Origin of the sequence: Agrobacterium sp. NPDC058088, assembly GCF_042885035.1 — a bacterium.
GTDB lineage: Bacteria > Pseudomonadota > Alphaproteobacteria > Rhizobiales > Rhizobiaceae > Agrobacterium.
The window spans coordinates 1-56575 of record NZ_JBHVSU010000013.1 but is presented as its reverse complement, the minus strand read 5'-3'; the positions used below and the strand labels follow the sequence as shown (position 1 = coordinate 56575).

Here is a 56575-nt window from a genome sequence, read left to right as displayed (position 1 = left end):
CGCCAAAACGTGAGACGACCAAAGACGGTTTCGAACTGCAGTTCGGCACCAACTATCTCGGCCACTTTGCCTTGACTGGCCAACTCCTGCCTTTGCTCACGCGGGCAAAAACCCCACGGGTCGTAACGCTTTCCAGCATTGCGGTTCGCAGCGCAAGCGCCGCAATCAATTTCGACGATCTGCAAGCGGAGCGACATTATAAGCCGATGCCTGTCTACACTCAGTCGAAGCTGGCATGTCTAATGTTTGCTTTCGAACTGCAACGAAGAAGTGAAGAGGCGGGCTGGGGTCTCACCAGCATCGGCGCTCACCCAGGCGTATCGCGCACCGATCTGCTTCATAATGCTCCTGGGCGCCACAGCGCTCAAGGCCTCCTCAGGACGGTGTTATGGTTTCTGTTTCAGCCCGTTGCACAAGGCGCGTTGCCGACTTTGTTTGCGGCGACGTCTCCAAGCGCCCGAGGCGGCCGATATTACGGCCCCGACAGACTCGGCGAAACCCGTGGACACCCGACCGAAGCCCAGATTCCGCTGCAGGCGATGGAAAAGCATGTGGCGCATAGGCTGTGGGAGATTTCAGAGAAGCTGACGGGCACCTCGTTCAGTGCGCAGGCTCCTCTTCCCGATAAATCCAGTCTGGACGAGACAACGATCAGACAGGAGGGGTGAGAGATGGACCCGCTCGGAAATCTTGTCGACTGGATTGCGATATACGGCACACTCGGTCTGGTTGCGATCGGGCTGGCAGAGCGCTTCCTACCTGCCCTGCCCTCTTATGGTGTTCTGGTCGCCATAGGTATCGCGACTGATGGCGCCGTCTGGTCTCTCCATACCGCTGTCATCGCAACGACGGTCGGAAGTTTTATGGGGGCCCTCGGCCTCTATTTCCTTGTACGCGCTTTGGGAAGAACAAAGTCGGTTAGGTTTCTTTACTGGGTCGGAAGAGGGGTTGGTCTATCGCAGTCACGTATCGAATGGATATTGTCATCCCTTCGTAGCCGGGAACGTGCGCTCACGATCCTGTCGCAACTTATTTCTACCGTGCGGTTGATCTTACCCATAGCGGCTGGGCTTTTAGGCACGAATACGCTGCGGTTTGTATCTGGCGTAGCCGTCGGTATCGCTCTCTGGAACGGCTTGTTCATCGCCGGCGGCTACCTGGCTGTGCTGGCCGTTCCCGGCATCAATTCCTCCGCGCTCGCCTTGAAAATATTGGTCCTGCTTGTTGTCGCGGAAGTACTCACAGCCATGGTGTGGCGGCTTCAGCGACGATATTCGATGTGCCTGAACCCGGGAGCCAGCAAACGATGACAAACCGGACTGCTGATGCGTTTTTGTTTTTTCGGGCGTGGCTTTCCGCGCCCCTTAGCGTCGCCTCCGTCACACCATCTGGGCGCGCGTTGTCTTCTCTTATGACCGCCGAAATATGCGCGGGAACGGGCACGGTTATCGAGTTGGGTCCTGGAACCGGGGTCTTTACAGAAGCCTTGCTGCGACGGGGTGTTCCTGAAGAAAATCTCGTGTTGGTCGAATACGGCTCGGAATTCGCGAACCAACTCAGCGAGCGCTTTCCAACCGCAAAGACAGTCCGGATGGATGCTGCTCAGTTGCGCAAGATGCCGCTGCACACCTCAACGCCGCCCGTGGGCGCTGTCGTCAGTGGCCTTCCTCTTCTATCGATGCCGTTGCGCAAGGTGCATGCTATCTTGGAGGGGGCGTTCTCGCATCTTCGCCACGGTGGAGCCTTCTACCAATTCACCTATGGTCCGCGATGCCCGATCGCCAGACCCTTGCTCGACCGCCTGGGCCTGAAAGCAACGTATGTCGGCTGCACCCTGGCCAATATTCCACCCGCAGCCGTTTATCGCATCACGCGACGAAGACCGAGACAGGAGGGTGTGATCGGCAAGGCCGATCCGGTCTCCCAGTGTGATGGCGGTTGATCGACGGGCCGTTACTGCAGGCGCTGTGTGGCGTTCGCCTGTGCCTCTCGGATCAGGCCGGAATACATATTTTCCTTCCCGGGATACCACGGCATCGTGCCGATGGACCCGAAGCCGGGAATCGTTTCCATGTGTGCGACCATTCGGGCGCGCATGCGCTCGTCAGGTAGCGGTCCCGTCATCGCCTGGACATTGTCGCTCATGTGGTCGGGGTTGGAAGTACCGCAGAGCACGCTCGTGACGGCCGGATGCGCCATGACCCATTTCAGGAAGAACTGCGCCCAGCTGTTGGCCCCGAACTCCTGCGCGAAGTCGGGAACCGGTTGCCCGTCGACCACCCTCATCAACCGGGCTTTTTCCAGCGGCAGATTAATGAGGACACCCACGCCCTTGTCTGCCGCGGCCGGCAGCAGACGTCTCTCTGCGTCGCGGTTGAAGATCGAGTAGTTCGTCTGGATGAAGTCGACATCGTCGCGTTGAACAATCGCCAATAGCTGGTCGTGCGCCGCCGACTCGTGATGGGTCACGCCCACATGACGTATGAGGCCCTCCTTCTTCCAGGCCTTCATTAGCGGAATGACCACTGGCGCATTGGTGATGCTGTGGCACTGCATGAGATTGATCGTGTCACGCCATGTCCGCATCCGTGACTGCCGAAGACTTTCTACCGCATGGCTTTCGTCTCCAAGATATTCTCCTGTCGACCAGACCTTGTTGGCGAGGAACATGTCGTCGGACCCTTCGAACTCGCCCATGAACTGGCCGACGCTAACTTCCGCCGAGCCGTAGAGCGGCGAGGTATCGACCACGCGACCACCTGCGGCGACGTACCGTTCAAAGACCTGACGGAGAGCGTCCCGGCGATCACCGGGCTTCAGGTCGAAGGTCAGGAAGGTGCCGAGGCCCAGGGCTGTGACCCTTTCGCCAGTGCGCGGCAATGTACGGGTCAGCACATCCGGATTTGATCCAGGGGCTGACGATGCGGTGTTTGTTTCCTGGGTTTGCGCCGTAGCCTGAGTGACGAGCGTCATTCCTGTAGCGGCAGCACCCATCGTGCCGAGAAAACCGCGCCTGTTGATCTTTGACTGGTTCATGGGATGTCTCCTATTTTCAGACGTCAGAACTGCCAGTTGGCGGGTACCCAGGCGTAGCCGCCATCGGTTTTCAGCATTCGACCAAGGCCGGGGAATGGATAATGAAAGCCAAGGACTGGTATCTGCTCGGTGGCAGCCCTGTCGAAGATGCGCCTGCGGGAGGAGAGCGCAGTCTCCTTGTCGCGGTCGGGACCCGGAAGCCAAGGCCTGTCGACATTGACAATAGGGTGATAGGCAAGGTCAGCCGTGAGCAGTAATTGGTCGCTGCCAGAATGAACGAGGAAGTTCGCCATACCCGGCGTATGGCCGGATGCGAGAATCGTCGTCAGACCCGGCACAATCTCGTCGCCGGCTTCGTAAAGCTCGACATCGTTCATGAACGGCGCGAGGCTGTTCTTGATGTTCGCCGCAAAGCGCAGGCGGAATTCCTCCGGGACCGGCATGTAGGAAAGATCCGGATCTGTGCGAACGAAGAAGTCCCAGTCTGCCTTCGGGACGAAGACAGTGGCGCGGGCAAAAGCCTTGCCGCCATCCGTGGTTCTCAAGTTGCCGACATGGTCGGGATGGGTGTGGGAGATTACGATGGCGTCGATGTCCGCAGGACTGAGACCGATAGCCGCCAGATTATCAAAGATCCGACCACCATTCGGACCCATGGTCTTGCCGGCCCCAGCTTCGATCAGAATTCGCCGACCGCCGGTTTCGATCAGCAGTGTGTTAAGATTGAGCGTTAGGTGATCGGTCGGAAGAAACGCCTGCCGCAGGACCTCCTGAAGCTCGGCTTCCGGCGCGTCGCTGGCGTAAACGCGTGGCGGGCCACCAATCACGCCGTCGCTCAGGATAGTTGCGCTGATTTCGCCGACACGGAAGCGGTAGTGACCGGCATTGCCCGTCGTCGGGAACGCGGCCTGGGCGTTGGCGCTGCTGGAGCCACCCAGATTTGGGATCAGCATGCTCGATGCGCCTGCGACGGCGGACAGCATGATGGCACGTCTGTTGAGAGTGAAGGCATTCATCTGTCTTTCCTTCTTCTAGGCACGCTGCTTCGTCTCTTCTTCAAGGACACATGATCGACCACGAGAGATTTCCACAGCGCCGCGCTTTAGTTTCGGCAATCATGACACAGCGCCATTGATCTGATAACCTGCGCTAACTTTATCAGCTTGATTAGAGGAACTTCGCAATGAACCCTATTCGACTGGACAGTTTCGACGTTTTCGCTGCCATCGTGCGCTGTGGGGGCTTCCGTGCGGCCGCACTTGAGCGAGGGATATCTTCATCGGCGTTGAGCCAAACAATGACTACTCTGGAGGAGGCTTTGGGCATCCGGCTCCTCAACCGAACGACGAGAAGCGTGTTTCCAACGGAGGCTGGACAGCGCCTCCTTGAACGTCTGGCACCTGCGTTAAGCGACATCAGGCTCGCCATCACAGAAGTTGATGAATTGCGCGACAGCCCATCGGGAACCCTCAGGATCAACGCACCAGCTCCGGCCGTCGATCATTTTCTTTGCCCGCTGGTGTTCGACTTCATGGATGTTTACCCGGAGGTGAAGATCGAAATCATCAGCGATGCGTCCGTCATCGATATCGTGGAAGAGGGTTTTGATGCCGGCGTCAGGTTCGGCAAGCAACTGGCGCAGGACATGATCGCGCTGCCGCTTGGACCAGCGCTTCGTTATTCCATCGTCGCTTCGCCCGACTACATAAAGAGGTGCGGAAACCCCCAGACGCCGCACGAACTCGTTGATCACGACTGTATCAAACGCCGTTTCCCTGGTGGCACCCTCGTAAACTGGCGATTTACTGAGGGAAGCGAGGAAATCGAAGTCACTCCCACGGGCCGTTTGACGGTCAGTTCTGCACACAACGAACTGCAAGCTGCGTTAGCCGGCAGAGGAATCGCCCACGTCTTCGATGACTACGCCAGATCGCATATCCAAAGCGGTCGACTGGTAGAGCTTCTCTCCGACGTGAGCCCTACCTTGCCACACTGGTTTTTATACTACCCCAACCGCCGCCTGCCGAGTGCAGCCATGCGTGCATTTCTCGATTACATGAAAAGCTACGACTGGAGGGCGAATCAATGACGGCACGTGGCCAAGCTCGAGACCTTAGAGCAGACAGCCTCCGCCCCTCATTCCACGCGCTGCCACTCGATCCTGATTTCAGTACCTTCCGGCCTCCGGAATTGTTCGGTCATGCGATCGCCGTCAACGACCAGCCTCAGATCATCGCGTGTTCGCACGCTGCCAACCCAGTTCGGAAATGTCGCCCCTTCGACCCGGTTCCCACTGAATTCGCCCTTCTCATCAACGGTATAGGTTCCGAAAAACCCGATACTACGTGACATGGCCAAGCGATTTTCATCGTCGGTTCCCTCACCGCGAGCATTTGAAGCAAACCTTGGCACATCGGCGTCGGTGAGGACTTCCACAAAGTGCATGTCAGGCGTGAAGACGAGAAGACCGGTGGGTTTGTCCCCATAGGCAGCGATATTTTTTCCTTCGGGGTCGATCGTTGCCGACATCATGCGCCAGGTGCCGACGACACGATTTTCCTTGGTGGTTTGTGCCAAGGCACACGACGAAATGCTGAAGGCGATAGCCAATATAGCTGGTCGAACGTACATGTTGTTTCCTTTCCCGTTCATGAGGCCAGTGTCTCCAGGCCGCTGTCGCCGTTCACAGATCCTGCCGGTCCGCGGAATTCGCTACCTCCCTCTGCGTCTCAAGAGCGGATAGGCGTGCGGAAAGCGCCTGCGAGATGGAGGAATACGCCGTGCTGCCCAGCGCCAGTCGCAATGGCGGCGTCTCGCTATCGGCAGCTGATATGATTGTGGCTACGGTGCGCGCCGGGTCACCCTTGATCTTGAAGCTGCCCTCGGTAATCGCCCTGCGGACGGCGCCAGCAGGGGTTTCATTATAGGCATCCATGGGTTCCGCGCGGACGAGATTGGATCCGAAGTTGGTGCCGGTCGGCCCCGGTTCTGCAATGATGAAGTCGATGCCGAAGGGAGACACTTCCTGTGCGACGGCTTCGATGAAGCCTTCGATACCCCACTTGGTCGCGTGATAGAGGCTGAAGCCCGGATAGGCGATCTGCCCTCCTTCAGACGAGACTTGGATGATCCGTCCGCCGCCTTGCCTTCGGAGCAGAGGCAGTGCCGCGCGGATCAAATGGATGGATCCGGCAAGATTGGTGGCAATCTGCCGGTCGATGTCGTCATTCGTGAGTTCTTCCGCAGCCCCGAACAGGCCGTAACCCGCGTTGCTGACGATCACGTCTATGCGGCCATGCCGCTTGAACGCTTCTTCGACGGCCGAGACAATGCTCCCAGGGTCGATCAGATCAAGCTGAACGACGTCGAGGCGCTCGCGATATTCCTGCTCAAGTTGTAGCAGCGTTCCTGAGCGGCGGAGCGTCGCAATCACGGTGTGCCCTTGCGCAAGCAACTGCTGCGTCATCTCGAGGCCGAGCCCGGAGGATGCGCCGGTGATGAGCCATATCTTTGTCATATAATTTTCCCCATTGTTCATCCCCGAATTTAAATCTTGAAGATTGGTGTTATAAGATCTTCAATGTGAGATGGTATGGTGAGGATATTTCACGAATGGTCCGTCCGAGCTTAAACGAGCTTGCCGCCTTCGCAGCCGTCGCCAATCATCAGAGCTTCCGCAGAGCGGCCGATGTCATGGGTGTTTCGCGCTCCGCTCTCAGCCACACGATTATCGGATTGGAAGCGAAACTGGACGTCCGCCTCTTCAATCGGACGACACGCAGCGTATCGCTGACACAGGCCGGCGCTCGCCTCCTCGCACGACTCGACCCGGTTCTGCAGGATCTGGATCAAGCGCTCGATACACTCTCGCAGGAGCGCGGCACTCCCAGCGGCGCATTGCGTATCAATTCCAACAAAAGCGGCGCCCGCATTCTCCTTGCAGACGTCGTGCCGCGCTTTATGGATCTTTATCCCGAGGTGGAGCTTGATCTTGTGTCGGAAGGCCGGCTTGTCGATATCGTGGAACAGGGTTTCGACGCGGGCGTCCGTCTGCTGGAAGCAGTCCCGAAAGACATGGTCGCAGTGAAGTTCGGAGGCGACGTCCGTTTTATCGCCGTGGCGGCGCCATCCTATCTCGACGGCAAAGCCGCACTGCAGACACCTGATGACCTCCATGCGCATTGCTGCATCCGCCAGCGTCTGCCGAGCGGAAAACGCTATCGCTGGGAGTTCTCAAAACGAGACGCCGAAATCGCGGTCGACGTGCCGGGAAATCTCACCCTTGATGACAGTGATCTTCTCGTCCAGGCGGCGGTGGACGGGCGCGGTATCGCCTATGTGCCCGACCATTTTGCACGACCATTTCTGGCTTCCCGCCAACTCGTGACTGTCCTCGACGATTGGTGCCCGCCGATGCCTGGCTTAGCACTCTATTACCCTCGCAGCCGTCACACACCATCACCGCTGAGAGCCTTTATCGACCTTATCCGAGAAATAGGCCGGTCACGCTGAAGTGGCACACCGGGGTGGCTCGCCGCGGCCAATGAGTTCAGAACAGTTTGTCGTGCTTATGATCGGAAGCGATCTACGTGGCGAAGAATCATCCGAGACGTCACATTTGTCGCCAATCTTATCTCCGGCCAATTAATGTGAGCGGTAAAGCCCAATCGCGGCAAGGATTGACATTCGTTCGCTACCTTAATGGCGATGGCGACGGACATCTAGGATCTCTGCCCGAGCACATCAGCGCCCGGCATCCGGCGCAACGCATGAGCAAGATCCACCATCGTGATATAGCAAAAGCAATCACGCTGGCGCTTGAAGGGGATTTCGATCGGCGCATCGAAGCTCCTGTCTCGGCAGCAGCATCGTGATACCATCCAGGCGTCCTGGGGCGCGTTCAGCCAAGCTGAGCCGCTCTAGCAATGAAAGCACGTCAATCGCCGGCTCGGGCGGCAATGGTTGGGGCACGAACGCGCGCACTGTTTCACTTGCAGCAACCGTCTCGACGAAACGACCCAAGCGGTTTCTAGATTGGGAATCAGACAACCCAATATCAGCCACGCCCCTTAATTAGGCAAGGCGGATTTTATTCAATTAAGCGACAGTTTTAGATAAGCCCGCTTAATTAAGACGCCAATATTGAATTCCTGACCTTCGATCCAGGCGGCGTAGGCGCCGAGTACGATAAATATGCGCCATTAGAATTGACCCGCCCGACACATCCTTTTTTAAAGCTCGCTCCCTATTCCCGCTCGCCCTCAAGACTGGTGCTGAGAGAAACGAAATGAGCATGACTAAACATGCCCTTCCATCGCGACATTTTCAACGAGCGATTTCTAAATTCTGTGAGCTTCGTATCGGTCCAATCGCGCCCAGGCGAGTGTTGGAGAATATATGGCCTTATCTGGCCAGTTAATCCTCTTGCGGAAATCGCCCCGCTTCTGAATGGTCATATTGACTGGACGATGATCGGTCAGGCGTCTTGGATCGAAGCCGAGTTGACAGCAGAACTGAAAAAGGCAGCTCCGGCGAAGGTTTGTTGCAATCATCCGCTGGCTCGGCGCACCACCCGCGGTCGGAGAGCGACCGCCAAAGTCAAAGGCTCGCCCGACCAAAGTCGTTCCCGCCAGAACCCAGCTTTCGCATCCTCGACCAGAAAATCGCAAACCGCAGCGATCAAGGTGCTTTTTGTGCTTCCCGGCCAGCTTGTGCATCCCCTCCCCTCCATCGGTTCGAAGCTCGCCTTTTTTCAGCGCCTGCCTTGGCGAGTAACCGATGCTGCTGCTGGTGCCGGCATGGTGATCTGATCAGGGGGGATCGTGCCCCTATCTTATCACGGAAAGAGCCTCGCAATATTTGTGTGCGCGAAAGAAACCTTGTCAGCTGACAAGGTTTTGTTCCCCTCCCCTCCCCTCCCCTCCCTTCGGACTCGATCCTAAGCTTGCGCACAGAGCCGCATCCGCCTCGATATAAAATAGCGGCAGCTTCCAGGCTGAAGGGCGCGCGCAAAAACCTTGTCAGCTGACAAGGTTTTGAGCGCGTTCAATTTCAAAAGCGAGCCCAATCCTGCTGAGATTTTAGGCTTGTTCATTAAGTCTCTTCGGCAGCTGGCGATTGGAAGAGCCGCAAACCGAGCCGGGCGCTGAGCCCGGTTCCCGACAGGGGGGCGCTGAGACTGATTGAGCCGCCATGAAGATCGGCGATACTGCGGGCGATGGCAAGACCAAGCCCGGAGCCGGGCTTCGCGTCGCTGCGCGGTATCTGATAGAAGCGCTGAAAGACCCTACCCCGTTCCTCCTCTGGAATGCCTGGCCCTTCATCCTCTACCGCGATTGTTCCTGCTGTTGCGTCCAGCATCACACGCACCGTAACGGCGCTACCTTCTGCGCTGTGTGCAAGCGCGTTATCGACAAGATTGGAGACGATCTCCTGGAGAAGAAGTCGATTGCCTGCGACGTAGATGGGGTTGTCCGGCGCATCGAGCACAATATCAATCTTGCGGTTTAAAGCCTTTGGCACGTATTCGGCCAAGACATCGGCGGCGAGACGGCCAAGATCAATGCGCTGATTGAGGTCGATCGCTTCGCTCTTTGCGTCGAGGCGCGCCAGTACGATCAGTTGCTCGAGCATGCGTTGCAAGCGCGTCACGCCGTCTTGCGCTTCGCGAAGTGTTGCCAGAAGAGGGGGCTGACCTGTCGCCTGGCGCTCCAAGAGCTCGAGATGCAGCTTTATACCGCCAAGCGGCGAGCGCAACTGATGTGAAGCATCCGCGGTAAAATCGCGCACTCCAGCGATGGTTTCATCCAGGCGCTCCATCAAAGTGTTGATCGCCGAGACAAGATCGACGGCCTCTTCCGGCACTCTTGCGGTATCTATGTGCGCAAAGGGGATTGCGCCGGGGGGTGCTCGTCCCAAAAGCTCCTGACTGATCTCGGTAAGTGGGAGAAGCCCCCGCAAAATGGCCAAATAGGAGAGAATGGCGGCAGCACTCAGGAGAACGGCTTCGAAAAGCACGAGCACCACGAGCATCCGCGCTTCCATATTGAGCCGACTGTTAAGCGTCTCTGCTATCCTGAAAGTGAGCGGCTCAGCAAAGCCTTCTATGGTGCGTCTGGTCATGGCGATCCGCACCTGGTTGCCATTCAGTTCAGCCGCCACATGCGTGATGCTGTCTGATGACGCTGCGGGCGTATCCAGCGCACAGAGTTTGTCGTCGCCTCGCTGGAAGCCAACCCCACCAGATATACAAAAGGCGAAAGTATCGTTTGCGTCGTCACGTAAAATCTCGATCGCGCCCTGTGCCAGCGTGTCGTCGAGGTGCGCCGGACCATGCGCCGACGCGCGATCGATGATTGAGATCAGCGCCGCATCAAGAAGTCTGTCCTGCGTAACGCTCACGACGCTATGAATGAGGAATGCGCCGCCAATGCCGAAGACGACTGCCAGTACAGCGACAGGCAAGACCATATTTCGCAGAAGGCGCCTGCGGATGGATGGCGTGCCGCTGCCGCTCATTCATCCGACCTCAAGGATATAGCCAACACCACGAATGGTGCGAATATTGGGGCCGTCTGGCTCGAGTTTCTTTCGCAGGCGTCCCAGATGCAGTTCCACGGCGTTGGGCGTAAGCGCGTCGTCGAAATTCGAAATCGCCGAGGCGAGCCGCTCTTTCTGAACAACCTGGCCTGCGCGACCCAGAAGAAGAACGAGGACTGAATACTCCCTTGGCCGCAAAAAGAGAGTGCGCCCGGAGAGCGTGGCTATACCGGCGTTGAGATCGATAGAAAGTGCGCCGCTAGACAGTATCGGGCTTGCCTGTTTCTGCCCGCGCCGGACGAGGGAGCGCACGCGGGCTTCAAATTCCTCCAGCGCGAAGGGTTTGGTCAGATAATCGTCGGCCCCCACATCGAGCCCGGCTACCCGGTCGGGAATGGCATCACGCGCAGTCAGGATCATGACGGGGGTTGTCGAACCTGCCTGCCGCAGCGCTTTTAGGACGGCGAGCCCATTCATTTCTGGCAATCCGAGGTCGAGCACAACAAGCGCGTAGTCTTCCTCTAGAGCTGCAGAGAGGCCGTCGCGCCCATTGTCGATATGATCAACCGCGTAGCCGGCGCTCACGAGCGCCGTCACTATCCCGCGAGCCAACGACGGGTCATCCTCCACAATGAGGACCCGCATGCTTTCCTCCCTGGTCTTAAGTTTCATCTGCCTAGTTCAAGCACGGTGGATGAGTTTGTGACAAGCAATTTCGAGCTGCTTAAGGGCGTGACAGGATGGTGACAGGAAATCCGATGTAAGCGGTTGGAAATGAGTTTGGCAAAGGCGCCTGTCGGGCCTGCCGTCGACACGCGGCGGCATACTCGACTGCCGCACGACCCGTTCGCATCGAGACTGGAGGACCCGAAGCTGGGTACGTCTCGTGCTTTTGGAGGAAAAACAATGATAGAAGCTAGACGCTCATCCCGCGTTGGCACCGTATTGCGCGTAACAAGCGGCAATTTCCTTGAGATGTTCGACTTTTTCCTCGTCGGCATCTACGCCAGCAATATTTCAAAAACTTTTTTCCCGTCAAACAATGAAGTCGCATCGCTGATGCTGACCTTCATGACCTTCGGGGCAGGGTTTCTGATGCGACCGCTCGGCGCAATCTTCCTCGGCGCCTACGTCGATAAGATCGGCCGCCGGCAGGGCCTCATCGTCACTCTCAGCATCATGGCGCTCGGTACAGTTCTCATTGCATTTGTACCCGGCGTCCAGACGATTGGCATCTTCGCACCGCTTCTTGTCCTGATCGGTCGTCTACTGCAGGGCTTTTCGGCAGGTGTGGAACTTGGCGGTGTCTCGGTCTATCTGGCCGAGATGTCGACGCCCGGCAAAAAAGGCTTTTATGTATCGTGGCAGTCGGCAAGCCAGCAGGTTGCGATCATGGTTGCCGCTGTCCTTGGCTATGCGTTGAACTCGCTGATGCCACCGAGCATGATGACTGAATGGGGCTGGCGTATACCCTTCTTCATTGGCTGCGGCATCGTGCCGTTCCTCTTTTATGTCCGGCGTTCGTTGGAAGAAACCCAGGAGTTCGCCGCCCGTCAACATCGCCCGACAATGACGCAGATCTATCAGACGCTCGCCAGTAACTGGGGCATCGTACTGCTCGGCATGTTGATGGTCGTTATGACGACAGTCTCGTTTTACGCCATCACCGTCTACACGCCGACATTCGGCAAGAGCGTTCTGAAGCTTTCGGAGACCGACAGCCTTCTCGTGACATTCTGCGTTGCCTTGTCGAATTTTTTCTGGCTACCGATCATGGGCGCTGTTTCCGACCGTATTGGCCGCAAGCCTGTCCTCGTTGTCTTTTCGGCGCTCGCTCTCGTGACAGCTTATCCAGTGATCGCCTGGCTCGTCTCCGCACCGAGCTTCGAGCGCATGCTTATGGCCGAACTCTGGCTGAGTTTCCTTTATGCCAGCTATAACGGAGCCATGGTTGTCGCCCTGACGGAAATTGTGCCGCCGATCGTGCGGACAGCAGGTTTCTCGCTTGCCTATTCGTTGGCGACTGCGATCTTCGGAGGCTTTACGCCAGCGATCGCCACCTGGCTTATCGAGGAGACCGGCGATAAGGCTGCACCCGGCTATTGGCTTGCTTTTGCTGGCGGTTGCGGCCTCGTAGCGACGCTCCTGGTATATCGCAAGGTGACGGACGGCGCACGATCAGGCGCCATCCCCGCCAAAGTATGACAAAGGAGCGGGACGACGCTAGGCCTCGTCCCGCTTTCTTCTCCCGCTTTGATTTTCAGGGTGAAACGCATCGCACGGCAATTCCGTCGTCTTCTCAATTGCCGGCCCTGCTTATAGGCGCATTTGCCGCCAGGGGAGACGGGGTTTGCCCCAGTGTGGGCTCCAGGGTGTCCAAGGGCGCCCTGGTCCCCGTCATTGCCGCTTAGTCACTTCATCGCAAATTGTGAGGCGCATACATGCTTGTCCTGTGAATATTGGGATAATCTCCTCACACAAATAGCCGTGCCGCACGCCCGCTTCGCCGTGTCGCGTTGTTGTAGTAGTTGGACGCCTGTTGCACTGATCGGTGGCGGGATTGTTCCATTGCCTCCGGGAGCGGGATGCCGCGGTTTGCCGCCTCGGTCAAATACCCTGACCGCAACCCGTGCGCCGAGAATTCCCCCGGCTCCAACCCGGCCATTTTGGCTCGCTGCTTGAGAATGGCATTGATCGACTGCGGGTCGAGCGCCCGCTTCGAAACAGTATTCCACCTGCCAATCGCTCGAAACACGCTGCCCTTTTCAATGCCTGCGACTGCAATCCAGGCATTGAGCGCCTCCACCGGCTGGCCCGTCAGGTAGACGATCTCATCTTGTTCGCCGGTGGCTGTTTTCGTCCGGCCGAGATGGATAGCGAGAGAGGGGAGGGGAGGGCTGTCGGGCACTTCGATGGGAGCCTCGACGGTCAGTTGCTCGACGCGCAATGAGGCAATCTCACTGCGTCGACGACCACCCGAGGCAAAGGCGACCATCAGTATCGCCCTATCACGAACGTCGCGCAGATTGTTATCTGCGCACGTCGCCAGCAATTTTTGAAGGATATCGCCGGTCACCGCCCTGGCGCTTTTACGACGGCGCGTTCGTGGAACGGCACGAACCGCCAACCGGATCGCCTGTTTGAGGGCAGGGGAGGCGAAAGCGCCGTTAAGACCGCGCCATTTGGTGAGCGTGGACCAACTGGCCAGCCTGCGACGCACCGTATCAGGCGCGTGCGGACCGATGGATTTTAAAAAACCCTGGTGCCTGAGATTCTCGTCAACATCGACGGGCATGCCGTGGTTGGGGTCGCCTGCACGCTTTTCCGGATCCCACAAATGATGGGCGACGAATTTGAGCAATAGTGCCTCGGGTGCTGGCCATGGTAACGACTGTCCGGTCGCGGCCAGGCCCCAGGCTTCAAGATAGGCGAGGTCGGAGGTCAGCGCTCTTAGCGTATTGTCGCCCATTCCCTGGTTGACGAGATGGCGCAGCGTTTCGACGTCCTCATCCGTCAACAGCTCAGCGAGCTCGTCGCGACGCTCAAGTGGCAGGACGGCGGCGATAGTGTCGAGCTCTTCGGCGCGGCGTTCGACGGAATTTAGCGATGTTTTTGCCACGGGTGCTCCAAAAAACCGGATTCATGTGGCCTTGATGACCGATGTTAACAGCGATTTTCAAGGATTTGCGCCGCGAAATCAACTACCATTGATAAGAGGTACTTATCGATGGTTAGAAGCCTTACCTTAAATCATACAATGTGAGGAACTATAATATCGGACTAGAGTTCCTTTAAGAAATCATTTATCATGATTTCAATGGCTTACGATGTTTCGAAAATCAGCACGACACCCCTGATGCGGCCGGCTTTCGATGCCGGTGTGGCTTTTACCTCCCGATTTCAATTGAAACACTAAGCTGAAAGCCCAGCCCGCATTTTTGACCTAATGATTTCATTCCCGTAGCAGGAAAGGGGCTTTCAAAGCCCAGACGCCTTGGTAAGATTGGTGCGGAAGCGGTCGCGCCGGCGTTGGTATTTGCGGGTCATTTCGGCCGAGGCGTGCCCTAACTGTTTTTGCACGTAGCGCTCTTCAATCTCGGCTGAAGAAGCAAGGCCGGCCCGCAGCGAGTGGCCTGCGAACAGCCCGGCCCGTTCGCCTTCGGGCAGATCGGAACGGACGCCGGCGGCAAGCGCCGTCTGCTTGACCAAGCGGGCAACATGCTTGTCGGAGAGCCGCTCGACGTCGACGGTTTTGTTGTCCTTGAAGATGCGGCGGAAGAGGGGACCCCTGGCGATCCGGCCAAAGCGAATCCAGCGCTCGAGCGCAACCACTGGGCAAGTTTGCTCGGAAGCGCCGCGGCCGACCTCGACCTCGCGCCAGCCTGTCTTACCGCGCAGCGTCACCAGCACGCCCTGGCCGGGAAAGATCTCGATCCAGCCATGGCCGTCGCTGTGATCATCGCGGACGATGTCGAGCCCGACGATCTCGGAGCGCCGCAGGCCGCCGGCGAAACCCAGGAGCAGGATGGCGCGGTCGCGCAGACCGCGCAGATCATGACCTAGCGTGTCGACCATCGCCTTGATGTCCTCACCCAGTACAGCCTCCTTCTGCCGCGGCGGCTTGGCGTGCTTGCGGCGGATGCCGGCAAGCACCGTCGCAATATGCCGGTCGGAGCGGTCCATCGGCGCTCCGCGCTGAGTAAAGTTCCAAGCGAGGCCGGAGAGGCGCCGCTCGATCGTCGCGACGGAGAGAGCAGGGACCTTGCGCTTCGGATCACCGGCGGCAGTCCCTGAGGCACAGGCACCGATGTAGAGGCCGATCACCTGGCTGGACGGCGGCATCGGCTCGAAACCTTCGCGGCGGCACCAGGCGGTAAAATGCCGCCAGTCCTTGGCGTAGGCGTCGCGGGTGTTTTCGGAACTGGCGGCGTTGGCGTAGGCTGTCGCGGTCTCGACCAGCGCTTCGAGCCGCGCCGGCCGCGATGCGGCGTCCGTTTCCACCACAAGCTCGACGCCCGCGGGAAGCTCACCGTCGGCAGAATCGTCGATTTTGGGCGTGTTTGCCGGGGGATTTTGCATCGTTCGGGAGCCTATCACCATATGTCCGGTAATGAAAGCTTACCGGACATAAAATCACATCGACAGGCGCGGCGGTTTTTGGACTTTTTACTATTCGAAAGCGCCGTTGCGTGTTAGAGAAAATCATGGCCAAAACGATCAGAAACCAGCTTCCCGCACCACCGTCATTCACGGCTTTGCCTGCAGCGCTTCGACCGAAGTTGCAGCTAGAAGGGGCTGTAGAGGCAGGTTTTGCCGCCGGTTCGGCGCTTTCCTGGCTGCACGCACTGGCTTGCGACGAACATCCGATCGGCAGCCTGTGGCGACAGCGCCTGGCGCTGAGCAATGCCGCAGCACTTATGCCGTTGTTGGGCCGCTCCGAGGACGAGGCGGGGTTGCGTGACGCCGTGTTTTTCAGCGGATCAGAAAGCGATCCAGGACCTGCAGGCCAGGTGTTGCTGGCATGGCGGCGGCTGGTCGAGCGTGAGACGCACCGCGTCGATGGTTGGTGGCTGTCGGCGTCGGCGGTGCTGCGGCTCAGTGTCGACCAGGCGATGCACGACATTTATGCGGTCGCGGAGCGGATTGCCAAAGGCGAGGCCAACGCCATTTCAGCCGCGGCGGAAATCGTTGCGGTCTCGATGAAGTTCCGGCCTGACGCCGAACTGCTGGCAATCTGGCTAGCGGATGCAATGCTGGCCTACCGGCTGAAGTGGCCACGGCCGGTCCCGTTGCTGGCGCGCGAGATCAGGCGGAAAGATCTGAGAGCCGCGCCCGACCATCTAGATGGTAGTGGCCGCTGGCTGCTGACCTGTTCGCTTGCCTACGCCCGGGCCGCCGCGCGAGCCTCGGACTTGCACGTCGATCTTAGCCGGCGGGCGCAGCGGCTGGTAGATATCGGGCCAAAAATGCGGGCGAAGCACGCCGATGAGGTGATGTTCATTCTCATGATGGAGGACGCTCAGACGGCGCGCTCGGCGACGGATGCGATGAGCGAACGGGCTGCCCGGCGCCTGTTTGAGCGTCTCGAAGCGCTCGGCGCGGTGCGCGAACTGACCGGCCGTGCGACGTTCCGGCTTTACGGACTCTGAAAACCGGAGGTGACTATGGGTGACAATGTTTCAGGTGACGACCGCAGAGAAATCGTGGGGCGCACTCCAATCGATCTGCCGTTCGTTACCTATTATGCTGCGAAGCAGAGAGGTATGGGCGAGTGGGTAAGTCTGGCCTTCTCCGGGTGCTGGCTGATTGCACCTGCGATCATTATGCTTGCCGGTAATTCTAACTTTTTTTCGCAGGGCTCGTCCGCACCGGTCCATTTGGTTGTCAACTGTGGCGTCGGCCCAACGGATGTGGTTTATACGGCTGCGTCTGTCCCGGTCCAGCATCGGCCCGTATCCAAGGTTTCCTCGGAACTCGCTGCTTTACTGCGCACTTCACCGGTCGCGCCGCTTTCGGCTGAGGTAAAAGAAGCCATTGCCCGACATGGTGACCGACTGAACGCCTGTGCCGTAGACGGATTGCTTTGACCCGCGCGCCACGTCAACCTCCGCTGCTCGATATTGAGCTCGAAGACCTTCCGCCCGAAATGCGTTGGCGTGAGTGGATGGGACGTGTCGAGGCAGTGATTTTCGCGGCGTCCGAACCAGTGTCGCGCGAAACGCTGGCGCGGGTGGTGGGGCGAAGCTGCAGCATTGATTTGCTCATCGACGACATACGCGAGGAGCTGCGCGGCCGGCCTTACGATCTTGTTGCTGTCGCTGGGGGCTGGAAGCATCTCACGCGCGCTGGCTTCGCCGGAGCTATCGATGCGGCGATCGGCACAGCCCGAGAGAATGCGGAGCTTACGCAGTCGGAGATGCTCGTGCTTATGTACATCGCCTATTTCCAGCCGATCACCAGGGGGGAACTGTCGCGTTTTTTTGGCAAAGAAATCAGCCGCGACCTGATCGGCCATTTGCGGTCTGCTAGTTTCATCTCGTCCGGTCCGCGCAGCCCGACGCCGGGAGCACCTTACACCTACGTCACCACGCAGAACTTTCTGCTTCGGTTCGGACTGCAAACTCTTCGTGATCTTCCCGACTTTGAGGCTCTTGAGGATGAGGGGCTTCTGTCAAAGGAAAAGCTACTGGCGGGTGACATTGCGCCAGATTTCGAAAGTGACCGGAGTGCGATCGACAGCGAGATCGAAGAATGAAGCTCCTCTACCTGAAGCGGTGGTTGACGAATGGGCAATGCTTCCGACACTGTGGCACTTTATCATTGTATTCGGGGAAAAATATGAAGCGGAAGGCACTTTTTCCGGCAGGGGTACGGACGACGGCCGATCAGATCAAGCTTTCGCCGGGCATCGTTTCCGGCAATCATATCTTTCTGACAGGTATGACTGGAAGCGGCCCCGACGGGACCATGCCGGAGAACCTGGACGATCAGTTCCGGCAAGCATTCGAAAAGATTGCAGCAGTTCTTCGGGAGGCAGGCCAGGATTTCGGTTCGATTGTCGAGATGACAACCTACCATGTCGGCCTGCGCGATCATTTCGACAGGTTCTGCGCTGTTCGATCCGAATATGTATTGGATCCGTTTCCTGCATGGACAGCCGTTGAGGTGGCGGGATTGCGCAGGGAGGGTGCCGTAGTAGAGATCAAAGTGGTCGCTGCCATCGAGGCAAGCTGACGCAATTGTGGCTGCATTGGCTGTGTATCTCCAACCTGACACTGGTCTCCGTCGTTGATTTTAGCGACGTCACCGCAGAAACTCGCTCAAGGACAAGCGCAAATCCGAGCCGCTTTGAAACGCCATGCCCATTGCATCTAGCGGTTTTTTGACCGCTTCAACCAGATCCGTGTTTGAGCTGGCCATGGTGCCGTCCGGTCGCCGGACATTATTCTCGAAACCGACACGGACACTGCCACCTAGTAAAGCTGCGGCTGACACACATGCCGCTTCCTGAGGTCCGAAAGCGCAAACGCTCCAATGGGTGAACGGAGGCGTTTCAGGTGCAAGGAAAGCCAGAAGGTCGGCTGGCCGAGACCTCTGGCCGGCAGAGTACCGGCCTAGCACGAACAAGGCCGGAATTTCTTTCCACGGGACCAGCCCTCGGCGAATCATGTTGTCTAAACGGACAGCTTCGGATGGCTCATAGAGAATAATCTGCGGCAGGACCTGTTCCCGTTTCATCCACAGCAACAGCTCTGCAAACTCTGATTCATATGTTTCATCCGGCACAAGCTCGCGCAGCGCCAGCGAAGCGGCCTCAGGTCTGGTTGCCTTCACGACCGCTATCTGTTCCTGCGGATGATAGATGCCGAGCGCTTCACTGGTGATCTGGACGACAAGTTGGTCGCCCACTTGCGCTTCTATTGCCGCGATGACAGCGCGATAGGCGTCGGCATCGAGAAGGTGAGAGCCATCGGTCTTGCGGACATGCACGTGGATCATGGCTGCGCCGGCGTCGAGACATGCAGCCGCTGTCCGTGCCAGTTCGGACGGCGTCAACGGAATACCTGGATGGTCAGCCTTGGTGCGCCGGCCTCCGTTCGGGGCGACAGCTATTGCAATTGGCTTCAGGACGGTTTCTGCATTCATTTTGGTCACTCTGCCTAAATATGATCCAAGTAGATCATAATATGCATAAATAAAACATTTGTTGCAATAACCTGCTGAGCTGTGTAAGGTGAAAATATGAAACAAGGTCCGCTCGCCGATACGATCATCACAGCCTTCGATGGCATGTCTGTGCAATTGCAGGCCGCCGCGCGGTACGTGATCGATCATCCCAGCGACGTCGCTCTCCTGTCAATGCGGGAACAGGCCCGTCAGGCTGGCGTGCAGCCGGCGACAATGACCCGGTTTGCCAAGTATCTTGGTCTGGATGGATATGACGACATTCGAGACCTCTATGCCGAGGCAATGCGCGGAGGGGATGCCGGCTTTGCCGGCAAGGCCGGAGCACAGGCGCTAAATCAGAAATTGAAGGGCGATCACGCTCTGGCCGCGGAAATGCTGACGTCGGTCGGCAACCAGATCATGCGTTTGGCCGAGACGGGTTCGCTGGATCGGATCGTTGAGGCCGCCTCAGTATTGGCACACGCCCGACGGGTCTATTGCCTTGGCCTGCGCTCGAGCCATTCGATCGCCTGGCACCTCCACTACATCATGACACTGATCGGCGAGAAATCGACCATTCTCGACGGCATAGCCGGTACGGGTGCCGACGCGATCGGCTCGGCAACATCCGAAGATGTTCTCTTTGTCGCGAGCGTCATGCCTTACACCCGTGCCGCAATCGAAATTGCCGAATATGCCCGTGACCGTGGTGTGAAGATTGTCGCCGTGACGGACAGTGAAGTTTCGCCACTGGCGCAGCTTGCGGCGACAGCCCTCATCGTTTCTACCGACAACCCGTCCTTTTTTCACACAATGTCGCCAGCTTTTGTTCTGGCGGAAGTTGTTGGAGCGCTGCTCGCCGGCCACGGTGGAGAAGGGGCCGTTCAGGCGCTACGCCGGTTCGACGAGCAGCTTGCCGCTTTCAACGTTCATCAAAAGCCCAGAAACACAAAGAGTTAGTCATGACGCATCTTCTCCACCGGGCAATTCACGCTCAGCTTCCCATCGCCGTTTCAGGCAAGGGCATCGAACTCTTTGATGCCGAAGGGAAAGCCTATATCGATGCGTCCGGCGGAGCCGCCGTGTCATGTCTCGGGCATGGTCATCCCGAAGTGCTCAGGGCATTGCACGCGCAACTGGACAAGATTGCCTATGCCCATACCGGTTTCTTCACCACCGAAGTGGCGGAGCAACTTGCGGATCGGCTTGTCGAAGACGCGCCAAAGGGCCTTGATCACGTCTACCTCGTGAGTGGCGGATCGGAAGCCGTCGAAGCCGCATTGAAAATGGCGCGGCAGTATTTCGTGGAAAAAGGCGAGACACGGCGACGTCATGTCATCGCGCGGCGCCAGAGCTACCACGGCAACACGCTCGGGGCTCTTGCGACAGGTGGCAATGAGTGGCGCCGGTCACAATTCAAGCCGCTGTTGATCGAAACACATCACATCGACCCTTGTTATGCTTACCGTTTCCAGGCCGAAGGCGAAACCGACGAGGCCTATGTGGCCCGCGCGGCGCAGCAGCTTGAAGACAAGATTCTGGAACTTGGCGGAGACCAGGTGATCGCGTTCGTCGCAGAAACCGTCGTCGGCGCCACCATCGGAGCCGTGCCGCCCGTCGCCGACTACTTCAGGCGCATACGGGCCATCTGCGACAAATACGGTGTTCTTCTGATCCTCGATGAAGTGATGTGCGGGATGGGCCGCACCGGCACGTTGCACGCTTGCGAGCAGGAAGGTATTTCGCCGGACCTGATGACCATCGCCAAGGGGCTCGGGGGCGGATACCAGCCGGTTGGGGCCGTATTGCTGTCCGGCGCCATATTCGAAGCCTTTGCCAAAGGATCGGGTTTCTTCCAGCATGGGCATACTTACATGGGGCACCCGATGGCCGCTGCGGCGGGTCTTGCCGTGCAGGATATTCTGAAACGTGAAGGCCTGCTCGCGAACGTCACGGACATGGGCCGCCACCTGGAGACAAGGCTGAACGAGCGTTTTGCCAACCACTATCATGTGGGGGACATCCGGGGGCGCGGTCTGTTCCAGGGTATCGAGCTCGTCAGCGACCGGGCCAAGAAAGCCCCCTTCGACCCTGAGCTGAAGGTGAATGCGCGCATCAAGAAGGAGGCTATCGCTCGCGGGCTGATGGTTTACCCGATGGGCGGCACAATAGACGGAAAGGCCGGCGATCACGTCCTGATGGCGCCGCCCTTCATCGTCAACAAACAGGATATCGATACCATCGTCGAACGTCTCGGCGATGCCGTGGACGCATCCATCGCGTCTGTCCGGTGAGGTGACGCGCAAAAAGCGCGCATCGAGAGACGTCATCCAGAGAGGACTAAAAAAGCCATGATGAACATCGTCAGGGGCCTCGCGGCCTCATGCCTTCTGCTGACCTGCGTTGCCCAAACGGCCACAGCTGCCGATCTTGGCCCGACATTGCAAAAGATCAAGGATACCGGGACGATCACGATCGGCCACCGTGAAAGCTCGGTTCCACTTTCCTATCTCGACGACAGTCAGACGCCGATCGGGTTTTCCATCGATCTCTGCACGCTGGTGGTCGACAAGCTGAAGGCGGACCTGTCACTGCCCGACCTCAAGGTCGTTTATCAACCGGTCAACTCCTCCAACCGTATTCCGCTGGTCGAAAATGGCACCGTCGACATCGAATGCGGCTCGACTGCGAACACCATTCCGCGCCAGGCCCAAGTGGCATTTTCTGTCACGACCTTCGCCCCGCAGTTCAAATGGATTGCGCTTGCCAGCGCGAGGGTGAATACGACCGACGATCTGAAAGGCAAGACCGTAGCCGTGACGCAGGGTACCAACACATCGCAATTTGTCGCCAGGCTCAACACTGAGAAAAACCTCGGCATGAGCATCCTGCAGGGCAAGGATCATGCGGAATCCTTCCTGCTCGTTCAGACGGGCCGCGCCTCAGCCTTCATGGAGGATGACATTCTCCTTGCAGGACTCAAGGCCAATGCCAAGGACCCGGCGTCTCTGACTTTCCTGTCGGATGCCTTTCCGAGTGATCCCTACGGCCTGATGATTTCGAAGAGCGATCCGTCATTCAAGAAGCTTGTCGATGACGCGCTGGTCGCGGCAATGCAATCCGATACCTATGACAAGCTCTACACCAAATGGTTCGAAAGCAAGATCCCGCCGAAGGGCATCAATCTGGAATTCCCCATGTCCGACAAGCTGAAGGCACTGGTGAAGACGCCAAGCGACAAGGCCAACGGCCAGTAACAGATCGAGGCGGAGCGATCAGTTTGAACGTTCCGCCTTCCAAAAAAAGTCAGGGGAAGCCATGTCACTTCTGTTTGAAACGACCCCGGACGGGGCCGGCCGATATATCGACTGGCTTCTCAACGGTCTCGTCTGGACGCTCTCGCTCGCAATCGGAGCGTGGCTGATCGCGCTTGTAGCAGGTACGGCGGTCGGGGTTCTCCGGACACTGCCGGGGCGTTTTCTCCCCGGCCTGGCACGCATTTACGTGGAGCTTTTCCGCAACGTCCCCCTGCTCGTGCAGATGTTCCTGTGGTATTTCGTATTGCCGGAATTATTGCCCGCGGCGCTTGGAAGCGCGATGAAGCAGATGTCCCCGCCCTGGGGCAGCTTTGTTCCAGCCCTCGTCTGCCTCGGCTTGTTCACGTCGGCGCGCATCGCAGAGCAAGTTCGCTCAGGCCTGCAGGCGCTACCGGCAGGCCAGGCGCAGGCCGCCTTTGCCCTCGGCTTCAACCGGCCAGCACTGTACGGTCTGGTCCTGCTGCCGCAGGCGTTCCGCATCATCTTGCCGACGCTCAGCAATGAATTCATGACAATCTTCAAGAACACGTCTGTGGCGCTGACGATCGGGCTGGTCGAATTGACCGCAACGGCGCGTGAGATCAATGAGAACACCTTCCGCACGTTCGAGGCCTTCGGCATCGTCACGGTCGCCTATCTGATCATTGCGCTCTGCGCCTGGCAGATAATGAGCCGCATCGAACGGCTCATGCAAATTCCCGGCTTGTCGGGAGGACGCAAACCATGACTTCGTTCGATTTCTCCCTGCTTCTGGCCGCCTGGCCTTACCTGTTGCAAGGCTTCTGGTTCACCATCCAGATCACTGTCGTTGGATTTGTCGGTGGTATCGTCTTCGGTTCTCTTCTCGCAGTGGCGCGCTTGTCCCCGAACCGGTTTATCTCGACGCTTGCTACCGGTTACGTGACGATCATGCGTTCACTGCCGCTGATCCTCGTCATCTTCTGGGTATTCTTCCTTGTCCCTTGGGCGATCGGTTGGATCACGGGTAGCGGCAGGCCGGTTCCGGTCGGCGCATCGATGACGGTCTTCACCACCTTCGTTCTGTTCGAAGCCGCCTACTTCTCGGAGATCGTTCGGGCAGGCCTCCGGTCGATTTCACCCGGCCAGTTTTCCGCATCGGAAGCCCTCGGCTTCACCAGGTTTCAGGCATACGTCTACATCATCTTCCCACAGGCGATGCGGAACGTTCTCCCGATCCTCCTCACGCAAACGATCATCCTGTTTCAGGATACCTCCCTCGTCTACGTGATCTCGGCCACCGATCTTCTGGGCGCCGCCACGAAAATCGCCCAGCGCGATTTCCGGCTGGTAGAAATGTATCTGACGGTCGGCGTGATCTACTTCATTTTCTGCTTTGCCGCGTCGCAACTCGTCAAAACCCTGCAAGGCCGCCTGACCTATGGAGCCCGTCCATGATTGAACTGAATTCCATCAAGAAGAGCTATGGCACTTTCGAAGTGCTGAAAAACTGCTCGGCGACCATCAGGCGCGGAGAAGTGGTCGTCATTTGCGGACCATCCGGATCCGGCAAGAGCACGCTTGTCAAGACTATCAACGGCCTCGAGACCATCGACGCCGGTGAGATCGTGGTCGGCGGCTTTCGTATCACGCCAGCGACTAAGAACGTCGCGGAGCTGCGGAAATATACCGGCATGGTGTTCCAGCACTTCGAGCTTTTCCCGCATTTGTCGGTGCTCTCCAATGTCACGATCGCTCAGACAAAGGTGTTGCAGCGGCCAAAAGCGGTGGCGCAAGCCAAGGCCGTCTCGCTTCTCAAGCGAGTCGGGCTCGCAGACCATATTCACAAATACCCCGCCCAGCTTTCGGGCGGCCAACAGCAGCGCGTCGCGATCGCCCGTGCCTTGGCGCTCGACCCGGAAGTGATGTTGTTCGACGAACCGACGTCAGCCCTTGATCCGGAGATGGTCAACGAAGTTCTGGAGGTGATGACCGAGCTTGCCGGTCAGGGAATGACCATGGTGTGCGTGACCCACGAGATGGGATTTGCGCGCCGCGTTGCAAACCGAGTGTTTTTTATGGACGCTGGCGAAATCGTGGAAATGGCATCGGCGCAGGCATTTTTCGAAAATCCGACAAGCGACCGGGCGAAATCCTTTCTCGCCAAGATTCTCACGCACTGAAGCCCACACAATTCGAGGACGCCTATCGCAGGGCGTCCCCTGGAACTGCGCAGCATCTATCTTGCATTCCGGTTGTAAGGTGCGTTTGGATCGAAAATCCTGCCTTTAAGCACCCCTGTAACAATTTGTGATCTATTTGTTTCGTGATTAAATTTTGTGGTTCATATGGATCATATTTCGTCGAGTTGAATATTTTCCAGGCGCATCCGCATCGGGCGGTTTTCTAGTATGAAATGGCGCTTCGGACTAACCGCTTGAGTTACCGATAAATAATAGGAAACAGCCGGTTAAGGCGACTGATCGGGATGCGGCTTTGCCGATAAAGAGTGCCACCTTTTTCGGCACGTTCTGCAGACCCGTGTCACGAATGTGCAAATATTGAATGCGACATACATTTAAAAGCACTATATATTTGCGGCTGTTGATCGAAGACAAAGGCAATGCCTTTGCCAAAAAAAGGGGAACTCACATGAAACTGAGACTGTCATACCTGCTTGGAGCAGCCGTCGCGGCGACGATCGCACTCGCGCTCCCCGTACGGGCGGCCGACCTGGTCGTTGCCACAGATACCGCATTCGTGCCTTTCGAGTTCAAGCAAGGCGACAAATATGTCGGCTTCGACATCGACCTTTGGGATGCGATCGCCAAGGACATTGGCGTCACCTACACGCTGCAGCCGATGGATTTCAACGGCATCATTCCTGCCCTTCAGACCAAACAGATCGATGTCGGTCTCGCCGGCATCACGATCAAGGAAGATCGCAAGAAGGTCATCGACTTTTCCGACGGCTACTATGACAGCGGTTTCCTGCTGATGGTGCCTGCCGATAGCGCCATCAAGGGACCGGAAGATCTCAAAGGCAAGACGCTTGCCGTGAAAACGGGAACCTCGGCCACCGATTACGCGAAGGAAAATTTCAAGGATACCGAGCTTCGTCTGTTCCCCAATGGCGACAATGCCTATTTGGAAGTGGCGACAGGCCGCGCCGATGCAGCGATGCACGATACGCCGAACGTGCTTTACTACATCAAGACCAACGGACAGGGTAAAGTGAAATCGGTCGGCGCGCAGATGATGGCGCAGGAATACGGCATGGCGTTTCCAAAGGGCAGTGATCTCGTCACCAAGGTCAACACCTCGCTGGCCAAGCTGAAGACGGACGGCACTTACGTCACGATCTACAAGAAGTGGTTTGGGACCGAACCACCAGCAAAATAATCTCTCTTCATCATGGCGCCGGCTTTGCCGGCGCTCCTTCGCTCCAAAGGAAAGACCCATGGATTTTGACTGGTCCGTCATCTGGCAGGCTTTGCCGGAACTCTTGAAAGGTGCCCGCCTTACCGTGCTGATCGCGGTCGCCGGGCTCGCGGGTGGGTTGATTATCGGCATGGCCGCAGGTCTCATGCGCGCCTATGGCAACATCGTCGTCAACACGATCGCTTTCGTTTATGTCGAGTTGGTACGCGGCACGCCGATCATCGTGCAGGTAATGTTCATCTATTTCGCGCTGCCAATGCTCGCGGATATCCGCATCAATCCTATCACGGCCGCCATCACCGCGATTATCGTCAATGCTGGCGCCTACATTGCAGAGATCGTCCGTGGCTCGTTTATTTCCGTCCACAAAGGGCTCAGAGAAGCTGGTTTGGCGCTTGGCCTGCCGGTCTGGAAAGTTCTTGTCTACATCATCGGGCCATTGGCGTTCCGCCGGATGATCCCGGCCCTGGGCAATCAGTTCATCGTCAGCCTGAAGGATACCTCGCTGTTCATCGTGATCGGTGTCGGCGAACTGACCCGGCAGGGCCAGGAAATCATGGCGGCGAATTTCCGCGCCGTGGAAATCTGGTCGGCAGTTGCGATCCTCTATCTCATCATGACCGGGACCCTGACCTTCGCCCTGCGGGTCACCGAAAAAAGGATGCGCATCTTATGAGTATCGTCGAATTCAGAAAGGTCACCAAGAATTTCGGTCCGGTCTCTGTCCTGAAGGATGTCGATCTCAGTATCGACGCCGGCGAGGTTGTGGTTCTCATTGGCCCCTCGGGGTCCGGTAAATCGACGCTGCTGCGCTGCATCAATGCGCTTGAAGCCATCAACGGAGGTGAGCTGCTGGTCGATGGTATCAGCGTTAGGGAAGGACGGTCGAAAGTCCGGCTGGTCCGTCAGGAAGCGGGCATGGTCTTCCAGCAGTTCAACCTGTTTCCGCAGATGACCGCGCTTGAAAATGTTGCCTTCGGGCCGCGCCAGGTGCGCGGTCTGAGCAAAGCGGAAGCGCGGGATCAGGCGCAGGACCTTCTTGCCAAAGTAGGTCTTGCCGATCGCGGACATCATTATCCCTCTGAATTGTCTGGAGGACAGCAGCAACGGGTGGCAATCGCCCGGGCGCTGGCCGTCAAGCCGAAGCTGATGCTGTTCGACGAACCGACCTCCGCGCTCGACCCTGAACTGCGTCATGAGGTGCTGCGTGTTATGCAATCTCTCGCCGAAGAAGGCATGACCATGATCGTGGTAACCCACGAGATCGGCTTCGCCCGCAAGGTAGGTACGCGGCTGATTTTCATGGAAGGCGGCAGCATCGCCGTTGATGGCGATCCGGCGGTCCTTCTCGACAATCCTGAAAATCCACGCCTACGCGAGTTCCTGCAGCATGTTAACTGATACTAATAATCATCTCCCGCTGCTTTCCCTCGCTGGGTCGGCCTACGATATCGGCGTTCAACTCGGCCGCCACGGTGCCCGTAGCGTCCACGGATATCTGAAGAAGACACAGGCTTGGGCGACTGTCATCAATCAGAGGAATTGCTTGATCGTCGAAGCGGCAAAAACGGCGGTCGCACAGCGATACCCGACCTATCTGCAGGAGCTGCAGGGGCTTTCGGAGGGACTTGAACTACCTTTCGACGACGTGTTCGCCTGGAACTGCCGCGGCGATGTCTGGGCGATGGCGCCGGATGGCTGCACAACCGTGCAGATGCCAGGTCCGGAACCGATCGTGGCGCACAATGAAGATGGTGATCCGGGCTTGAGAGGCGGATGCGCGATCGTCAGGGTCACGCCCAACATTGGAAAGGCGTATTCGGCGTTCGTCTATCCCGCATCGATTCCGGGCCATACATTCGCGGTTAATGAAAACGGCCTTGTCCTGACCGTCAACAACATCCGCTCGCAGGCATCGGGGCAGGGTCTGCCGCGTATGATCCTCACGCGTGCCATTCTCGACTGCGGCAGTGTCGATGAGGCTGCTTCTCTCATTTCCAAGTCAAAACGAGCCGGAGCCTTCCACCTGACGCTGGCGTGCGCGGGAGACGCTAGAATTGTAGGTGTCGAATTCACGCACAAAGCTTGCTCCGTCCATACCATCGGCGTCCAATCCGTCCACGCCAATCATCTTGTTCATGACGGCATGCACGGTGAAGCGCAAATCATAACGGGCTCATCGCAGTCGCGGCAGTGCTGTGGCGATCGTATCCTGGCGAGGACAACGCATATGACGGACCCGATGGCGATCCTCTGGGACCAACAGAACGAGGCGTTGCCTGTATATCGTGATCAGCCAGACGACCCGGATGATGAAAACACTCTGGCGACGGCCGTGTTCGAGATCAAAAGCGATAACGTTGCGTGGCGCGTCTATGATAGGGCATATGCGCTACCCCGATTTTCCTTCGAGGAGGCAGTCATAATATCCGTTTGAACAAGGCTTTCCGTATGGCATCGTCGATTGACACCGCATCAACCTCCAAACCGCGAACGATCGACGAACTGCGGCAACTCACCGTCAGCATCAATCGTGACACTGCCGATATATCTCTAAGTGGCAAAGCCCTTGATGTTTTATCGAGACTGGTTGAAGCGCCGGAGCAGACAGCTGTTCGTACAATCTCGGAATTGTCGGCCGGGCTCGGCATAAACGCATCGACCCTGACGAGACTGTCAAAAAAGCTGGGCTTTGCTGGTTTCAACGACTTTCAAAGCGTGTTCCGGCAGGCAATCGCTGACGATGACCGGTACTTTTATAGTCGGCAGGCTGGAAAGCTTCTTTCCGTCAACCAGGGATCCGAGGAAGAGATCCATATCTTCGAACGTCTCGGCGCCGAGACCAAGGCGAATATCGACGGATTTCTCAGGCAACTGGATGTAGCGTCTCTGAAAGAGACAGCTCGTCTGCTTAGCCATGCACGTCGCATCCGCATTCACGGGGTACGCCAGTTCCATGCTTTTGCCAGCTTCTTTGCGTATGGCTTAGGCATGTTGCGACGCGATGTCGCTCCCCTCGATGCACTACGGCTCGGCGAGGCGGAGGCCCTTTCGCAGCTCGAACCGGGCGATGTGGTCGTTGTCGCAAGCTGTGCTCCATATACACGCAGCGTCGCGGACATTGCCGGCATTGCAAACCAGCGTGGTCTCTTTGTTATAGCCGTTACTGATGCGCGCTCGTCGCCGCTGGTGTCGGCATCGACACATGCATTCTTCGTTCCGCACAACAGCAGCTTCTTTAGTAATAGTATGGGCGCTTACATCGTTTTTTGTGAAGGCCTCCTCAATCTCGTCGCGCACGAACTCGGAGAGCAGGCAATGCAGACTTTAGAGCAGCGCGAAAAGCTCATCTCCACCATGCGAATCGAGAGCTGATATTCTGCAGAGGTTCCGCCGTACGCTGCTGAAGTATGTCGTCCAATCGCACTCACGCCAAGCTCACGGTCGGGACCTGCCATCGTACCATAGCTTTCGCGGTATTGGTCCACTTTATCCGCAATAGACGTGCCTGCTCCAGCATCTGCATAATCGAAATGATCCAGCTAACGTGCTGGCCGAGGCGGCTTCGCTTCCGAACGGGCAACGGACATTCTCTTCAAAAATGCTGGCAGCTCCCTTGGAATAACCAGCCCAACACCAGCAGCGCGACGGCTGACTCAGCAGATTAAATATTCGACGTATTTCTTCTGCGTACTTTGGCTCTCTTCCCGGCCTGCATTATCAACCAGAACGACCTGAATAGTTCGACGCGATCAGAATCCACAAGGACTGAGCGGGGTGATTTCTGGCATTCGAGGCGCTGAAGACAATTTACGGGAAACGGGACTATGTTCTGATTGCCGTCACCGGCAAGTTTCATCTTCCGCCAATCTGCGATCGCTGCTTTGATATCGTTCTGCGTCCAATGACGAGGCTGAATAGAAAGCTGCTCAAAGCAACGAATACGTGCTGAAGTCGAAAGGTTCGTGAGAGTTTTTGCTCCAGTTGTTCCTGCCAGTAACGGTACCTGTAACACGCGCTGAACCAGTTTTCCGATAGTACCCCTGTCATTCGTTTTCTCTACCGTCAGGGTTTCCTCTATAGCGCGCTCCAGATGCCGAGCGGCCCTGCTTATTTGGGCCCGGGGAGCCCAACGAAGATCGAAATCACACCGCACGCAGAAATGTTGCGGGATGACCGCAGTTTGCGAGAAGGCGATGATACCGGTGCGGCAGGCGGGACACCGATCGCGAAGGCCATGACCATGGGTGAAGCAGGAAACGCGCGATGCCTGCCGCCATTGGCGGCGGAAATAAGGGACCCCATCTCCGGCCAGACAAAAGGAGCAATACTGTAACCAGACCGATTGATTCGAACCTGCCTGTTTGCGCAGCGGAAACATCAAGGACGTTATCGCCGCTTCGGTGACAACCATGCTCAAAATCGTTTCCGAATGAAGACCTGTCAGCATGGCGAGGCGATCTACCAATTTGATCGGGAGTTTGAGGTCAAGACGCGCCGACCACATTCCACCCCCGAGATCCAGAAGAAAGGCGAGTTGCAGTGGTGCTATGCCGTTTGCGATCGCGAGCCTGTGAATCCAGCTCGACACCAGTTCGTCAGGTTGCGGCTTTATCACCACAGGCCATCGATCACCAATCAGATTGTGATATCGTTCGGTTACTTCGATGTGAAAACCCGTGTTGAGAATTCTACTGGTCACAGCAAGCAATCATGCATCGGGGCACGGCGCCGTTTCGAGAGTGGAATGTAGTTCAGATCACATAGTCCCGCTTTTGTAACTCGCTCTGTGCCGGATCTCGCGGCGTTTGCCGCCGCCGCGGAGACGATCGCCACGATCTCTCCGATCAGTCCCTCGGAAAGCGTGAAGATTTTGCGCGCGAGCGGTTCGTCCGAAAGATCCGAAATGCGGGCAAGGGGTAGGGCGGATTCCAGACTGTCGAGAAGGGTGAGGTAGTCTTCGTCATACTGCCATCGCGGCACTGCCTGGAGGGAAAACCGGCTCGCCATCTCGCTCGTCTCGTTTATGATGTCGTAGATGGCGACCTCGCCGATCAGCACCGGGGAAATATCGAACTGGCGCCCGATTCTTCTCAGAAACGCAAGGACCGCCTCGATGTCACGAGCCCGCCCTCAAAGGGCGTTATGAAACTCGTCAAAAATGAGAATCCTTGGTTTGAGGGCATCAGCAGATGGTCGATCTGCTCGGCTTTGCGATTGACATCCCGGCTCCGCGCGACCGGAGCTCGTAGCGCCTGCAATACACTTCCATAGAACTGAGCAAGCCCTGCCCCTTCGCGCGTCTGGACAATCCATACCCTTTGCTGTTCGGCCGCGTTGAGATGTTTGACAGCAAACCGTTCAGCAATCATCGTCTTGCCGTTTGCATAAGGTCCGACAAGCATCAGCCCCCGCGTACGCCGGGTCGGGGAACGAACAAGAAGCTCTGTGAGGCGCTCATGCGCCTCTATTGCGGAACGATGCCCAATCCACCGCGCTGCCATGATGTAGGAGACCCGGTCCTCCATGCTTCGCTCGAGAAAGGGGCGGACACGGTCGAGAAGATGATTGGCCATTCTACCAGTCCTCGACCGGAAGCCGGCGCTTTTGCCGCACCGGATGCTCTGTCGTCTCGAACTTTGACGGATCCATCTCTTCATAGGGTTTTGCAGGTTGCACGGCGTGAGAGCGGCGAACTGCGTCGCGCAGTCCGGCCTTTCTGGAGACCGGGGCGGCAGCAATTTCGGCAATCTGCCGGCGGATCCGCACCTTCTCCACCTCCGGGCGCGCATTGGTGGCCCGCATATAGGAGCGCTGGGCTTCATGCTCCCATTTCGTGATGGGCGCCACCAAACCGTCTCGTCTACCGACCGGACGGTAGACTGAGGTTTCAGTATCCCGGATGTAGATATGGCTGATGTCACGCGGATCGTAGCGTATGTCGAGCTTTTCCATCCTGTCGCGTCGCGGGAGCAAGCTACCAAGCCACGATGCATAATAGTCCAGTGCAAAGAGACTGACCCCTTGCGGTGAAAGACGTCTGCGAACTCCTGGCAGGAATGCCAGAAGGACCCGCATCGGATCATCGTTGAAGATCGGCAGATCTTTGGATCGCCGCTCCCATTCTGTCTCGGGAACGCGCAAAGACTTCGCGTTTTCCTGAGTATAATGATCGATTACAGCAAGCGCGATGCAGCGTTCGAGATCGCTGAAGGTGAGGCGAGCCCGGCGCTGCGCGGGATAGCCGTCACGATCTGCGACAGACCGACCAGTCGATCCCGGTTGCGCGGCAAGAACTCCGTTGAGCTTGCCAATAATCCGTTCGACCACCCCGCCTTGATGAACACGGCCGGAATCCCGGTACCTGATTGCAATGCTGAAATCCTCGCATCCACGTTGGAAAGCGTGCCCTTTGAACTCCTTGGCGGAATCTGTAACCAGAGACCGTGGTCGACCGAACATCGGCCAGGCATGTCCAATTGCTCGTTCTGCCAACCACTCTTCCTTTGGACACATCGGCTGGGTCAGGCACAGCGCGACTGACAGGGAAGAAGGTTTCTCAAGCGTGAGGCAAAAGCCCAGGATGCAGCGGGTAGCCACATCAGTGACAATCGTGAGATAAGCCCTCCCGACAAATGTACCTCCATTCTCGACCACCTCGATGAAGTTGATGTCGGTCGGCGTATGGTCGATCTGGCAAACGTCAAGGGGTCGTTCAGCGTGAATGTATCCGGGGCGTGGCTGGAGCCGTCGCAGGTGTTTCGGGTTCGCGGACCGCCGTCTTGCAATTTCCTCGGCGCTGAACAACAAGGGGATTCTCCGGGCCACAGTGACGTAAGATGGAAGACCAATCCCTGCTTCTTCACAACGTGCGCGTATCTCTGCCACAACGGGAGCCAACGGCGGTGCCTCCATGACCAGCCACTGCTCGCGCAGAGTTGTGGCGATGATTGTCTCGATCCGCTCGTCCAGGCGCTTTCTTCGAACTTCGCCAAGTCTGGGCAGTAACGATGTCACGGTTCGATCAAGACGGTATCGAGCCAGCAGATTATAGACCTGGCGTGTCGAGATGCGCAGTTCGCGCGCTGCCCGGCTTATTGACGCTCCTCGCGGCTCTGAAAATTCGAGAATTCTGTCGAGCTCACGAGCGACACGGCGTGCCGACGACCATGCTTCGTCAGAATGGGTGCTGAGGGGTGCACCAGCCCGTTTGTGCAGTTGTCTGGGCAAAAATCGCGATCTTTGAAGTCGTTAACGGAAAACATGGTCGTCAATAGCTCGTAAACATCACCGCCATATGACGCTTCAGCGTTTGAAGTTCGGAAGTAAAAGCGACAGCCGGTGTCGCGTTCACCCGTCTCGACGAGCGGATCGCCCGTTCATCCGTCGAAGCCGGTTTCCTCGAGCGGCAAAGTTTCGCCGACGCCTGCGCCTCGCTGTGGATCGACGGCGAACTTGTCCATCTCGAAGACCTTGTCCTCCACGACGCCACAAAAGATATCCGCACCCCGACCCACGAACTCACCATCGCTCGCGACGTGCTGCGCACCCGCCGGCGGATCGCTGGGCAATCGCCGGATTAGGCACTGTCCGTAGAGGGTGTTCGAACGCTGCGACAGACATCCGAGATCACGTCGATCGGTGCGACCGAAGTGGGCACGGCCGGTGTCATTCGCCCTGCGGCCCTGTTCGATCGGGAAGGGGAGGGGGACGATGATGACGAGGCCGAAAATCTGCCCGGCGTCGACTATGCCGCCATTGATGCGCTGCTCGCACGATCCGAAGCGGCCATTGAACACGCTCGGCGACCCGCCCGTGACGGTGGCAACAGGCCGTCCGAAAAGGACCCGATGGTCTACGATCTCGACTGGGACGAAGATGCCCGGCTCGACGAATGGCATGGCGTGCTGCGCCGGGCCAACGAGTTGCCGGCGGTGCTGCAGGCGATCATTGCCCTCGATGCCTGGAACGAACTATCCGTCCTGCAGCACGCGCCATGGCTTGGTCGGTTGTTGGCCGCGTCGATCTTGCGCCAGGCCGGCATCACCACCGGTGCCCATCTCGCCGCCATCAATCTCGGCCTGAAAACCATACCCGTCGATCGGCGCCGGCATCGCGACCGGGAAACCCGGCTGCTCGCCATCGCCCACGGTCTTTTGGCGGCGGCCGAGATCGGCATCAAAGAACATGACCGGCTGACACTGGCGAGGACAATGATGGACCGAAAGCTGGACGGGCGCCGGACGTCTTCAAAGCTGCCGGAACTAGTCGAACTGGTGATGGCAAGACCGTTGGTATCGGCCGGAATGGTGGCCAAGACGCTCGACGTCACGCCGCAGGCGGCGCGGCGCATCGTTCAGGAGCTCGGCCTTCGCGAGATGACGGGGAGGGGGAGGTTTCGGGCATGGGGCGTTATATAAGAACAAAGCACAAACATTGTTGCGTTGTTCTTTATTTGTTCGCTTATCTATGGTATGGACTCTCTTTGCGGGCAAGCTTGTTGATTTCCACTGAGGGCTGATGGAGTGGATGCCCCCTCCCGATGGCATCGCAATGTGCCAGAGTGATGTTCGCCAGAACGTCACTTAGAGGAGAGAGCATCCATGAAGGAAGTTAGCATCGTCGGCCTGGACATAGCAAAGCGGGTGTTTCAGGTTCATGCCGCCAAAAGCGATGGAAGCGTGGTCCTGCGCAGGAAACTGTCTCGCGGGCAAGTCATCACCTTCTTTACGGAACTGCCCAAATGCACGGTTGCTATGGAGGCCTGTGCCACCGCGCATTACTGGGCGCGTGAGATCGGCAAACTTGGCCATGATGTTCGCTTGATCCCGCCGGCCTACGTCAAGCCCTTTGTCAAACGGCAGAAGAATGATGCGGCCGACGCAGAAGCGATCGTTGAAGCAGCAACCCGGCCGTCAATGCGGTTCGTCGTTCCAAAGACTGAATCCCAGCAGGCCTGCTCCATGCTTTTCCGGACGCGAGACCTCTTCGTCCGTCAGCGAACGCAGCTTATCAATGCCCTTCGCGCACATCTGGCCGAGCAAGGCGTCATTGCACCGCAGGGAATTGCGAACCTAACCTTGTTGACGGAGATTGTTGAAGATCACGGCAAGGGCCTCGACCTTATCGTTGTGGAGACCGCTCGACTGTATCTGGACCAGATAGGGGTGCTCTCTTCTCGGATCGCTTCGCTGGAAAAGGCGCTCAGATCTGAAGCGAAGCGCTCGCAGAGCGCCGCCCGCCTTATGTCCATGCCCGGAATGGGACCGATTACGGCAATGGCAGTCGAGGCTTTCGCGCCCACCATGGTGACCTTCAGAAGGGGACGAGATTTTGCAGCCTGGCTCGGCTTGGTGCCAAAACAGCACTCGAGCGGAGGGAAGCAGGTGCTCGGCCGAACGTCCAAGATGGGACAACGCGACATCCGTCGGCTTCTCATCATCGGCGCGATGACCGTCATTCGATGGGCATGCCGGAAAGCTCCACCCGAGAACTCGTGGCTGGCACGAATGCTGGCGCGCAAACCTGGTATGCTCGTTGCGATCGCCCTCGCCAACAAAATGGCTCGGTCCATCTGGGCAATGATGACCAAGAACGAAGATTACAAGGATTCCGCTCTGGCTGCAGCGTAGTAAGTGTTGAGCTGAAGTCAGGACGGATCGTCGGCGTGTGAGGAGGTCAGCGAACGGTAAGGACGAACATCGGTGAGAGTGGGTCTGAGCATGCATCCGGGTCAGTGAGCCACGAGCTCGTAGAGCTGATTTTGCACCAGATCCGCGTAGCTCCATACCGGCCAGCGGTCGTCCTCGAGCCGCACAACAGGCCTGATACATGACCGCACCCGATCACACGTTCAAAACCGCTCGAAGAACTGCTTGCATGAACGGGGGCATCCATACATGACCCGGTATTTCCACCAAGAATTGACCCGCCTTTAGATATCTTCCGTGTTGGTCGTCTTGGTCAAGTTCCTCCGTTTCTCGTTCGTCGTTTTAGGTGCATGTGCTGAGCTGTTCTTGAAGCGAAAGCTGTCGTTTCCCGTTTCAAGGATGTGGCATTGATGGGTGAGACGGTCGAGCAGTGCGGTGGTCATCTTGGCGTCACCGAAGACGCTGGCCCATTCGCTGAAGCTGAGGTTGGTCGTGATGATAACGCTTGTGTTCTCATAAAGCTTGCTCAGAAGACGGAAGAGCAGTGCGCCACCGGATGCACTGAACGGGAGATAGCCGAGCTCATCGAGGATGACCAGATCGCAACGGAGAAGACGTTTGGTGATCTTGCCCGAACGTCCCTGCGCTTTCTCCTGCTCAAGCGCATTGACCAGCTCAACGGTGGAGAAGAAGCGAACCCGCTTGTGATGATGCTCGATGGCCCGGACGCCGATCGCCGTGGCGATATGCGTTTTGCCTGTACCAGGTCCGCCGATGAGCACGATGTTGTGGCCATCAGCGAGGAAGTCGCAGCGATGAAGGTCGCGCACGAGCGCCTCGTTGACTTCGCTGTTTGTGAAGTCGAAGCCATTCAAATCACGGTAGACAGGGAAGGCCGCGGACTTGAGCTGGTAGGCGGTTGCCTTGACCTCGCGCTCTGTTGTCTCGGCCTTGAGCAGCTGTGAAAGTACCGGAATGATCGCCTCGAACGCCGGTGCGCCTTGCTCGGTCAGTTCACCGACGGCCTGGGCCATTCCGTGCATCTTCAGGCTTCGTAGCATGATGACGATGGCGCCGCTTGCCGGGTTATGACGCATGACGCACCTCCGTCTTTCTCAGGGCGTCGTAACGCTCGACATTGGCTTTAGGCTCATTGGTGAGCATCAAGGCTTGCGGTGCGTCTACGGTGGGCGGCGTGAATGACTTGCCGTCGACGAGACGATGCAGCAGGTTCAGCACGTGCGTCTTTGTCGGAACACCTGACTTCAGCGCCATGTCCACGGCCGACAATACGGCCTGCTCGTCGTGCTGGAGAACGAGCGCCAGGATGTCGACCATCTCGCGGTCGCCTCCCGGCCTCTTCACGAGATATTGCTGCAAGGTCCGGAATGCCTCGGGAAGATCGGTGAACGGAGCGCCATTACGAAGAGCACCAGGCTTGCGTTGCACGACGGCCAGATAATGCCGCCAGTCATAGATGGTCTGTCCCGGCTGGTCATGGGAACGATCGATGACGCGGCGATGCTCGCAGACGATCTGACCTTCGGCGGCAACAACGATACGATCCGGATAGACCCGCAGGCTCACCGGCCGATTGGCAAAGGATGCCGGAACGCTGTAGCGATTGCGCTCCAGATGTACGAGGCAGGTTGGCGTGACACGCTTTGTGTATTCAACGAACCCGTCGAACGGTCTGGAAACAGGCATGAGAGCCGGCGCTTCCTCAGCCCAGATATCAGCAATCGTGCCCCGCATCTGGCCGTGAGGTGTCGTTGCCCAAAACTCTCTGCATCGCAGCTCGAGCCAATCGTTCAGGGCTTCGAGTGATGCAAAACGCGGAACAGGTTGAAAGAACCGATGACGCGAATCCTGAACGTTCTTCTCGACCTGCCCCTTCTCCCAACCAGAAGCAGGATTGCAGAACTCCGGCTCGAATACATAGTGGCTGGCCATCGCCCGAAAGCGCACGTTGACGTCGCGCTCCTTGCCACGGCCGACCTTGTCGATCGCCGTCTTCATATTATGGGATGGACGCCTCCCTCCGAACCTTCACAATGAAGGGCCAACAAAAGGAGGAAGTCATGACATTCGAACTGCTAGCCATCGATCTTGGAAAATCGTCATTCCATCTGCACAGTATCGCTTCGGATGGCAATATTCTTTCGCGTAAGGTCAGCCGATCGAAGTTGGCTGAGATGGTGAAAGTGATCGCTCCAAAGACGGTCGCGATGGAGGCCTGTGCCAGCGCTCATCATTGGGGGCGGCAATTCAAGGCTGATGGGCGAGAAATTCTGCTGATCAGTCCTCGCTTCGTAAAGCCTTATGTACGCGGCTCCAAAAACGATGCGGTCGATGCCGCAGCGATCTATGAAGCTGCAACACGCCCGACTATGCGGTTTGTACCGGTCAAATCGACCGCGCAACAAGACCTTCAGTCGCTTCATAGAATAAGAGAACGTCTGATTGTTCAGCGTACCTCCCTGATCAACCACGCACGCGGCCTTCTCGCTGAATATGGAATCGTTTTACCGCAGGGACCGTGGCGCTTTGCTGCCCAAGCTCCGTTAGCCGTTAAGAATGGAGCTCTTTCCGATCTCGGGCGCGAGTTATTCCTCGAACTCCTCGACCAGCTCACCGATGTAAATGGAAGGGTCGCCAAACTCGACACGAAGATTAGCGTGATCTGCCGTGAACGAGAAGATTGCCGTCGTCTGTCCGAATTGCCAGGCGTCGGTCCGATCATTGCAACGGCACTCGTTGCTAGCGTTGAGGACGGACGTCACTTTAAATCCGGGCGAGAGCTGGCGGCATGGATCGGGCTGGTCCCGCGACAATATACGACTGGCGGCAAACCACGGCTTGGCGGAATTGGTCGCCGAGCGAACCATTATCTACGTCGCCAGATGATCCATGGTGCACGCGCAGTTATCAGCCGACTTGCTAGTCACGGCGATAGCCGATCTCAGTGGCTGAAAGAGCTCGTCGCTCGCCGCGGATTTAACAAAGCGATCGTGGCGCTTGCCAACAAGACCGCGCGGGTAGCATGGGCTTTGCTCACGCGACAGGAGCGCTATGCCGCACAATAGTCGATTGCCAATCGTTGCCTATGAGGCAATGATGAATGCGAGTAAGAACTGATGGCGTAACGGCACGGACCGCAGCTTCGGATCCTGATCTACGACAAGGCCACAAAGGTCGATCATGTTATGAGGACAGAGGTAGCGACTCCCATCAAGGCCAGGAGCGTGATCGCTCCAGCGATAGGCCGGATAGATTCACGCATCCAATGCCGAGTGCCGCCAAATGTTCATCTCGCTCGGGAGGCGTCCATAGATTGTCGTAGATGCCACGGCCGGGAATACCACCGAATACACGAAAGGCATCATTATGGGCATCGAACAGCATCTCGTGCGTCTGCAGGAGATAGGCCCGAACCATGAAGGCCCTGGAGTAGCTCAGCTTCGTATGGGCGACCTGCAGCTTGGTGCGCTCATTGCCGATGATCGCCCAGTCTTCTGACCAATCGAACTGAAAGGCTTCACCTGGCTCGAACGCCAAGGGCACAAATGTTCCGCGGCCTGTCGTTTGCAATTCCCTATGACGATCATCGCGCCATTCCCGAGCAAATGCCGCCACGCGATTGTAAGACCCCTCATAACCGAGGCTGACCAAGTCAGCATGTAACTGCTTCACCGTCCGCTTCTGTTTGCGGCCCTTCTTGGATTCCGTCTTCAGCCAAGCCGACAACCGATCCGCAAACGGATCAAGTTTGCTCGGTCTCTCCGGCACCTTGAACTTCGGCTCCACGCCGCCGGCCCGCAGATATTTGCGGATGGTATTCCGGGATAAGCCGGTTCTACGGCAAATCTCCCGGATCGATAGATGCTCTCGAAAATGCCAGCGCCGGATCACGCTCAGTAACGCCATGTCGATCACTCCAGAGCCCCCGCTGTAAACACGCAGGGGACGGTTGAAACATGGGTCAATTCTCAATGGAAATATCAGGTTGTGCAGGGTCAGCTCTCAGTGGAAATCAACACAGTGACCACTTGCCGATCTCTGCAGCCGCTTTTTCAGCTGTCGTCCGTGTAGCGCCGTACGTGGTCAGTAGAGTTAATTTTAAATTAGATTTTTCTTTTTAGTCTAACCTTTGAAAATCGTTCCAAACGCAGGGTTTAGTCCGCGTCGCCTCGGTTGGACAGGAACGGAATGTAGTCCGTCCATCAGTCGCCCTCGGCAGAATGACTTTGCTTAGTGGCTATTTCCACCATGGTGCAAAAAAGTCGAACCTGGAATGTAGACCGTTATGTCCCGTCCTAAAATCAAAACTGCGCTTATTGGCATTCTCAGTGCGGTTGCGGTCGCAATTGCTGCTTTCTCGTATTTTTCCCTGCAGTCGCTGACGTCAACAAACGAGAACGTGACCGATCTCTCGGGCAATTTGTTGCCGAGCGTCACGTCGGCGAAGGAAATCGACACGGCGCTTTCCGATCTGCGCGTGGCCTATCTCGAGCATCTCGCGGCATCGGACCAGAAGACGCAGGATGAGGCAGAGGCATCCATCAATCGCGAGACGACGCGCATCGACACCGAATTCAAAAATTACGAGGCGCTCGGTCTTGATGATGGCGACCGCGCACTGATTGCCGGCTTGCGCGACAATCTCGCGCTTCTGGGAAAAAGCGGCGAAAAATATGTCAAGCTTTCCGCGGCGTCACAGGACGACGACGCCAAGGTCGTCATGAACACGGAAATGTCTCCCATCGCCGATGCCATGGCCGATCAAATCGACAAGCTCGTTGCCGTCAACAAGGATGCCGCAACCAAGGCAAGTGTCGATAGCGTCGCCAATTTCGCCTCGACCGTGAAGGTCACATACGCCGCCATCGCCTTTATCTTCGCCATCGTCTTCGGCGCAATCTACTTCGCCGTGACGGGCATTTCGCGACCGATCGGCAGAATAACGGCGTCCATGACCGATCTTGCGGGCGGCGATTCGGACAAGGCCATTCCCTTTGCGGGCCGCGCCGACGAGATCGGCGAAATGGCCGGCGCCGTGGAAGTCTTCCGTCAGGCTGCCATCAGCAACAAGCGGCTGGAACAGGAAGCCGAAGCAGCCCGGGTCCAGGCCGAATCCGACCGGATCCGCTTGCGGGAAGAAGCAGAAGCGGCAGCCCAGAAGCGCCTTCAGGAAGCCACATCGGGTCTGGCGACAGGCCTGCGTCGTCTTGCGGCCGGCGATCTCGGTTTTCAGCTGAATGATGCCTTTGCCCCGGATTTCGAAGCTCTGCGTCATGATCTCAATGGTGCTGTGGGCCAGTTGGGCGAAACGCTGCGCGCGGTTGCGCAGGCAACGACGCAGATCGACAGCGGCACCCGCGAGATCAGCCAGTCGGCGGAAGACCTGTCCAAGCGCACCGAGCAGCAGGCTGCCTCGCTGGAAGAGACCGCAGCAGCACTGGATCAGATCACCGCGAATGTCTCGAACTCGTCCAAACGTGCCGACGAAGCACGAACTGTTGCAGCACACGCCAACAGCAGCGCCGCTCAGTCGGGCAAGGTGGTCGCCAATGCGGTCGATGCCATGCAGAAGATCGAGCAGTCCTCCAACCAGGTCTCCAACATTATCGGCGTCATCGACGAGATCGCCTTTCAGACCAACCTTCTGGCGTTGAACGCCGGTGTCGAAGCAGCGCGAGCCGGCGATGCCGGTAAAGGCTTCGCCGTTGTGGCCCAGGAGGTGCGTGAGCTCGCACAACGCTCTGCCCAGGCCGCCAAGGAAATCAAGGAGCTCATCCGCAATTCGTCCGTGGAAGTGCAGAGCGGGGTCAAGCTGGTCAGCGAAACCGGCGAAGCCCTGAAGACCATCGAGGGCTATATCGTCACCGTCAACAGGCACATGGACGCAATCGCCACGTCGGCGCGCGAGCAATCCGTCGGTCTTGCCGAGGTGAACACGGCCGTCAACCAGATGGACCAGGTGACCCAGCAGAATGCGGCCATGGTCGAAGAAAGCAATGCAGCCAGCGCCACGCTTGCCGGCGAAGCAGGGCGCCTGCGTGAACTGATCAGCCATTTTCAACTGGGCGGGAGTGCCGGATCGCACGCAACGGCTCTTCGCCAGACGGCATCCGCCATGGCATCGCCGCGCCGCGCACCAGCGTCGTCAAGCCGGCCTGTCGCGCACGGCAACGCTGCCGTGAAGCAGGAAGAATGGGCGGAGTTCTGATGTTCGGTTCCCACGATAACAATATGACCGGCGAAACACTCGAGATCATCGCCTTCCGGCTCCACGATCAGGAATTTTGCGTCCGCACGACAACCATCCGCGAGATTCGCGGATGGGGACCCGCAAAGCCAATCCCGCATGCTCCTGCCGAGGTTCTCGGGATCATGAACCTTCGTGGCATGGTCATTCCGATGATCGATCTTGCGCTGAAGTTGGGCACGCGCAGTACGGAGCCAACCGAACGTAGTGCCATCGTCGTGGCGGAGGTCAACGGCGTGGCCATGGGCCTGGTCGTCGATCGTGTGTCCGACATTCTGACGATCGCCTCATCCTTGTTACAACCAGTTCCCGATATCGGTATCTCCACAGGAACCGACTATTCGGATGGAATAATTGTGCAGGATAGCGGAATGATGTGCTTTCTCAATCTTGAGCGCATGTTTGACAAGGACAGCGCTACCTGCGTCGCGGCGGCATAACTGCCTGGAAAGGATGACTGATAATCATGGCCTTGATCATCACATTTCCGAGCCGATCTCGACTTCATAAAATGGACGTGTCCGCTAGGGATAAAAGCGCGAAGGAACTTCTTGCAGAAGCATTGTCCGAGTTGCAAACGAACCTTGGTTTATTGCGTGGCCATTTCGTTGTTATAAAAGAATTCAACTTGACCTGCGATACGGATCAACAAGGGCGGTGATTCCCGCATCGACACCTAGATGGCGCCATATGGCCGCTTCCCCCTCAATGGACTGATCTTGTGAGTATCGATCCAGAAGTTGTCGTGAGCAACGGGCGCGCGCTCTTGCTTGTTTCGAACTTGATGGATCTAGGCTCAGGACCTATTAAATAGCTTGCCTTGTTGCGATGGCTTTGATTCATTTGGATCGAACGGAGGTCACCGCGATGAGCGATTTGCTGTTGTTGTCTGAGGCGCAGATGCGTCAGATCGAGCCATATTTTCCTTTGTCCCACGGGGTGCCGCGTGTTGATGATCGGCTGGTCCTGACCGGCATCATCTTCGTCTTGCGCAATGGGTTGCGATGGCGTGACGCGCCCCGGGAATATGGTACGCACAAGACGATCTACAACCGTTTCATCCGTTGGAGCAGGCTCGGCGTGTTCAACCGGATTTTGGCCGAACTGACCGCCAAACGGGGCAAACCCGAGCAACTGATGATCGATGCCACCCATTTGAAAGCCCATCGCACCGCAGCCAGCCTGCTAAAAAAGGGGATGTTCCCAGACGTATCGGACGCACCAAAGGCGGCCTAAACTCCAAGCTGCATGCCGTCTGCGACGGTCACGGCCGACCGCTCATCCTGCTTTTAAGCGAAGGGCAGATGAGCGACTACAAGGGAGCAGCGAAGATGATCGACGCCTTTCCCAAGGCCAAGGCCCTGCTGGCCGACAAAGGCTACGACGCGGACTGGTTTCGAGACGCTTTGGCCGCACGCAAGATCACCGCCTGCATTCCATCGCGGGCAAACCGTAAGGTCTCTATCCCGCATGATCCGGTGCTCTATAAAAAGCGCCACAAGATCGAAAACATGTTCGGCAAACTCAAGGACTGGCGCAGGATCCACACAAGATACGACCGTTGCGCCCACACATTCTTCTCAAGCATATGTATCGCCGCAGCAGTCATCTTCTGGCTCTAATTTAACCAGTCCTGAGCCTAGCCAGCATGGTGGAACACCTTTGCGGCAGGTTGGCAACGCGGTCGCGCGCGAAATGTAAGGATAACTATACCGCCATTGTAAAGGAGATTATGCCGCTTGAGGATCTATATTAAGGAATTTTAGCTGTTCTATTCTGTTTTTATTGTCGCAATTACGGCAAGTAAAAGTCAGCGCCAAAGTTCGTCCCTATGGATTCATATCAAAACCTACTTTGATTTTTTATACACTTCATTCACTACATTTGCTTGAATCAGAATGCGGGTTGTCTGGTCCAAATGGTTACGAAGAGCATTACAGGCTTGTTCGATATTTCGAGCTATAGCGGCATTTGCCATATCAGTGTGCTCGCCGTGGATGTTTCTGCCAATTCGGTCAAGTGGAACGGATACACGGCGATAACGCTCTGATTGCACGAAGAGAATCTCACGAAGGCGCAACAGCCAGGGGCTGTCACAGGCGGCGACAAGCGCTTCATGAAAGCGTTGGTGAGTTTCTGCCCAAGTATCACTGACCCGACCTGGATCACTTGGATCTTCAATCGGCAAGCGAGACAACTCAAACAGTGTGGAAACGATGCCAGTTTCCCATTTCAGGTCGCCGTTTCTGATGGCGTTTTCAAGACACTGAGTCTCAACAGTTGCGCGGACGCGGGTTATGTCAAGGAGTTCAGACTCCGTGATGGGAGCCACGCGAAATCCCTTGCGCGGCTCCGCTTCCACAAGTCCCTCCGAAGTCAGTTTTGCCAGGGCTTCGCGGATAGCGCCGAGACTGAACGAAAGCGATATGCAAAGATCCTGTATGATCAGCTTTTGGCCCGGCACCAAACGACACGATAAGATTTCTGCGCGAAGCCTTTCATAGGCCTCGGCAGTCAAGCTGCCGCCTTTCGGAAACACCATCGGATACTCCAACGCAGAAACGCGATTATGATTGATCGTCAAACTGCTTACAAACTTTTACGTACCTGCGACGAAAGTGGCAAGCGAACCCGACAGTGAAATTCATAAAACCTGAAATAATATATTTTATGTTGACTTATACATTTTAATCATTATGCTTCAATCGACTTTGGGAGGGTCCTATGCGGTTTGTTTCATTTCAATCTAATGGATTTGCCGGGGTGGCGCTGCATGTGGACGGCGGCTGGCACGGCACTACTTCTAATCAACCGGGATTTCCGGGCGACCTGTTGTCGCTGATTAAATCTGGCGGAACCTCCTTGAGCGATGCGGCCGCTGTTCTCAAGATTGCGGGCTCAATCGATCTCGATGCGGTCGAGGTTCTGCCGCCCCTCAGCGACCCTGGCAAAATCGTCTGTGTGGGCCTTAACTACACGGACCATTCTGCTGAAAGCGGTTTCAAGCAACCCGATTTTCCGACAATTTTCGGGCGGTTCAACTCCAGCCTGATTGCACACGGCGCACCCATACTGCGGCCGGAAGTGTCAGATCAGCTCGATTATGAGGGTGAGCTTGTCGCAATCATCGGCAAACCGGCTCGCAACGTGTCTGAAGCCAAGGCGCTTGACTACGTTGCCGGCTATTCAATCTTCAATGACGGCTCGATACGAGACTATCAATTCAAGGCTCCGCAATGGACGCCCGGCAAGAATTTCGATGACACGGGCGCTTTCGGGCCGTGGTTCGTCACTGCGGACGAGCTTCCACCGGGGTGCGTCGGTCTCCGCCTTCAAACTCGTTTGAACGGCGTCGTCGTGCAGGATGCTTCGATTAGCGACATGGTTTTCTCTGTCGCTCGGTTAATCGAGATTCTGAGCAGTTTCATGACACTATTGCCCGGAGACGTGATCGTAACAGGCACGCCCTCGGGTGTTGGGCTGGCACGTAAGCCGCCGCTGTTCATGAAGGATGGCGATGTCTGCGAAGTCGAAATCGAGCGCATCGGCACGTTGTCAAACCCGATTCGTGACCGAAACGGCAAAAGAGAATTGCGCCACGCCTGATCCAAAAGTTCGTGCATGGCTCTGAGGAGGGAAACATGACAGCGATTACGGGAAGAGTTGCAAGTACAAAGCGCCCCGGCGAACTTGGTGTCCATTCGATGGATGCCTTCAATATGACAGTGCCTGATCTGCGCATCGCTGAAGACTTCTACAAGGCGTTCGGTCTAGACGTGCGTGAGGAGAACAACACGCTCGGTCTCTACACGTTCGGTTCGAACCAGCGTTGGGCAAGTGTAAGCGAAGGCGAGCGAAAAAAACTAAACTATCTCTCTTTTGCTGTTTTCGAAGAAGACTTTGAGCTCCTGCGTCATAAGATCGAGGCTGGTGGCGTGCGGCTCATGGATGCGCCGCGGAGCTTTGATTCCAACGGCGTCTGGTTCCACGATCATAACGGCGTTTTGATCGAGTTGAAGATTGCCGAAAAATCATCGCCGGACGAAAAAACGGTCTTTTCCATGCTTTCGGAAAAGCCCGGCACGGCTGCCGCCCCGCAGCGATCCAAAGTTGTCGTCGTCCGTCCGCGCCGTCTGGCGCACGTCCTCATCTTTACCGCCGACGTACAGCAAGCTATCGAATTTTACAGTCACTTCCTCGGTTTGCGTCTGTCGGATCGCTCCGGCGATGGCATCTGCTTTATGCATGGCATTCATGGCAGCGACCACCATCTTATCGCTTTCGCAAAATCACGTGCACCTGGCCTTCACCATTGTAGCTGGGACGTGGGCTCGATCGACGAAATCGGCCGCGGCGCGATGCAGATGGCAGATAAGGGCTTTTCGAAAGGGTGGGGGCTGGGACGCCATGTTCTGGGCTCCAACTATTTCCACTACGTCCGGGATCCCTGGGGCAGTTACAGCGAATACTCCGCCGACATCGATTACGTCCCGGTCGATCACGACTGGGTGTCGGGAGATTATCCCCCTCAAGACTCCATCTATCTCTGGGGCCCGGAAATTCCGAAAGATTTTGTCTTCAATTACGAAATCGCCGGTTGAGGTTGCCGTTTCACCGCACCTTGGAACGTCCGTTGATTTAGCCATGAACAGAAACTCTCGCTGGCACTTTGCCTCGCCGGTTGCATGAGATGTGAGCCGTGACATGCAGAAAATCTACAGTGATGCGGCCCGCGCACTGAAAGGGCTGATGGTTGATGGCATGACGATCGCCGCAGGCGGCTTTGGTCTCTGCGGCATTCCCGAGCTTTTGATTTCGGCAATACGCGATATCGGTACTCGTGAACTGACGGTTGCTTCTAATAATGCCGGTATCGACAATTTTGGTCTGGGACAGTTGCTGGAAACGAAGCAGGTCAAAAAGATGATTTCCTCTTATGTGGGAGAGAATGCCGAGTTCATGCGCCAGTACCTATCCGGTGAACTTGAAGTCGAATTCACACCTCAAGGGACGCTTGCTGAACGAATGCGCGCTGGAGGAGCCGGAATAGCAGCATTCTACACACGCACCGGAGTCGGAACATCGGTTGCCGTCGGCAAAGACCATCGGGATTTTGATGGACACACCTACATTCTTGAAACGGGGCTTGTCGCCGACTTGTCGATTATAAAGGCCTGGAAAGCGGACACATCGGGCAATCTGGTTTTCCGCAAGACGGCCCGGAACTTCAACCCGCCGGCCGGCACCTGCGGAAAGATTTGCGTGGCGGAGGCCGAGACGATCGTCCCAGTCGGCGAACTCGATCCCGACGCCATCCATCTGCCCGGTATCTATGTGCACCGGCTCATCCAGGGCACGCATGAAAAACGGATCGAACAACGCACTGTTCGGAAACCGGATTGAGGAACAAGCACCGTGTGGGAGCGTAACCAGATGGCCGCGCGCGCGGCGAAAGAACTCCAGGACGGTTGGTACGTCAATCTTGGCATAGGCATTCCGACACTTGTTTCAAATTTCATTCCTGCGGGGATCAACGTGATCCTTCAGTCGGAAAACGGAATGCTCGGAATGGGACCGTTTCCGCTTGAGGGCAGGGAGGATGCGGATCTGATCAATGCCGGCAAGCAGACGGTCAGCGAGCTTCCTGAAACGGCCTATTTCGATTCTGCCCAGAGCTTCGCGATGATCCGTGGCGGCAAGGTGGACATGGCCATCCTGGGAGCAATGGAGGTCTCCGAAAGCGGTGATCTCGCCAATTGGATGATTCCCGGCAAACTCGTCAAGGGAATGGGCGGCGCAATGGATCTTGTCGCTGGCGTCCGCCGCGTTGTGGTCATCATGGAGCATACGTCAAAACACGCTGAACCAAAGCTGCTGAAAAATTGCACTTTACCTTTGACAGGCAAGGGTGTCGTCGATCGCGTCATCACCAATCTGGGCGTGCTGGATGTGGTTCTCGGAGGACTAAAGATCATCGAACTCGCCGATGGCGTGACCGAAGACGAACTAAGATCGGCTACGGAAGCGAGAATTGTCGCCTGAGCAATAGCGGGCAGACGTTACAAACGGTTCAGTACGAAGACCTATCCGTTCATTCGAGAGGAAACGGTCTCGCAAGGGAGGAGCAGAAACATGGTCGGTACACTTGAAACGGATGTCCTCATCGTCGGTAGCGGCCCGGCGGGTTCTACAGCCGCGGCTTTCCTTTCGACCTATGGAATTCGCAACATTCAAATTACAAAATATGGCTGGCTGTCCTCGACACCGCGTGCACACATCACCAACCAAAGAACCATGGAAATTTTGCGCGATCTTGGTGTCGAGGAAAAGGCGAAGCAGTTCGCCAGTCGTCAGAACTTCATGGCCAACAATGTCTTCTGTCACAGCCTCTCCGGCGAAGAATTCGGTCGTGTGCTGTCTTGGGGCAATCATCCCCTGCGCAAGGCAGACTACGAATTGGCAAGTCCGACCGAGATATGCGACCTGCCTCAGACGTATCTGGAGCCAATTCTTTTGGAAGTGGCTGGAGCGCGCGGGTCTACCATCCGGTTCAATACCGAGTTTCTTGACCTTGAAGAAGACGAGAACGGCGTTACCGCGACCGTCAAGGATCGCACGACCGGCGAAGACTACGCGATACGGTGCAAATATCTCATCGGCGCAGATGGTGGAAGAAGCCGGGTGGCGGAGCGGATCGGCTTGCCGATGGAAGGCCAGATGGGCCTTTCGGGAAGTATGAATATTCTGTTCGATGCCGATCTGACCCAATATGTGCAGCATCGCCCGAGCGTCCTTTACTGGATTTTGCAGCCGGGTGCTGAAATCGGAGGGATCGGGGCAGGCGTCATTCGTATGGTTCGGCCATGGACCGAGTGGCTGGCGATCTGGGGATACGACCTGGCTGAGGGTGAACTGAAAATCACCCCTGAGAAAGCTGAAGCTATCGTCCGGCAGCTCATTGGCGACGATGAGGTTCCGGTCAAGATCAGATCGACATCGACATGGACGGTAAACAACCAGTACGCAACCCGCTATTCGACGAAGCGCGTTTTCTGCGCGGGCGATGCGGTGCATCGCCATCCGCCTTTGAACGGCCTGGGATCCAACACATCCATTCAGGACAGCTATAACCTCGCCTGGAAGCTGAGTTACGTGTTGAAAGGCAAGGCAACGGACGCGCTGCTGGAAACCTATTGCGCCGAGCGGCAACCCGTCGGAAAGCAGATCGTCCGGCGCGCCAACGAGAGCATCAAGGACTATCCGCCGATATTCGAAGCGATCGGCATCGGCTCGTCCAGCGATCCGGAAACAGTTCTCCGGAATATGGAAGCACGCAAGGCTCCCACTCCCGAGGGCAAAAAACGCCGTCGACTGCTGCACGAGGCGATCCGGCGCAAGAACTACGAATTTAACGCGCACGGTGTGGAACTCAACCAGCGCTATCAATCCTCGGCGATCGTCCCAGATGGGACACCAGAGCCGGAATATACGCGCGATCAGGAATTGTATTACCATGCGACGACTTGGCCTGGTGCCCGTCTGCCGCATGTCTGGCTTGAGAAAAACGGACATCGAATATCTTCTCTCGACCTGTGCGGAAAGGGTCGGTTCGTCGTCCTGACCGGAATCGGTGGCGAGGGTTGGCGCGAGGCTGCATCGGCCGTCAGCGACAAGTTCGACATCGACATCGATGTTGTGTCCATCGGACCGGCCGGCTGCGACGCCGTCGACATCTACGGGGACTGGTATCTGCAGAGCGAAATCGCCGAGGACGGTTGCATACTGGTCAGGCCGGACATGCACATTGCATGGCGCGCGCGCACCTATGACGCGGCGACCGGTCAAACGCTGGCAGGCGTATTCGAAGACATTCTGGGCAAGCATATTTCAGCGTAACGCTGAGGTTCGGAACGTCGGTGCGTTGTCCACGGGGTTAAAAATGGGAGGAGGAAACATGTTTACGCGACGGGATTTTCTGAAGACGACGGCTGCCACGGGCGCGCTTGCCGCCACATCCGGCCTTGCGGCGCCTGCGATTGCGCAGGATGTGGCCATCAAGCTCGGTTATGTCAGCCCGCAGACCGGGCCGCTTGCGGCCTTCGGAGAAGCCGACACGTTCGTCATCGACAGCTTTTTGTCGGCGACGAAAAGCATGGGGCTCAATTACGAGGTCGTGGTCAAGGACAGCCAGTCGAACCCGAACCGGGCGGCGGAAGTGGCCAAGGAACTGATCGTCGACGACGAGGTCAATCTGGTCCTCGTCGCATCGACGCCGGAGACGACCAATCCGGTGGCGACGACCTGCGAGGCGGAGGAAATGCCCTGTATATCGACCCTGGCGCCGTGGCAGCCCTGGTTCATCGGCCAGCAGGGCAATCCCGGCGATCCGGCCTCGTGGAAACCGTTCGACTACGCCTACCATTTCTTCTGGGGGCTCGAGGACGTCATCGCCGTCTTCACCAACATGTGGGCGCAGATCGAGACGAACAGACAAGTCGGCGGTCTCTTCCCGAACGACGGCGACGGCAATGCCTGGGGCGACACGGTCGTCGGCTTCCCGCCGGTCCTGGAAAAGATGGGTTACGGGCTGACCGATCCCGGCCGCTACCAGAACATGACCGACGATTTTTCCGCGCAGATCAACGCCTTCAAATCCGGGAATTGCGAGATCGTCACCGGCGTCGTCATCCCACCGGATTTCACCACCTTCTGGAACCAGGCCAAGCAGCAGGGCTTCGCCCCGAAGATCGCCTCGATCGGCAAGGCGCTGCTGTTCCCGCAGACCGTGGAAGCGCTGGGCAATGCCGGCCACAACCTGTCGTCGGAAGTCTGGTGGACACCGAGCCATCCGTTCAAGTCGTCGCTGACGGGGCAGACCTCGGCAGAGGTCGCCGATGCCTTCACCAAGGCGACGAACCGGCCGTGGACGCAGCCGATCGGCTTTGCCCATGCGCTGTTCGAACTCGCAGTGGACACGATGAAACGGGCGGACGATCCGACGGACGGCGATGCCGTGGCAAAGGCGATCGCCGCCACCCGGCTCGATACGCTGGTTGGCCCGATCGCCTGGGACGGCACGGGCCTGCCGCCGTTTGCCGCAAAGAACATCGCCAAGACCCCGCTCGTCGGCGGCCAATGGCGGCTGAAGGATGGCGGCGGCTACGATCTTGTTATCACCGACAACAAGACGGCGCCGAACATTCCGGTCGGCGGCAAGATGGAAGCGATCGTGTAGGGGCAAAGGCCCCTCATCCGCCCTGTCGGGCACCTTCTCCCCGTAAACGGGGAGAAGGGACAATCGGCAACCTCCGATCCAGTCCCCTCTCCCCGCACGCGGGGAGAGGGCTAGGGTGAGCGGCCATTGCAGAACATTTGTTGGAACGAAAACTCATGCCCATCCTTCAACTCGACGGCCTTTCCAAGACATTCGGCGCACTGACGGTGGCCGATGGGATCGGCTTTGCCGTCGGCGAGGGCGAAGCGCTTGGCATCATCGGTCCGAACGGCGCCGGCAAATCGACGCTGTTCAATCTGATCACCGGCAATATCGCGGCCGACAGCGGCACGATCCGCTTTCTCGGCCAGGACGTAACGCGCACGCCGCCAATGGCGCGGTGCCTGTCGGGCATGGGCCGGACCTTCCAGATCCCGCAGCCCTTCGAGAAGCTGACGGTGTTCGAGAACCTGCTCGTCGCCGGCGCCTTCGGCTCCAGGCGCAACGAAGCAGACGTCTCGGATCGCTGCGCGGATATCCTTGTCGAGACCGGTCTCATCGATAAGGCCAATTTTCTGGCCGGCAGTCTCAGTCTGCTCGAGCGCAAGCGGCTGGAGCTTTCGCGGGCGCTGGCGACCGAACCGAAGCTCCTGTTGCTCGACGAGATCGCCGGCGGGCTGACCGAGGGCGAATGCCGGTCGCTGGTCTTGACCATCCGCGCCATCCATGCGCGCGGCGTCACGATCATCTGGATCGAGCATGTGCTGCATGCGCTGAATTCCGTAGTCGAGCGCTTGGCTGTGCTGCATTTCGGCAGGGTCATCGGCATCGGCAAGCCGGACGCCATCATGGCGTCGCGCGATGTCCGCGAAATCTATCTGGGGATCGACATCTGATGGCCCTGCTCGAAACCCGCGGCCTCAAGGCCTCCTATGGCGATTTCCAGGCGTTGTTCGGCGTCGATATCTCGGTCGAGACCGGCGAGACCATTGCCATCATCGGTGCCAACGGTGCCGGCAAGACGACGCTGATGCGCTCGATATCGGGCGTTCTTGCCAACGATCCTGCATCGATCCTCTATCAGGACGAACCGATCGGCGGCTTGCCTGCCCCCGATGTGCTGGCGCGCGGCATCGCCATGGTGCCGGAGGGGCGCAAGCTCTTTGCCTCGCTCACCGTCGAGGAAAACCTTTTGGTCGGCACCTATGGCCGCAAGATCGACGGGCCATGGAGCCTGGACAGCATCTATGCGCTGTTTCCGATCCTGAAGGAACGCCGCAACACGCCCTCGACCGCCCTGTCCGGCGGGCAGCAACAGATGGTGGCGATCGGCCGGGGGCTGATGTCCAATCCGGCTGTGCTCTTGTGCGACGAAATCAGCCTCGGTCTCGCGCCGGTCGTCGTGCGCGATATCTATGCCGCCTTTCCGCGCATCCGCGAAACGGGCGCCTCGATCGTCATCGTCGAGCAGGATATCGCCCAGGCCTTGAAGGTCGCGGACCGGGTCTACTGCATGATGGAAGGGCGCGTCACGCTGTCCGGCCGCGCCGCCGATTTGAGCCGCGAGGATATCCACAAGGCCTATTTCGGGGCCGACGGAAGGAACGGGCATCATGAACTGGCTTGATACCATTCTCCAGGGGGTGCTGCTCGGCGGGCTTTACGCCCTGTTTGCAGCGGGTCTCAGCCTCGTCTTCGGCATCATGCGGCTGGTCAATCTCGCCCATGGCGATCTGATCGTGCTGGCCGCCTTCCTGATCCTCGTCCTGGTGACGACGCTCGGGCTCGATCCGTTTCTCGCAGCCCTCATTGCCGCACCGATGATGTTCGCCATCGGCTGGGCCTTGCAATATTTCCTTCTCAACCGGACGCTCGGCAAGGATATCCTGCCGCCGCTGCTCGTCACCTTCGGTCTGTCGATCGTCATCCAGAACGGGCTGCTCGAAGGCTTTTCCGCCGACAGCCGCCGCGTCTTTGCCGGCAGCCTCGAAAGCGCATCGGTCGATCTCGGCCCGGTCACGGCCGGCATCATGCCGCTGATGACGGTCTTCTCCGCCGTCGCCGTCATCGTCTGCCTCAACCAGCTGATCTACCGCACGTCCGTCGGCCGCGCCTTCCGGGCGACCTCGGACGATCCGGTGACGGCCGGGCTGATGGGCATCCGGCCGCAGCGTATCTTTGCGCTGGCGACGGGGCTTGCCATGGTCGTGGTGACCATTGCCGCCCTCTATCTCGGCACGCGGGCGAATTTCGATCCGACCTCCGGGCCGGCGCGGCTGATCTATGCCTTCGAGGCCGTGATCATCGGCGGGCTCGGTTCGCTCTGGGGGACGCTGGCCGGCGGCATCATCCTCGGCGTCGCGCAGACGGTGGGCGCTGCGATCAATCCCGAATGGCAGATCCTGTCCGGCCATCTCGCCTTTCTCGCCGTTCTCCTGTTCAAGCCGCGCGGCCTCTTTCCGCGCGCAAACGATTGAGGGACCGATATGACGATTGCAACGCCATCCTGGCGGGTCGAGACACGCACGAAAGCGTCGTCCCTCTTCGGTTTCGCCGCCATCGCCATCCTGCTCGTCGCCTTTGCCGCGCCGTTCATCGTCTCCCGGGGCGTCATCCAGGATCTGTTCTTCATCCTCACCATGCTGGTGCTGGCGCAGAACTGGAACCTGCTGGCCGGCTATGCCGGGCTGATCTCCGTCGGCCAGCAGGTCTTCGTCGGCTTCGGCGCCTACGCCATGTTCGGTAGCGTCATCCTGTTCGGCATCGATCCCCTCGTCGCCATTCTGATCGCGGGTCTGCTGTCGGTGCTCATCGCCGTCCCCACGGCCTTCTTCACCTTCCGGCTCTACGGCCCCTATTTCGCCATCGGCACATGGGTGGTCGCCGAGGTCGTGCGTCTGCTTCTCGCGCAATGGAAGGCGCTGGGCGGCGGCACCGGCACCTCGCTGCCGCGCGATGCGACCCGCGAGATGATGGGCGTCGGCCTGATGCGCGATCTCTTCGGCATGAAGGCGTCGCAGGCGAGCGACGCGCTGACCTACTGGCTGGCCCTCGTGCTCGTCATAGCCACGATCGGCTTCATCTATTGGCTTCTGCGCAGCAAACAGGGCCTGGGGCTGGCAGCCGTGCGCGACAACGAGCAGGCGGCGCGCGCCGTCGGCGTCGATGCCCGGCGCATGAAGGCGACGGTCTATCTGGCAACCGCGTTCATCACCGGCGTCACAGGGACTCTCATCTATGTGCAGAAGGCGCGGATTTCGCCCGACGCCGCCTTCTCGGTCATCGACTGGACGGCCTACGTGATCTTCATCGTCGTGATCGGCGGCATCGGCACCATCGAAGGCCCGATCATCGGGGTCATCGTCTTCTTTCTCCTGCAGAACCTGCTTGCCGATTACGGCTCATGGTATCTGCTGATGCTGGGCCTCATCGGCATCGTCATCATGCTTTTTGCGCCGCGCGGTCTCTGGGGCCTGTTCTCCGATCGCACCGGCATCCAGCTTTTCCCGGTCCGCCGAAGATTGAAGGGCATACTGCAGAAGTAACGTCGGTCCGCAATAACCACCGTTCCTTTTCCGGGCCGCTTGGTAGATGATCATTGGCAAGGTCGCTTTGCCGGTCTCAAACGCACAAGGGCGACTGCAGCTCCACGCATCAAGCGGTTTGCGATGGCCGCGGCCGGACCTTGGTTTCTCTGGTGAGCGAAGGACAGATTAGCCTTTAGGAAGGTACGTCCCGCATGCTGAGGCGTAAGACCGTATGTCCGTCTTCGTACCTGAGCTGGCTCGCCCTACACTGGTCTTTCGAGGGTTTCTCGGACAGGCCGAGCCGATCCTCATCACAGGAGGACGAGCCGTGGCAGATTATGGAGAAGCTTTTGTAGGAATCGATGTCGCCAAACTGAAGAACGCAATCGCTGTCGCTGAATTCGGCCGGGAGGGAGAGGTCCGCTTTTGGGGTGAGGTTGACGCATCGGATGTCAGCATGCGTCGCATCATTCGGCGGATAGCCGCAAAATTTGACCGCGTACACTTCTGCTACGAGGCCGGTCCGACCGGATATGGTCTTCACCGGCTGATCCAATCCCTCGGGCATGAATGTGTGGTCGTTGCGCCATCCTTGATCCCCAGGAAACCGGGCGACAGAGTGAACACGAACCGTCGAGACGCACTCGCGCTCGCCCGGCTGCTGAGGGCCGGTGAGCTCACGGCAGTGTGGGTTCCTGATGAGGGCCATGAGGCGATGCGCGACCTCGTTCGCGCTCGCGCCGCTGCTGTCGAGACGTTGCGGGTTCACCGACAACAGATCAGTGCCTTAATGCTCAAACACAGTCGCATCTATCCACGTAAGAAGGGCAGGACGATGCGATACCTGCGCTGGCTGCAGGAGCAATAGTTCGATCATCCGGCGCATCCGATTGCGTTGCAGGAAATGGTCGAGGCGGTGCGCCTCTCGAAAGAGCGCGTCGAACGATTGGAGAAGGTGATCGAGGAGTTCGTCCCAACCTGGTCGCTGGCGCTGGTCATTCGAGCGCTGCAGACCCCGCGAGGGGTCGACGTGATCGTCGCCATTACATTCGCCACGGAGGTCGGCGAAGTGAGCCGATTGAGAGCCCTCGCCAACTGATGGGCTATCTCGGCCTGGTCCCTGGTGAGCGATCAACGGGTGAGACGGTCAGACGGGGTGCGATCACCAAGGCCGGCAACGGTCGAGTTCGGCACATGCTGGTCGAGAGCGCCTGGACTTATCGGCATCCGCCGAAGGTGGGCACGAGAAAGCTCTACCTCATGGAGCAAGCCCCATCGAAAGTTCGAGAGATTGCATGGAAGGCTCAGGGCCGGCTGACATCTCGATATCGAATGCTCGCCACTTGGGGAAAGCGAACGACAGTGGTTTGCACTGCCACTGCCCGCGAGCTGACCGGCTTCATGTGGGCTGTTGCAAGGGAGGCGCAGGCGATCAAATCATAAGTCGCCAAAGCGAACTTGCACCTCGCGCATGGGCGGAGGCGGGACAACGGCAGGGGAACACCCGTCAGACGCTTTGTGGCCGGCAATTGACCGACGCCCGTAGTAAGATCGGAACAGCCCCGGACGCACAATCGGGAATGCGATAGCCAACCCGCGCATCAGAGCTTGATCACCGACGTCCTTCAGTTCCGCTCGGAGTCAAGCCCAAGCCCGGCTTCCCGATGCCAAATGTAGCCGAACGGAACAGAGAGTCGTAATTCGCCACGGCTCGCTTTTGATCTGGCGGTATCGAGCATGCGGGCCCTCAGTACGTCCAATTCAAACTCGCTGATACTGCCCTTCATTCCCAGGAGCAGACGATCATTGGGTCGACATGGGTTGTGGACACCGTCGTGGTCTATGACGCGGGCTTCAACAAGACGTGAGCGTCCGGTGAGCTGTTTTTGCTGATCGAGCAAATCAGGCGATGTTCTGGAATTAGAACCAGCATTAGTGCTGACATTAATACCAGAACA

At 57.8% G+C, this 56575-nt stretch carries 50 protein-coding genes and 8 pseudogenes (1 of these 58 cut by a window edge); 40 read left to right on the top strand and 18 right to left on the bottom strand.

Features of this window, described 5'->3' with window-relative positions; all coding sequences use genetic code 11:
- The 3 genes in view from ACFVTJ_RS23325 to ACFVTJ_RS23315 are tightly spaced (at most 3 nt apart) and all read left to right on the top strand, a layout consistent with a single transcriptional unit that may run on beyond the window.
- Nucleotides 1-668: the 3' portion of an oxidoreductase gene (locus ACFVTJ_RS23325; protein ID WP_386910938.1), read on the top strand. The gene continues 316 nt to the left of window position 1, outside the view; the window shows 668 of its 984 coding nt (coding positions 317-984); its start codon lies beyond the left edge, outside the window; the stop codon is at nucleotides 666-668.
- A gap of 3 nt (nucleotides 669-671) precedes the next feature.
- Nucleotides 672-1310, top strand: a complete 639-nt coding sequence (locus tag ACFVTJ_RS23320; RefSeq protein ID WP_386910937.1) for a DedA family protein — start codon at nucleotides 672-674, stop codon at nucleotides 1308-1310.
- A complete protein-coding gene (locus ACFVTJ_RS23315) occupies nucleotides 1307-1942 on the top strand; it encodes a class I SAM-dependent methyltransferase (protein WP_386910936.1) in 636 nt (211 codons plus the stop codon). The genes ACFVTJ_RS23320 and ACFVTJ_RS23315 overlap by 4 nt, the downstream gene beginning before the upstream one ends.
- A gap of 11 nt (nucleotides 1943-1953) precedes the next feature.
- On the opposite strand, the gene ACFVTJ_RS23310 is transcribed toward ACFVTJ_RS23315, so the two are convergent.
- Nucleotides 1954-3036, bottom strand: a complete 1083-nt coding sequence (locus ACFVTJ_RS23310) for an aldo/keto reductase (RefSeq protein ID WP_386910935.1) — start codon at nucleotides 3034-3036, stop codon at nucleotides 1954-1956.
- A gap of 23 nt (nucleotides 3037-3059) precedes the next feature.
- Nucleotides 3060-4052 carry an MBL fold metallo-hydrolase gene (locus ACFVTJ_RS23305; RefSeq protein ID WP_386910934.1) on the bottom strand — a complete coding sequence of 331 codons (993 nt, stop codon included), beginning with the start codon at nucleotides 4050-4052 and terminating at the stop codon, nucleotides 3060-3062.
- A gap of 167 nt (nucleotides 4053-4219) precedes the next feature.
- Here ACFVTJ_RS23305 and ACFVTJ_RS23300 point away from each other — a divergent pair, with 167 nt between their 5' ends.
- Nucleotides 4220-5125, top strand: a complete 906-nt coding sequence (locus ACFVTJ_RS23300) for a LysR family transcriptional regulator (RefSeq protein WP_386910933.1) — start codon at nucleotides 4220-4222, stop codon at nucleotides 5123-5125.
- 47 nt (nucleotides 5126-5172) lie between these two features.
- On the opposite strand, the gene ACFVTJ_RS23295 is transcribed toward ACFVTJ_RS23300, so the two are convergent.
- Complete coding sequence (locus ACFVTJ_RS23295; RefSeq protein ID WP_386910966.1) at nucleotides 5173-5667, bottom strand: lipocalin-like domain-containing protein; 495 nt, start codon at nucleotides 5665-5667, stop codon at nucleotides 5173-5175.
- Nucleotides 5668-5719: 52 nt separating this feature from the next.
- Entirely contained in the window at nucleotides 5720-6553 is an 834-nt protein-coding gene (locus ACFVTJ_RS23290; RefSeq protein ID WP_386910932.1) for an SDR family oxidoreductase, read from the bottom strand.
- 95 nt (nucleotides 6554-6648) lie between these two features.
- On the opposite strand from ACFVTJ_RS23290, the gene ACFVTJ_RS23285 reads away from it, so the two are divergent.
- Both ACFVTJ_RS23285 and ACFVTJ_RS23280 read left to right on the top strand, forming a co-directional pair.
- Complete coding sequence (locus ACFVTJ_RS23285; RefSeq protein ID WP_386910931.1) at nucleotides 6649-7548, top strand: LysR family transcriptional regulator; 900 nt, start codon at nucleotides 6649-6651, stop codon at nucleotides 7546-7548.
- 77 nt (nucleotides 7549-7625) lie between these two features.
- Entirely contained in the window at nucleotides 7626-7910 is a 285-nt protein-coding gene (locus tag ACFVTJ_RS23280) for a hypothetical protein (RefSeq protein WP_386910967.1), read from the top strand.
- On the opposite strand, the pseudogene ACFVTJ_RS23275 reads toward ACFVTJ_RS23280, so the two are convergent.
- Nucleotides 7882-8085: pseudogene (locus ACFVTJ_RS23275) on the bottom strand (Fic family protein); the annotation flags it as partial. The gene ACFVTJ_RS23280 and the pseudogene ACFVTJ_RS23275 sit on opposite strands and share 29 nt — an antisense overlap.
- 254 nt (nucleotides 8086-8339) lie before the next feature.
- Here ACFVTJ_RS23275 and ACFVTJ_RS23270 point away from each other — a divergent pair.
- A complete protein-coding gene (locus ACFVTJ_RS23270) occupies nucleotides 8340-8846 on the top strand; it encodes a hypothetical protein (protein WP_386910930.1) in 507 nt (168 codons plus the stop codon).
- Between the two features lie 283 nt (nucleotides 8847-9129).
- Here ACFVTJ_RS23270 and ACFVTJ_RS23265 read toward each other — a convergent pair whose 3' ends face one another.
- On the bottom strand, nucleotides 9130-10554 hold the full coding sequence (locus ACFVTJ_RS23265) for an ATP-binding protein (RefSeq protein WP_386910929.1): 1425 nt from the start codon (nucleotides 10552-10554) through the stop codon (nucleotides 9130-9132).
- Nucleotides 10555-11220 (bottom strand): response regulator, encoded by a 666-nt coding sequence (locus ACFVTJ_RS23260; protein WP_386910928.1) that lies wholly within the window; start codon nucleotides 11218-11220, stop codon nucleotides 10555-10557.
- Nucleotides 11221-11481: 261 nt separating this feature from the next.
- Here ACFVTJ_RS23260 and ACFVTJ_RS23255 point away from each other — a divergent pair, with 261 nt between their 5' ends.
- The gene (locus ACFVTJ_RS23255) at nucleotides 11482-12780 is read left to right on the top strand and encodes an MFS transporter (protein ID WP_386910927.1); all 1299 of its coding nucleotides are present in this window, start codon (nucleotides 11482-11484) and stop codon (nucleotides 12778-12780) included.
- A gap of 268 nt (nucleotides 12781-13048) precedes the next feature.
- Here ACFVTJ_RS23255 and ACFVTJ_RS23250 read toward each other — a convergent pair whose 3' ends face one another.
- Nucleotides 13049-14194 carry a site-specific integrase gene (locus ACFVTJ_RS23250; protein ID WP_386910926.1) on the bottom strand — a complete coding sequence of 382 codons (1146 nt, stop codon included), beginning with the start codon at nucleotides 14192-14194 and terminating at the stop codon, nucleotides 13049-13051.
- Between the two features lie 359 nt (nucleotides 14195-14553).
- Nucleotides 14554-15654, bottom strand: a complete 1101-nt coding sequence (locus ACFVTJ_RS23245) for a tyrosine-type recombinase/integrase (protein ID WP_386910925.1) — start codon at nucleotides 15652-15654, stop codon at nucleotides 14554-14556.
- Nucleotides 15655-15779: 125 nt separating this feature from the next.
- Between ACFVTJ_RS23245 and ACFVTJ_RS23240 the strand changes: the two genes are divergently transcribed.
- The 4 genes from ACFVTJ_RS23240 to ACFVTJ_RS23225 are packed head-to-tail and all read left to right on the top strand — an operon-like array spanning nucleotide 15780 to nucleotide 18309.
- Nucleotides 15780-16724 (top strand): DUF1403 family protein, encoded by a 945-nt coding sequence (locus ACFVTJ_RS23240; protein WP_386910924.1) that lies wholly within the window; start codon nucleotides 15780-15782, stop codon nucleotides 16722-16724.
- 15 nt (nucleotides 16725-16739) lie between these two features.
- On the top strand, nucleotides 16740-17162 hold the full coding sequence (locus ACFVTJ_RS23235) for a hypothetical protein (RefSeq protein WP_386910923.1): 423 nt from the start codon (nucleotides 16740-16742) through the stop codon (nucleotides 17160-17162).
- Nucleotides 17159-17830: an SMC-Scp complex subunit ScpB gene (locus ACFVTJ_RS23230; protein ID WP_386910922.1), complete on the top strand. Its 672-nt coding sequence runs from the start codon at nucleotides 17159-17161 to the stop codon at nucleotides 17828-17830. The genes ACFVTJ_RS23235 and ACFVTJ_RS23230 overlap by 4 nt, the downstream gene beginning before the upstream one ends.
- Nucleotides 17827-18309 (top strand): RidA family protein, encoded by a 483-nt coding sequence (locus ACFVTJ_RS23225; RefSeq protein ID WP_386910921.1) that lies wholly within the window; start codon nucleotides 17827-17829, stop codon nucleotides 18307-18309. The genes ACFVTJ_RS23230 and ACFVTJ_RS23225 overlap by 4 nt, the downstream gene beginning before the upstream one ends.
- 69 nt (nucleotides 18310-18378) lie before the next feature.
- Here the strand turns inward: ACFVTJ_RS23225 and ACFVTJ_RS23220 are convergent, their stop codons facing one another.
- Nucleotides 18379-19221 (bottom strand): 3-keto-5-aminohexanoate cleavage protein, encoded by an 843-nt coding sequence (locus ACFVTJ_RS23220; protein WP_386910920.1) that lies wholly within the window; start codon nucleotides 19219-19221, stop codon nucleotides 18379-18381.
- Nucleotides 19222-19317: 96 nt separating this feature from the next.
- Here ACFVTJ_RS23220 and ACFVTJ_RS23215 point away from each other — a divergent pair, with 96 nt between their 5' ends.
- The 11 genes from ACFVTJ_RS23215 to ACFVTJ_RS23165 all read left to right on the top strand — a co-directional run bounded on the left by ACFVTJ_RS23215 (nucleotide 19318) and on the right by ACFVTJ_RS23165 (nucleotide 29333).
- Nucleotides 19318-20202: a MurR/RpiR family transcriptional regulator gene (locus ACFVTJ_RS23215; RefSeq protein ID WP_386910919.1), complete on the top strand. Its 885-nt coding sequence runs from the start codon at nucleotides 19318-19320 to the stop codon at nucleotides 20200-20202.
- Nucleotides 20203-20204: 2 nt separating this feature from the next.
- A complete protein-coding gene (locus ACFVTJ_RS23210; protein WP_386910918.1) occupies nucleotides 20205-21536 on the top strand; it encodes an aspartate aminotransferase family protein in 1332 nt (443 codons plus the stop codon).
- A gap of 57 nt (nucleotides 21537-21593) precedes the next feature.
- A complete protein-coding gene (locus ACFVTJ_RS23205) occupies nucleotides 21594-22499 on the top strand; it encodes a transporter substrate-binding domain-containing protein (RefSeq protein ID WP_386910917.1) in 906 nt (301 codons plus the stop codon).
- Nucleotides 22500-22560: 61 nt separating this feature from the next.
- Nucleotides 22561-23286: an amino acid ABC transporter permease gene (locus ACFVTJ_RS23200; protein ID WP_386910916.1), complete on the top strand. Its 726-nt coding sequence runs from the start codon at nucleotides 22561-22563 to the stop codon at nucleotides 23284-23286.
- Nucleotides 23283-23975 (top strand): amino acid ABC transporter permease, encoded by a 693-nt coding sequence (locus ACFVTJ_RS23195; protein WP_386910915.1) that lies wholly within the window; start codon nucleotides 23283-23285, stop codon nucleotides 23973-23975. Before ACFVTJ_RS23200 ends, ACFVTJ_RS23195 begins: the two co-directional genes overlap by 4 nt.
- Entirely contained in the window at nucleotides 23972-24700 is a 729-nt protein-coding gene (locus tag ACFVTJ_RS23190; RefSeq protein ID WP_386910914.1) for an amino acid ABC transporter ATP-binding protein, read from the top strand. The genes ACFVTJ_RS23195 and ACFVTJ_RS23190 overlap by 4 nt, the downstream gene beginning before the upstream one ends.
- 469 nt (nucleotides 24701-25169) lie before the next feature.
- Nucleotides 25170-25919, top strand: coding sequence for a glutamine ABC transporter substrate-binding protein GlnH (gene glnH, locus ACFVTJ_RS23185; RefSeq protein ID WP_386910913.1), 750 nt, complete (start codon nucleotides 25170-25172; stop codon nucleotides 25917-25919).
- A 58-nt stretch (nucleotides 25920-25977) separates the two neighbouring features.
- Nucleotides 25978-26634 carry a glutamine ABC transporter permease GlnP gene (gene glnP, locus ACFVTJ_RS23180; protein WP_386910912.1) on the top strand — a complete coding sequence of 219 codons (657 nt, stop codon included), beginning with the start codon at nucleotides 25978-25980 and terminating at the stop codon, nucleotides 26632-26634.
- Complete coding sequence (glnQ, locus tag ACFVTJ_RS23175) at nucleotides 26631-27359, top strand: glutamine ABC transporter ATP-binding protein GlnQ (protein ID WP_386910911.1); 729 nt, start codon at nucleotides 26631-26633, stop codon at nucleotides 27357-27359. Before glnP ends, glnQ begins: the two co-directional genes overlap by 4 nt.
- On the top strand, nucleotides 27349-28395 hold the full coding sequence (locus tag ACFVTJ_RS23170) for a C45 family autoproteolytic acyltransferase/hydolase (RefSeq protein ID WP_386910910.1): 1047 nt from the start codon (nucleotides 27349-27351) through the stop codon (nucleotides 28393-28395). Before glnQ ends, ACFVTJ_RS23170 begins: the two co-directional genes overlap by 11 nt.
- A gap of 14 nt (nucleotides 28396-28409) precedes the next feature.
- On the top strand, nucleotides 28410-29333 hold the full coding sequence (locus tag ACFVTJ_RS23165; RefSeq protein ID WP_386910909.1) for a MurR/RpiR family transcriptional regulator: 924 nt from the start codon (nucleotides 28410-28412) through the stop codon (nucleotides 29331-29333).
- A gap of 289 nt (nucleotides 29334-29622) precedes the next feature.
- Here ACFVTJ_RS23165 and ACFVTJ_RS23160 read toward each other — a convergent pair whose 3' ends face one another.
- From ACFVTJ_RS23160 to ACFVTJ_RS23150, 3 genes and pseudogenes are all read right to left on the bottom strand, one after another.
- The gene (locus tag ACFVTJ_RS23160; RefSeq protein ID WP_386910965.1) at nucleotides 29623-30660 is read right to left on the bottom strand and encodes a TniQ family protein; all 1038 of its coding nucleotides are present in this window, start codon (nucleotides 30658-30660) and stop codon (nucleotides 29623-29625) included.
- Nucleotides 30657-31534 (bottom strand): annotated as a pseudogene (locus tag ACFVTJ_RS23155) (TniB family NTP-binding protein). Before ACFVTJ_RS23155 ends, ACFVTJ_RS23160 begins: the two are co-directional and overlap by 4 nt.
- A gap of 1 nt (nucleotide 31535) precedes the next feature.
- Nucleotides 31536-33188: a Mu transposase C-terminal domain-containing protein gene (locus tag ACFVTJ_RS23150; protein WP_386910908.1), complete on the bottom strand. Its 1653-nt coding sequence runs from the start codon at nucleotides 33186-33188 to the stop codon at nucleotides 31536-31538.
- Nucleotides 33189-33295: 107 nt separating this feature from the next.
- On the opposite strand from ACFVTJ_RS23150, the pseudogene ACFVTJ_RS23145 reads away from it, so the two are divergent.
- Together ACFVTJ_RS23145 and ACFVTJ_RS23140 are read left to right on the top strand one after the other, a co-directional pair.
- Nucleotides 33296-34378: pseudogene (locus ACFVTJ_RS23145) on the top strand (RHE_PE00001 family protein); the annotation flags it as partial.
- A 183-nt stretch (nucleotides 34379-34561) separates the two neighbouring features.
- Nucleotides 34562-35590, top strand: coding sequence for an IS110 family transposase (locus ACFVTJ_RS23140; protein ID WP_386910907.1), 1029 nt, complete (start codon nucleotides 34562-34564; stop codon nucleotides 35588-35590).
- A 302-nt stretch (nucleotides 35591-35892) separates the two neighbouring features.
- Here ACFVTJ_RS23140 and istB read toward each other — a convergent pair whose 3' ends face one another.
- Both istB and ACFVTJ_RS23130 read right to left on the bottom strand, forming a co-directional pair.
- Complete coding sequence (istB, locus tag ACFVTJ_RS23135) at nucleotides 35893-36705, bottom strand: IS21-like element helper ATPase IstB (protein WP_386910906.1); 813 nt, start codon at nucleotides 36703-36705, stop codon at nucleotides 35893-35895.
- Nucleotides 36695-37630, bottom strand: a pseudogene (locus tag ACFVTJ_RS23130) (IS21 family transposase); the annotation flags it as partial. The gene istB and the pseudogene ACFVTJ_RS23130, both read right to left, overlap by 11 nt.
- A gap of 134 nt (nucleotides 37631-37764) precedes the next feature.
- Here ACFVTJ_RS23130 and ACFVTJ_RS23125 point away from each other — a divergent pair.
- Nucleotides 37765-38746, top strand: a pseudogene (locus ACFVTJ_RS23125) (IS110 family transposase).
- Between the two features lie 174 nt (nucleotides 38747-38920).
- Here the strand turns inward: ACFVTJ_RS23125 and istA are convergent.
- A pseudogene (istA, locus tag ACFVTJ_RS23120) lies at nucleotides 38921-39535 on the bottom strand (IS21 family transposase); the annotation flags it as partial.
- Nucleotides 39536-39914: 379 nt separating this feature from the next.
- Here istA and ACFVTJ_RS23115 point away from each other — a divergent pair.
- The 3 genes from ACFVTJ_RS23115 (at nucleotide 39915) to ACFVTJ_RS23105 (ending at nucleotide 43498) form a co-directional block, all read left to right on the top strand.
- Entirely contained in the window at nucleotides 39915-41837 is a 1923-nt protein-coding gene (locus ACFVTJ_RS23115; protein WP_386910905.1) for a methyl-accepting chemotaxis protein, read from the top strand.
- Nucleotides 41837-42316: a chemotaxis protein CheW gene (locus tag ACFVTJ_RS23110; RefSeq protein WP_386910904.1), complete on the top strand. Its 480-nt coding sequence runs from the start codon at nucleotides 41837-41839 to the stop codon at nucleotides 42314-42316. The genes ACFVTJ_RS23115 and ACFVTJ_RS23110 overlap by 1 nt, the downstream gene beginning before the upstream one ends.
- A 427-nt stretch (nucleotides 42317-42743) precedes the next feature.
- Nucleotides 42744-43498 (top strand): IS5 family transposase gene (locus ACFVTJ_RS23105; RefSeq protein ID WP_386910903.1). Its coding sequence is split into 2 segments (ribosomal slippage): nucleotides 42744-43077 and nucleotides 43077-43498, totalling 756 coding nucleotides; the frame shifts between segments, so codons are not numbered across the junction.
- A gap of 227 nt (nucleotides 43499-43725) precedes the next feature.
- Here ACFVTJ_RS23105 and ACFVTJ_RS23100 read toward each other — a convergent pair.
- Nucleotides 43726-44418: a GntR family transcriptional regulator gene (locus tag ACFVTJ_RS23100; protein ID WP_386910902.1), complete on the bottom strand. Its 693-nt coding sequence runs from the start codon at nucleotides 44416-44418 to the stop codon at nucleotides 43726-43728.
- Nucleotides 44419-44600: 182 nt separating this feature from the next.
- On the opposite strand from ACFVTJ_RS23100, the gene ACFVTJ_RS23095 reads away from it, so the two are divergent.
- The 11 genes and pseudogenes from ACFVTJ_RS23095 to ACFVTJ_RS23045 all read left to right on the top strand — a co-directional run bounded on the left by ACFVTJ_RS23095 (nucleotide 44601) and on the right by ACFVTJ_RS23045 (nucleotide 56060).
- Complete coding sequence (locus ACFVTJ_RS23095; RefSeq protein ID WP_386910901.1) at nucleotides 44601-45482, top strand: fumarylacetoacetate hydrolase family protein; 882 nt, start codon at nucleotides 44601-44603, stop codon at nucleotides 45480-45482.
- A 35-nt stretch (nucleotides 45483-45517) separates the two neighbouring features.
- Complete coding sequence (locus ACFVTJ_RS23090) at nucleotides 45518-46477, top strand: VOC family protein (RefSeq protein ID WP_386910900.1); 960 nt, start codon at nucleotides 45518-45520, stop codon at nucleotides 46475-46477.
- A gap of 103 nt (nucleotides 46478-46580) precedes the next feature.
- Nucleotides 46581-47279, top strand: coding sequence for a CoA transferase subunit A (locus ACFVTJ_RS23085; protein WP_386910899.1), 699 nt, complete (start codon nucleotides 46581-46583; stop codon nucleotides 47277-47279).
- 12 nt (nucleotides 47280-47291) lie between these two features.
- Nucleotides 47292-47918, top strand: coding sequence for a CoA transferase subunit B (locus ACFVTJ_RS23080; protein ID WP_386910898.1), 627 nt, complete (start codon nucleotides 47292-47294; stop codon nucleotides 47916-47918).
- 90 nt (nucleotides 47919-48008) lie between these two features.
- A complete protein-coding gene (locus ACFVTJ_RS23075) occupies nucleotides 48009-49772 on the top strand; it encodes an FAD-dependent oxidoreductase (protein ID WP_386910897.1) in 1764 nt (587 codons plus the stop codon).
- Between the two features lie 58 nt (nucleotides 49773-49830).
- Nucleotides 49831-51111, top strand: a complete 1281-nt coding sequence (locus ACFVTJ_RS23070; protein WP_386910896.1) for an ABC transporter substrate-binding protein — start codon at nucleotides 49831-49833, stop codon at nucleotides 51109-51111.
- Between the two features lie 155 nt (nucleotides 51112-51266).
- Nucleotides 51267-51986: an ABC transporter ATP-binding protein gene (locus ACFVTJ_RS23065; protein WP_386910895.1), complete on the top strand. Its 720-nt coding sequence runs from the start codon at nucleotides 51267-51269 to the stop codon at nucleotides 51984-51986.
- Nucleotides 51986-52717 (top strand): ABC transporter ATP-binding protein, encoded by a 732-nt coding sequence (locus ACFVTJ_RS23060; protein ID WP_386910894.1) that lies wholly within the window; start codon nucleotides 51986-51988, stop codon nucleotides 52715-52717. The genes ACFVTJ_RS23065 and ACFVTJ_RS23060 overlap by 1 nt, the downstream gene beginning before the upstream one ends.
- Nucleotides 52704-53567 carry a branched-chain amino acid ABC transporter permease gene (locus ACFVTJ_RS23055; RefSeq protein WP_386910893.1) on the top strand — a complete coding sequence of 288 codons (864 nt, stop codon included), beginning with the start codon at nucleotides 52704-52706 and terminating at the stop codon, nucleotides 53565-53567. The genes ACFVTJ_RS23060 and ACFVTJ_RS23055 overlap by 14 nt, the downstream gene beginning before the upstream one ends.
- A 9-nt stretch (nucleotides 53568-53576) precedes the next feature.
- On the top strand, nucleotides 53577-54635 hold the full coding sequence (locus tag ACFVTJ_RS23050; RefSeq protein WP_386910892.1) for a branched-chain amino acid ABC transporter permease: 1059 nt from the start codon (nucleotides 53577-53579) through the stop codon (nucleotides 54633-54635).
- Between the two features lie 214 nt (nucleotides 54636-54849).
- Nucleotides 54850-56060, top strand: a pseudogene (locus ACFVTJ_RS23045) (IS110 family transposase).
- Nucleotides 56061-56251: 191 nt separating this feature from the next.
- On the opposite strand, the pseudogene ACFVTJ_RS23040 reads toward ACFVTJ_RS23045, so the two are convergent.
- Nucleotides 56252-56479: pseudogene (locus tag ACFVTJ_RS23040) on the bottom strand (serine recombinase); the annotation flags it as partial.
- Nucleotides 56480-56575: the final 96 nt, after the last annotated feature.

Coding starts and splice junctions, on each gene's coding strand:
- ACFVTJ_RS23320 (WP_386910937.1), top strand. CDS start 672: ATGGACCCGCTCGGAAATCTTGTCGACTGGATTGCGATATACGGCACA.
- ACFVTJ_RS23315 (WP_386910936.1), top strand. CDS start 1,307: ATGACAAACCGGACTGCTGATGCGTTTTTGTTTTTTCGGGCGTGGCTT.
- ACFVTJ_RS23310 (WP_386910935.1), bottom strand. CDS start 3,036: ATGAACCAGTCAAAGATCAACAGGCGCGGTTTTCTCGGCACGATGGGT.
- ACFVTJ_RS23305 (WP_386910934.1), bottom strand. CDS start 4,052: ATGAATGCCTTCACTCTCAACAGACGTGCCATCATGCTGTCCGCCGTC.
- ACFVTJ_RS23300 (WP_386910933.1), top strand. CDS start 4,220: ATGAACCCTATTCGACTGGACAGTTTCGACGTTTTCGCTGCCATCGTG.
- ACFVTJ_RS23295 (WP_386910966.1), bottom strand. CDS start 5,667: ATGTACGTTCGACCAGCTATATTGGCTATCGCCTTCAGCATTTCGTCG.
- ACFVTJ_RS23290 (WP_386910932.1), bottom strand. CDS start 6,553: ATGACAAAGATATGGCTCATCACCGGCGCATCCTCCGGGCTCGGCCTC.
- ACFVTJ_RS23285 (WP_386910931.1), top strand. CDS start 6,649: ATGGTCCGTCCGAGCTTAAACGAGCTTGCCGCCTTCGCAGCCGTCGCC.
- ACFVTJ_RS23270 (WP_386910930.1), top strand. CDS start 8,340: ATGCCCTTCCATCGCGACATTTTCAACGAGCGATTTCTAAATTCTGTG.
- ACFVTJ_RS23265 (WP_386910929.1), bottom strand. CDS start 10,554: ATGAGCGGCAGCGGCACGCCATCCATCCGCAGGCGCCTTCTGCGAAAT.
- ACFVTJ_RS23260 (WP_386910928.1), bottom strand. CDS start 11,220: ATGCGGGTCCTCATTGTGGAGGATGACCCGTCGTTGGCTCGCGGGATA.
- ACFVTJ_RS23255 (WP_386910927.1), top strand. CDS start 11,482: ATGATAGAAGCTAGACGCTCATCCCGCGTTGGCACCGTATTGCGCGTA.
- ACFVTJ_RS23245 (WP_386910925.1), bottom strand. CDS start 15,654: ATGCAAAATCCCCCGGCAAACACGCCCAAAATCGACGATTCTGCCGAC.
- ACFVTJ_RS23240 (WP_386910924.1), top strand. CDS start 15,780: ATGGCCAAAACGATCAGAAACCAGCTTCCCGCACCACCGTCATTCACG.
- ACFVTJ_RS23235 (WP_386910923.1), top strand. CDS start 16,740: ATGGGTGACAATGTTTCAGGTGACGACCGCAGAGAAATCGTGGGGCGC.
- ACFVTJ_RS23225 (WP_386910921.1), top strand. CDS start 17,827: ATGAAGCTCCTCTACCTGAAGCGGTGGTTGACGAATGGGCAATGCTTC.
- ACFVTJ_RS23220 (WP_386910920.1), bottom strand. CDS start 19,221: ATGAATGCAGAAACCGTCCTGAAGCCAATTGCAATAGCTGTCGCCCCG.
- ACFVTJ_RS23215 (WP_386910919.1), top strand. CDS start 19,318: ATGAAACAAGGTCCGCTCGCCGATACGATCATCACAGCCTTCGATGGC.
- ACFVTJ_RS23210 (WP_386910918.1), top strand. CDS start 20,205: ATGACGCATCTTCTCCACCGGGCAATTCACGCTCAGCTTCCCATCGCC.
- ACFVTJ_RS23205 (WP_386910917.1), top strand. CDS start 21,594: ATGATGAACATCGTCAGGGGCCTCGCGGCCTCATGCCTTCTGCTGACC.
- ACFVTJ_RS23200 (WP_386910916.1), top strand. CDS start 22,561: ATGTCACTTCTGTTTGAAACGACCCCGGACGGGGCCGGCCGATATATC.
- ACFVTJ_RS23195 (WP_386910915.1), top strand. CDS start 23,283: ATGACTTCGTTCGATTTCTCCCTGCTTCTGGCCGCCTGGCCTTACCTG.
- ACFVTJ_RS23190 (WP_386910914.1), top strand. CDS start 23,972: ATGATTGAACTGAATTCCATCAAGAAGAGCTATGGCACTTTCGAAGTG.
- glnH (WP_386910913.1), top strand. CDS start 25,170: ATGAAACTGAGACTGTCATACCTGCTTGGAGCAGCCGTCGCGGCGACG.
- glnP (WP_386910912.1), top strand. CDS start 25,978: ATGGATTTTGACTGGTCCGTCATCTGGCAGGCTTTGCCGGAACTCTTG.
- glnQ (WP_386910911.1), top strand. CDS start 26,631: ATGAGTATCGTCGAATTCAGAAAGGTCACCAAGAATTTCGGTCCGGTC.
- ACFVTJ_RS23170 (WP_386910910.1), top strand. CDS start 27,349: ATGTTAACTGATACTAATAATCATCTCCCGCTGCTTTCCCTCGCTGGG.
- ACFVTJ_RS23165 (WP_386910909.1), top strand. CDS start 28,410: ATGGCATCGTCGATTGACACCGCATCAACCTCCAAACCGCGAACGATC.
- ACFVTJ_RS23140 (WP_386910907.1), top strand. CDS start 34,562: ATGAAGGAAGTTAGCATCGTCGGCCTGGACATAGCAAAGCGGGTGTTT.
- istB (WP_386910906.1), bottom strand. CDS start 36,705: ATGCGTCATAACCCGGCAAGCGGCGCCATCGTCATCATGCTACGAAGC.
- ACFVTJ_RS23115 (WP_386910905.1), top strand. CDS start 39,915: ATGTCCCGTCCTAAAATCAAAACTGCGCTTATTGGCATTCTCAGTGCG.
- ACFVTJ_RS23110 (WP_386910904.1), top strand. CDS start 41,837: ATGTTCGGTTCCCACGATAACAATATGACCGGCGAAACACTCGAGATC.
- ACFVTJ_RS23100 (WP_386910902.1), bottom strand. CDS start 44,418: ATGGTGTTTCCGAAAGGCGGCAGCTTGACTGCCGAGGCCTATGAAAGG.
- ACFVTJ_RS23095 (WP_386910901.1), top strand. CDS start 44,601: ATGCGGTTTGTTTCATTTCAATCTAATGGATTTGCCGGGGTGGCGCTG.
- ACFVTJ_RS23090 (WP_386910900.1), top strand. CDS start 45,518: ATGACAGCGATTACGGGAAGAGTTGCAAGTACAAAGCGCCCCGGCGAA.
- ACFVTJ_RS23085 (WP_386910899.1), top strand. CDS start 46,581: ATGCAGAAAATCTACAGTGATGCGGCCCGCGCACTGAAAGGGCTGATG.
- ACFVTJ_RS23075 (WP_386910897.1), top strand. CDS start 48,009: ATGGTCGGTACACTTGAAACGGATGTCCTCATCGTCGGTAGCGGCCCG.
- ACFVTJ_RS23070 (WP_386910896.1), top strand. CDS start 49,831: ATGTTTACGCGACGGGATTTTCTGAAGACGACGGCTGCCACGGGCGCG.
- ACFVTJ_RS23065 (WP_386910895.1), top strand. CDS start 51,267: ATGCCCATCCTTCAACTCGACGGCCTTTCCAAGACATTCGGCGCACTG.
- ACFVTJ_RS23060 (WP_386910894.1), top strand. CDS start 51,986: ATGGCCCTGCTCGAAACCCGCGGCCTCAAGGCCTCCTATGGCGATTTC.
- ACFVTJ_RS23055 (WP_386910893.1), top strand. CDS start 52,704: ATGAACTGGCTTGATACCATTCTCCAGGGGGTGCTGCTCGGCGGGCTT.
- ACFVTJ_RS23050 (WP_386910892.1), top strand. CDS start 53,577: ATGACGATTGCAACGCCATCCTGGCGGGTCGAGACACGCACGAAAGCG.